59 protein-coding genes (1 of these 59 running past the window's edge) are annotated in these 56,087 nt (G+C 52.3%); 41 read left to right on the top strand and 18 right to left on the bottom strand.

Annotation, left to right across the window (positions count from 1 at the left end):
• A protein-coding gene (locus ACJHWR_RS08730; protein ID WP_000378656.1) for a DUF4153 domain-containing protein crosses the window boundary here: on the top strand, positions 1-1,312 show its 3' portion. Its footprint begins 413 nt before the window's first position; the window shows 1,312 of its 1,725 coding nt (coding positions 414-1,725); the start codon falls outside the window, past its left edge; it ends in the stop codon at positions 1,310-1,312.
• A 133-nt stretch (positions 1,313-1,445) separates the two neighbouring features.
• On the opposite strand, the gene hslO is transcribed toward ACJHWR_RS08730, so the two are convergent.
• From hslO to igaA, 4 genes are all read right to left on the bottom strand, one after another.
• The gene (hslO, locus tag ACJHWR_RS08725) at positions 1,446-2,324 is read right to left on the bottom strand and encodes an Hsp33 family molecular chaperone HslO (protein ID WP_001135574.1); all 879 of its coding nucleotides are present in this window, start codon (positions 2,322-2,324) and stop codon (positions 1,446-1,448) included.
• A gap of 24 nt (positions 2,325-2,348) precedes the next feature.
• The gene (gene hslR / locus ACJHWR_RS08720; protein ID WP_000660483.1) at positions 2,349-2,750 is read right to left on the bottom strand and encodes a ribosome-associated heat shock protein Hsp15; all 402 of its coding nucleotides are present in this window, start codon (positions 2,748-2,750) and stop codon (positions 2,349-2,351) included.
• 10 nt (positions 2,751-2,760) lie between these two features.
• On the bottom strand, positions 2,761-3,429 hold the full coding sequence (yrfG, locus tag ACJHWR_RS08715) for a GMP/IMP nucleotidase (protein WP_001295168.1): 669 nt from the start codon (positions 3,427-3,429) through the stop codon (positions 2,761-2,763).
• Between the two features lie 64 nt (positions 3,430-3,493).
• On the bottom strand, positions 3,494-5,629 hold the full coding sequence (gene igaA, locus ACJHWR_RS08710; protein ID WP_000104522.1) for an intracellular growth attenuator protein IgaA: 2,136 nt from the start codon (positions 5,627-5,629) through the stop codon (positions 3,494-3,496).
• 319 nt (positions 5,630-5,948) lie between these two features.
• On the opposite strand from igaA, the gene nudE reads away from it, so the two are divergent.
• Entirely contained in the window at positions 5,949-6,509 is a 561-nt protein-coding gene (nudE, locus tag ACJHWR_RS08705) for an ADP compounds hydrolase NudE (protein WP_000045743.1), read from the top strand.
• 167 nt (positions 6,510-6,676) lie between these two features.
• On the opposite strand, the gene mrcA is transcribed toward nudE, so the two are convergent.
• Complete coding sequence (gene mrcA, locus ACJHWR_RS08700) at positions 6,677-9,229, bottom strand: peptidoglycan glycosyltransferase/peptidoglycan DD-transpeptidase MrcA (RefSeq protein WP_024175766.1); 2,553 nt, start codon at positions 9,227-9,229, stop codon at positions 6,677-6,679.
• A gap of 119 nt (positions 9,230-9,348) precedes the next feature.
• Between mrcA and hofM the strand changes: the two genes are divergently transcribed.
• The 20 genes from hofM (at position 9,349) to ACJHWR_RS08600 (ending at position 27,035) form a co-directional block, all read left to right on the top strand.
• Positions 9,349-10,128 (top strand): DNA utilization protein HofM, encoded by a 780-nt coding sequence (hofM, locus tag ACJHWR_RS08695; RefSeq protein WP_000874542.1) that lies wholly within the window; start codon positions 9,349-9,351, stop codon positions 10,126-10,128.
• Positions 10,128-10,667 carry a DNA utilization protein HofN gene (gene hofN / locus ACJHWR_RS08690; protein ID WP_001069343.1) on the top strand — a complete coding sequence of 180 codons (540 nt, stop codon included), beginning with the start codon at positions 10,128-10,130 and terminating at the stop codon, positions 10,665-10,667. Before hofM ends, hofN begins: the two co-directional genes overlap by 1 nt.
• The gene (gene hofO, locus ACJHWR_RS08685; RefSeq protein ID WP_000367363.1) at positions 10,651-11,091 is read left to right on the top strand and encodes a DNA utilization protein HofO; all 441 of its coding nucleotides are present in this window, start codon (positions 10,651-10,653) and stop codon (positions 11,089-11,091) included. The genes hofN and hofO overlap by 17 nt, the downstream gene beginning before the upstream one ends.
• The gene (gene hofP / locus ACJHWR_RS08680; RefSeq protein ID WP_012311711.1) at positions 11,081-11,485 is read left to right on the top strand and encodes a DNA utilization protein HofP; all 405 of its coding nucleotides are present in this window, start codon (positions 11,081-11,083) and stop codon (positions 11,483-11,485) included. Before hofO ends, hofP begins: the two co-directional genes overlap by 11 nt.
• Positions 11,397-12,635: a DNA uptake porin HofQ gene (gene hofQ, locus ACJHWR_RS08675; RefSeq protein WP_000815972.1), complete on the top strand. Its 1,239-nt coding sequence runs from the start codon at positions 11,397-11,399 to the stop codon at positions 12,633-12,635. The genes hofP and hofQ overlap by 89 nt, the downstream gene beginning before the upstream one ends.
• A gap of 400 nt (positions 12,636-13,035) precedes the next feature.
• Positions 13,036-13,557, top strand: coding sequence for a shikimate kinase AroK (gene aroK / locus ACJHWR_RS08670; protein WP_000818618.1), 522 nt, complete (start codon positions 13,036-13,038; stop codon positions 13,555-13,557).
• A gap of 56 nt (positions 13,558-13,613) precedes the next feature.
• Positions 13,614-14,702, top strand: coding sequence for a 3-dehydroquinate synthase (gene aroB / locus ACJHWR_RS08665; RefSeq protein ID WP_000439850.1), 1,089 nt, complete (start codon positions 13,614-13,616; stop codon positions 14,700-14,702).
• A gap of 91 nt (positions 14,703-14,793) precedes the next feature.
• Positions 14,794-16,080, top strand: a complete 1,287-nt coding sequence (gene damX / locus ACJHWR_RS08660; RefSeq protein WP_000343177.1) for a cell division protein DamX — start codon at positions 14,794-14,796, stop codon at positions 16,078-16,080.
• A 106-nt stretch (positions 16,081-16,186) separates the two neighbouring features.
• Positions 16,187-17,023: an adenine-specific DNA-methyltransferase gene (gene dam / locus ACJHWR_RS08655; protein WP_000742141.1), complete on the top strand. Its 837-nt coding sequence runs from the start codon at positions 16,187-16,189 to the stop codon at positions 17,021-17,023.
• A 17-nt stretch (positions 17,024-17,040) separates the two neighbouring features.
• Positions 17,041-17,718, top strand: coding sequence for a ribulose-phosphate 3-epimerase (rpe, locus tag ACJHWR_RS08650; RefSeq protein ID WP_000816280.1), 678 nt, complete (start codon positions 17,041-17,043; stop codon positions 17,716-17,718).
• Positions 17,711-18,469 carry a phosphoglycolate phosphatase gene (gph, locus tag ACJHWR_RS08645; RefSeq protein ID WP_001031735.1) on the top strand — a complete coding sequence of 253 codons (759 nt, stop codon included), beginning with the start codon at positions 17,711-17,713 and terminating at the stop codon, positions 18,467-18,469. Before rpe ends, gph begins: the two co-directional genes overlap by 8 nt.
• Complete coding sequence (gene trpS / locus ACJHWR_RS08640; protein WP_000165543.1) at positions 18,462-19,466, top strand: tryptophan--tRNA ligase; 1,005 nt, start codon at positions 18,462-18,464, stop codon at positions 19,464-19,466. The genes gph and trpS overlap by 8 nt, the downstream gene beginning before the upstream one ends.
• Positions 19,467-19,625: 159 nt before the next feature.
• Positions 19,626-20,531: a GntR family transcriptional regulator YhfZ gene (yhfZ, locus tag ACJHWR_RS08635; protein ID WP_001254832.1), complete on the top strand. Its 906-nt coding sequence runs from the start codon at positions 19,626-19,628 to the stop codon at positions 20,529-20,531.
• Positions 20,532-20,547: 16 nt separating this feature from the next.
• Positions 20,548-20,910: a hypothetical protein gene (locus ACJHWR_RS08630; protein ID WP_001361654.1), complete on the top strand. Its 363-nt coding sequence runs from the start codon at positions 20,548-20,550 to the stop codon at positions 20,908-20,910.
• A gap of 83 nt (positions 20,911-20,993) precedes the next feature.
• Entirely contained in the window at positions 20,994-22,157 is a 1,164-nt protein-coding gene (locus ACJHWR_RS08625) for a YhfX family PLP-dependent enzyme (RefSeq protein ID WP_000497318.1), read from the top strand.
• Positions 22,157-23,383: a phosphopentomutase gene (locus ACJHWR_RS08620; protein ID WP_000090603.1), complete on the top strand. Its 1,227-nt coding sequence runs from the start codon at positions 22,157-22,159 to the stop codon at positions 23,381-23,383. Before ACJHWR_RS08625 ends, ACJHWR_RS08620 begins: the two co-directional genes overlap by 1 nt.
• A complete protein-coding gene (locus ACJHWR_RS08615; RefSeq protein ID WP_000006986.1) occupies positions 23,380-24,258 on the top strand; it encodes a phosphotriesterase-related protein in 879 nt (292 codons plus the stop codon). The genes ACJHWR_RS08620 and ACJHWR_RS08615 overlap by 4 nt, the downstream gene beginning before the upstream one ends.
• Before the next feature lie 10 nt (positions 24,259-24,268).
• Complete coding sequence (locus ACJHWR_RS08610; RefSeq protein WP_000719728.1) at positions 24,269-24,622, top strand: DUF2620 domain-containing protein; 354 nt, start codon at positions 24,269-24,271, stop codon at positions 24,620-24,622.
• An 11-nt stretch (positions 24,623-24,633) separates the two neighbouring features.
• Positions 24,634-25,938 (top strand): YhfT family protein, encoded by a 1,305-nt coding sequence (locus ACJHWR_RS08605; RefSeq protein ID WP_000366865.1) that lies wholly within the window; start codon positions 24,634-24,636, stop codon positions 25,936-25,938.
• An 11-nt stretch (positions 25,939-25,949) separates the two neighbouring features.
• Positions 25,950-27,035: an aminotransferase class I/II-fold pyridoxal phosphate-dependent enzyme gene (locus ACJHWR_RS08600; protein ID WP_000847169.1), complete on the top strand. Its 1,086-nt coding sequence runs from the start codon at positions 25,950-25,952 to the stop codon at positions 27,033-27,035.
• Between the two features lie 106 nt (positions 27,036-27,141).
• Here the strand turns inward: ACJHWR_RS08600 and ACJHWR_RS08595 are convergent, their stop codons facing one another.
• From ACJHWR_RS08595 to tsgA, 6 genes are all read right to left on the bottom strand, one after another.
• Positions 27,142-27,309 (bottom strand): YhfL family protein, encoded by a 168-nt coding sequence (locus tag ACJHWR_RS08595; RefSeq protein ID WP_001031834.1) that lies wholly within the window; start codon positions 27,307-27,309, stop codon positions 27,142-27,144.
• Positions 27,310-27,559: 250 nt separating this feature from the next.
• Positions 27,560-28,933 (bottom strand): siroheme synthase CysG, encoded by a 1,374-nt coding sequence (cysG, locus tag ACJHWR_RS08590; RefSeq protein ID WP_000349855.1) that lies wholly within the window; start codon positions 28,931-28,933, stop codon positions 27,560-27,562.
• Between the two features lie 18 nt (positions 28,934-28,951).
• Positions 28,952-29,758 (bottom strand): nitrite transporter NirC, encoded by an 807-nt coding sequence (gene nirC / locus ACJHWR_RS08585; protein WP_000493563.1) that lies wholly within the window; start codon positions 29,756-29,758, stop codon positions 28,952-28,954.
• 124 nt (positions 29,759-29,882) lie between these two features.
• On the bottom strand, positions 29,883-30,209 hold the full coding sequence (gene nirD, locus ACJHWR_RS08580) for a nitrite reductase small subunit NirD (RefSeq protein WP_000084762.1): 327 nt from the start codon (positions 30,207-30,209) through the stop codon (positions 29,883-29,885).
• Complete coding sequence (gene nirB, locus ACJHWR_RS08575; protein ID WP_000049213.1) at positions 30,206-32,749, bottom strand: NADPH-nitrite reductase large subunit; 2,544 nt, start codon at positions 32,747-32,749, stop codon at positions 30,206-30,208. The genes nirD and nirB overlap by 4 nt, the downstream gene beginning before the upstream one ends.
• Positions 32,750-33,010: 261 nt before the next feature.
• The gene (gene tsgA, locus ACJHWR_RS08570) at positions 33,011-34,192 is read right to left on the bottom strand and encodes an MFS transporter TsgA (protein ID WP_000185242.1); all 1,182 of its coding nucleotides are present in this window, start codon (positions 34,190-34,192) and stop codon (positions 33,011-33,013) included.
• 270 nt (positions 34,193-34,462) lie between these two features.
• On the opposite strand from tsgA, the gene ppiA reads away from it, so the two are divergent.
• From ppiA to argD, 5 genes are all read left to right on the top strand, one after another.
• The gene (gene ppiA / locus ACJHWR_RS08565) at positions 34,463-35,035 is read left to right on the top strand and encodes a peptidylprolyl isomerase A (protein WP_000477225.1); all 573 of its coding nucleotides are present in this window, start codon (positions 34,463-34,465) and stop codon (positions 35,033-35,035) included.
• Between the two features lie 104 nt (positions 35,036-35,139).
• The gene (locus ACJHWR_RS08560) at positions 35,140-35,307 is read left to right on the top strand and encodes a YhfG family protein (RefSeq protein WP_000736865.1); all 168 of its coding nucleotides are present in this window, start codon (positions 35,140-35,142) and stop codon (positions 35,305-35,307) included.
• A complete protein-coding gene (locus ACJHWR_RS08555; RefSeq protein WP_001280625.1) occupies positions 35,297-35,899 on the top strand; it encodes a putative adenosine monophosphate-protein transferase Fic in 603 nt (200 codons plus the stop codon). Before ACJHWR_RS08560 ends, ACJHWR_RS08555 begins: the two co-directional genes overlap by 11 nt.
• Before the next feature lie 31 nt (positions 35,900-35,930).
• Complete coding sequence (pabA, locus tag ACJHWR_RS08550; protein WP_000601860.1) at positions 35,931-36,494, top strand: aminodeoxychorismate synthase component 2; 564 nt, start codon at positions 35,931-35,933, stop codon at positions 36,492-36,494.
• Positions 36,495-36,579: 85 nt separating this feature from the next.
• Positions 36,580-37,803, top strand: coding sequence for a bifunctional acetylornithine/succinyldiaminopimelate transaminase (gene argD, locus ACJHWR_RS08545; RefSeq protein ID WP_000963789.1), 1,224 nt, complete (start codon positions 36,580-36,582; stop codon positions 37,801-37,803).
• Between the two features lie 62 nt (positions 37,804-37,865).
• On the opposite strand, the gene ACJHWR_RS08540 is transcribed toward argD, so the two are convergent.
• Positions 37,866-39,956, bottom strand: a complete 2,091-nt coding sequence (locus ACJHWR_RS08540) for a YccS/YhfK family putative transporter (RefSeq protein ID WP_001296470.1) — start codon at positions 39,954-39,956, stop codon at positions 37,866-37,868.
• A gap of 50 nt (positions 39,957-40,006) precedes the next feature.
• A complete protein-coding gene (gene crp, locus ACJHWR_RS08535; RefSeq protein WP_000242755.1) occupies positions 40,007-40,639 on the bottom strand; it encodes a cAMP-activated global transcriptional regulator CRP in 633 nt (210 codons plus the stop codon).
• A 301-nt stretch (positions 40,640-40,940) separates the two neighbouring features.
• Here crp and ACJHWR_RS08530 point away from each other — a divergent pair, with 301 nt between their 5' ends.
• Positions 40,941-41,345 carry an OsmC family protein gene (locus tag ACJHWR_RS08530; RefSeq protein ID WP_001148908.1) on the top strand — a complete coding sequence of 135 codons (405 nt, stop codon included), beginning with the start codon at positions 40,941-40,943 and terminating at the stop codon, positions 41,343-41,345.
• Between the two features lie 54 nt (positions 41,346-41,399).
• Here ACJHWR_RS08530 and ACJHWR_RS08525 read toward each other — a convergent pair whose 3' ends face one another.
• The 4 genes from ACJHWR_RS08525 to ACJHWR_RS08510 are packed head-to-tail and all read right to left on the bottom strand — an operon-like array spanning position 41,400 to position 45,470.
• Complete coding sequence (locus ACJHWR_RS08525; protein ID WP_001274680.1) at positions 41,400-42,269, bottom strand: phosphoribulokinase; 870 nt, start codon at positions 42,267-42,269, stop codon at positions 41,400-41,402.
• Between the two features lie 53 nt (positions 42,270-42,322).
• A complete protein-coding gene (locus tag ACJHWR_RS08520) occupies positions 42,323-42,541 on the bottom strand; it encodes a YheU family protein (protein ID WP_000907085.1) in 219 nt (72 codons plus the stop codon).
• Entirely contained in the window at positions 42,535-43,557 is a 1,023-nt protein-coding gene (locus ACJHWR_RS08515; protein ID WP_000057383.1) for a hydrolase, read from the bottom strand. Before ACJHWR_RS08515 ends, ACJHWR_RS08520 begins: the two co-directional genes overlap by 7 nt.
• Positions 43,557-45,470 carry an ABC transporter ATP-binding protein gene (locus tag ACJHWR_RS08510; protein ID WP_000634832.1) on the bottom strand — a complete coding sequence of 638 codons (1,914 nt, stop codon included), beginning with the start codon at positions 45,468-45,470 and terminating at the stop codon, positions 43,557-43,559. Before ACJHWR_RS08510 ends, ACJHWR_RS08515 begins: the two co-directional genes overlap by 1 nt.
• 130 nt (positions 45,471-45,600) lie before the next feature.
• Between ACJHWR_RS08510 and kefG the strand changes: the two genes are divergently transcribed.
• The 4 genes from kefG to slyD all read left to right on the top strand — a co-directional run bounded on the left by kefG (position 45,601) and on the right by slyD (position 48,852).
• Complete coding sequence (gene kefG, locus ACJHWR_RS08505; protein ID WP_001297514.1) at positions 45,601-46,152, top strand: glutathione-regulated potassium-efflux system ancillary protein KefG; 552 nt, start codon at positions 45,601-45,603, stop codon at positions 46,150-46,152.
• On the top strand, positions 46,152-47,957 hold the full coding sequence (kefB, locus tag ACJHWR_RS08500) for a glutathione-regulated potassium-efflux system protein KefB (protein ID WP_000399156.1): 1,806 nt from the start codon (positions 46,152-46,154) through the stop codon (positions 47,955-47,957). Before kefG ends, kefB begins: the two co-directional genes overlap by 1 nt.
• A gap of 9 nt (positions 47,958-47,966) precedes the next feature.
• Entirely contained in the window at positions 47,967-48,167 is a 201-nt protein-coding gene (locus ACJHWR_RS08495; RefSeq protein ID WP_001007730.1) for a YheV family putative zinc ribbon protein, read from the top strand.
• A gap of 94 nt (positions 48,168-48,261) precedes the next feature.
• A complete protein-coding gene (slyD, locus tag ACJHWR_RS08490; RefSeq protein WP_000861334.1) occupies positions 48,262-48,852 on the top strand; it encodes a peptidylprolyl isomerase in 591 nt (196 codons plus the stop codon).
• 49 nt (positions 48,853-48,901) lie between these two features.
• On the opposite strand, the gene ACJHWR_RS08485 is transcribed toward slyD, so the two are convergent.
• Positions 48,902-49,120, bottom strand: coding sequence for a protein SlyX (locus ACJHWR_RS08485; RefSeq protein WP_001153615.1), 219 nt, complete (start codon positions 49,118-49,120; stop codon positions 48,902-48,904).
• A gap of 220 nt (positions 49,121-49,340) precedes the next feature.
• Between ACJHWR_RS08485 and fkpA the strand changes: the two genes are divergently transcribed.
• The 9 genes from fkpA to ACJHWR_RS08440 form a co-directional block, all read left to right on the top strand.
• The gene (gene fkpA / locus ACJHWR_RS08480; RefSeq protein ID WP_000838261.1) at positions 49,341-50,153 is read left to right on the top strand and encodes an FKBP-type peptidyl-prolyl cis-trans isomerase; all 813 of its coding nucleotides are present in this window, start codon (positions 49,341-49,343) and stop codon (positions 50,151-50,153) included.
• A gap of 166 nt (positions 50,154-50,319) precedes the next feature.
• Positions 50,320-51,042, top strand: coding sequence for a transcriptional regulator (locus ACJHWR_RS08475; RefSeq protein ID WP_000091466.1), 723 nt, complete (start codon positions 50,320-50,322; stop codon positions 51,040-51,042).
• A complete protein-coding gene (tusD, locus tag ACJHWR_RS08470; protein WP_001209685.1) occupies positions 51,042-51,428 on the top strand; it encodes a sulfurtransferase complex subunit TusD in 387 nt (128 codons plus the stop codon). Before ACJHWR_RS08475 ends, tusD begins: the two co-directional genes overlap by 1 nt.
• Positions 51,428-51,787 (top strand): sulfurtransferase complex subunit TusC, encoded by a 360-nt coding sequence (tusC, locus tag ACJHWR_RS08465; protein WP_000820714.1) that lies wholly within the window; start codon positions 51,428-51,430, stop codon positions 51,785-51,787. Before tusD ends, tusC begins: the two co-directional genes overlap by 1 nt.
• Positions 51,788-51,794: 7 nt before the next feature.
• Positions 51,795-52,082 carry a sulfurtransferase complex subunit TusB gene (tusB, locus tag ACJHWR_RS08460; protein WP_000903385.1) on the top strand — a complete coding sequence of 96 codons (288 nt, stop codon included), beginning with the start codon at positions 51,795-51,797 and terminating at the stop codon, positions 52,080-52,082.
• Positions 52,083-52,207: 125 nt separating this feature from the next.
• Positions 52,208-52,582 (top strand): 30S ribosomal protein S12, encoded by a 375-nt coding sequence (gene rpsL / locus ACJHWR_RS08455; RefSeq protein WP_000246815.1) that lies wholly within the window; start codon positions 52,208-52,210, stop codon positions 52,580-52,582.
• Between the two features lie 96 nt (positions 52,583-52,678).
• Positions 52,679-53,149, top strand: coding sequence for a 30S ribosomal protein S7 (rpsG, locus tag ACJHWR_RS08450; protein ID WP_001138043.1), 471 nt, complete (start codon positions 52,679-52,681; stop codon positions 53,147-53,149).
• A gap of 96 nt (positions 53,150-53,245) precedes the next feature.
• Positions 53,246-55,360, top strand: coding sequence for an elongation factor G (gene fusA, locus ACJHWR_RS08445; RefSeq protein WP_000124700.1), 2,115 nt, complete (start codon positions 53,246-53,248; stop codon positions 55,358-55,360).
• Between the two features lie 70 nt (positions 55,361-55,430).
• Positions 55,431-56,087 (top strand): GTP-binding protein (locus ACJHWR_RS08440; protein WP_038346973.1); only part of this gene is annotated, 657 nt, incomplete at its 3' end.

Genomic DNA, 56,087 nt, shown 5'->3' with positions numbered 1-56,087 from the left:
ATGGCATAACGTACTTATATTACTGGTGATTTTTCTCGCCAATGGCCTGACGTGGCTGGTGCTTTTACTGTGGAGTGAGTTGTTTAAACTTGTTGGCATCACGTTTTTCAAAACGCTCTTTTTTGCAACCGACTGGTTTATTTATCTAACGTTAGGTCTGGTTACCGCGCTGGCGGTGATCCTCGCGCGAACACAGTCACGTTTAATCGACTCTATTCAAAAGTTGTTCACGTTAATCGCCACGGGGTTGCTGCCGTTAGTATCATTGCTAACCCTGATGTTTATTATCACCCTGCCGTTTACGGGCCTGAGCGCGATTTCTCGCCACATCTCCGCCGCTGGGTTGCTGTTAACGCTGGCCTTTTTGCAATTGATCTTAATGGCTATTGTCCGCGATCCGCAAAAAGCGTCACTTCCCTGGACGGGGCCGTTGCGTTGCCTGATTAAAACCGCTCTGCTGGCTGCTCCGCTGTATGTGTTCGTCGCCGCCTGGGCGTTATGGCTGCGGGTCGCTCAGTACGGCTGGACTGTCGACCGCTTGCAGGGCGCGCTGGCGGTGCTGGTGTTACTGGTATGGTCGCTGGGGTATTTTGTCAGTATCGTCTGGCGTAAAGAGCAAAACCCTCTTGTTCTTCAGGGCAAAGTGAACCTTGCGGTTTCGTTATTGGTGTTGGTAATACTGGTGCTTCTTAATTCGCCGGTGCTGGATAGTATGCGCATTAGTGTGAACAGTCATATGGCGCGTTATCAGAGCGGCAAAAACACGCCAGACCAGGTAACTATCTACATGCTCGAACAGAGCGGTCGCTATGGACGTGCGGCGCTTGAGTCGCTGAAAAGCGATGCCGGGTTTATGAAAGACCCGAAACGCGCGCGGGATCTGCTGATGGCGTTAGATGGAGAGCAACATCTTCAGGAACAGGTATCGGAAAAAGTATTAGCCGATAATGTGTTAATTGCCCCAGGTTCTGGTAAACCGGATGCGACATTCTGGTCGGCCTTAATCCAGGATCGCTTTAACGTGATGACCTGTATTGAAAAAGACGCCTGCGTACTGGTCGAGCAAGATCTGAATAGTGATGGTCAGGCGGAGCGGATCCTGTTTGCTTTTAATGATGACAGAGTCATTGTCTATGGCTTTGACTCAGATAGAAAAGAATGGGACGCGCTTGATATGAGTTTACTTCCGCGCCAAATAACGAAAGAAAAATTACTCGCTGCTGCGAAGGATGGAAAGCTGGGGACGAGGCCTAAAGCGTGGCGCGATCTGACGGTAGATGGTGAAACGCTGGAAATAAACTTAAGTAAGTGACAACGCTTTTAACGGATACGACGCTGTATCTGACCAAAATAACTTGCGATTTATTTCATAGGCCTGGTAAGCGCAGCGCATCAGGCCATTACGTCGTAAAATCCGGCAGAGCCCTCTCTGCCGGACATACTCATTAATGAACTTGCGGATCTGCCGGAGACGCGTTGTTGCGGATTTCAGCAATATCCATCGCATTGAACAGATAGTGGTTACCGCAGTAATCACAATGCATGTCAATTTCGCCATCTTCCGCCAGGATGCTATCGACTTCTTCATCCGGCAGCGTTTTTAGCGCGTCGGCGCAACGTTCACGCGAGCAGGTGCATTTGAACTCCACATCCTGCGGATCGTAAACCGTCACCTCTTCTTCGTGATACAAACGCCACAACACTTCGTTTGCCGGTAAGGTCAGCAGTTCTTCGGTTTTGATGGTTTCGGTTAGCGTCGCCAGGTGGTCAAAGTCGTCCTGCTGGGCATTTTGCGCAGGCATTACCTGCAACAACATACCGCCTGCAGCCGGTTTGCCGTCTACGTCGCCGGTGCGAATAAACAGGCGCGTCGGCAACTGTTCAGAACGCATAAAGTAATCTTCCAGGCAGGCCGCCAGGGTATCACCTTCCAGACCCACCACGCCCTGATAGCGTTCGCCTTCGCTTGGGGTGATGGTGATCACCACGTAACCATTGCCGACCAGCGTTTTCAGGTCGGCATTTTCTGGAATTTCGCCCTGCACGCGCGCTACACCGCGCATCTGCTGGTTGTTGTTACCGTTAATAACCGCCAGATTCATCGGACCGTCGCCTTGCAGCTGTACGGTGATATCACCATCAAACTTCAACGTAGCGGTTAACAGGCTGGTCGCAACCAGCAGTTCTGCCAGCACGTTTTTAACGGGCTGCGGATAATCGTGATTCTCAAGGATCTGTTGCAGGGTTTCCGAAACGGTTACCAGTTCGCCGCGAACGGCAAAGTTTTCAAACAGATAGCGATGTAATTGGTCATGTTGCGGCATAATCATCTCTCTTGCAGGTGACAGTTATTCACTGTCGCCGTGTTTAAATCGTAACAGGTCGCGGCGCTCTTTTTTGTCCGGGCGTCGGTCCGGATGCGGCATGGTTAAGGCATTAAGTTTACGTGCCAGCGCCATTTTTTCGCGTTTCTCTACACTTTCCGCAGTCTCTTCATACAGCAAGGCTGCCTCGCTGGCGGGGCGACGCTGTTCAGTAATCGCCTTTACAATCACCGTGCGTTCGTCATTTCCCTGGCGCAGAGTGAGCGTGGCATTCAGCTCGACGATTTTGCTTGGCTTGCTGCGCTGCCCGTTGTAATGCACCTTACCGCCTTCAATCATTTCACGGGCCAGCGCGCGGGTTTTATAAAAACGGGCAGCCCATAGCCATTTATCCAGTCGAACCTCAACAGCAGGTTTTTCTTTCATGGCATCTCCTTCACATTAGCGAGGGGATCAGGCGGCGGTAGTCATTCAGTGACGGATGGCGTTGATACTGTTTCTCGGCAATCCCGGAGTCAGGATTAGTCACACCGAGGCAGTAACGAATACCAAATTGCGCGGCAGCATCGAGAATCGCTTCGCTGTCATCAATAAACAGCGTTCTTTCAGCTTTAAGACCCGTAGCTTCGGCCACCGCATGCCATAACCGCTGATCCTCTTTCGGATAACCAAATGTGTGGGTGGAAAGTAATAAATCAAGGTGTGCGTCCAGACCGGTATGCTCAAGTTTTACCGCCAGGTTGTGCGGATGCGCATTGGTGAGCAAAATTCGCTGCTTACCGCTGGCTTTCAGTGCCTCAAGAAACGGAATGGTATCTTCACGCAGTACGGCGCGCGGTCCCATCTCGGTGGTCATCGCACAGATATCCAGACCCAGTTGCTCACTCCAGTAATCAAGACAGTACCAGTTTAGCGTATGCTGTACGTCGTGATATTGCTGGCGCATATATTCCATCGCTTCCTGTGGCGTAACCCCGTTTTTCGCGCCCCATGTTTCAGGCACCAGCTTTTGCCAGAAATAGTTATCGAAGGCGAGGTCGAGCAACGTGCCGTCCATATCCAGCAGAACGGTATCTACGTCCTGCCAGGCAATGTTGATATGCATGAGGGAAATCTCCAGAGTGAAGCAATTTGCGCGACAGGGTAGCATAACCTGCCGCGCAAACGTGTTATTCGATAAGGCTTTCTGAAGGGGTGATCAGTTGCGGGTTCAGGCAGCTTTCATAATAGGCCTGAATCTTCATCATGCGAGTGCGATGACGCTGGTAACGACGCCAGGCCTGTACGCCATTATAAATGGCGCTACCCAGCATCGTCAGTAGCAGCAGCGTGGTGCTGAGATAGCGCCACAGGCCGGAACGATCCGGGATCGGATGAAGGCCAATATGCTGCGTACCATTGGCGTCAGTGAAGATTTTTGTGACGATACCTTCGGCGTTAAACGGCGTATGCATCAGCATTTGTGCCAGTTTCTGGAAAGCGTTCCACTGTTCTTGCGGCGGGTAGTCGTAAAGTGATGCCGAAGGCCAGGGCTGATCAACAAAATCGCTGCCTTCGTCGCTGACAATCAGGAATCCACCGGGGGCCGGACTGTTTAGTGATTGTGCCGCTCGCGCCGTTTCATGCGTGATAAACGGCGCGGTGGAGGTTGCCACCAGGTTATCCAGTGATTCCGCACTCACCGGGCGTAATAACACATTCACGCCATCGAGTTTCCCGGCGTTGGCGCGTTTTACCAGCGCGTCCCAGTCTTTACTGTTGCCGAGATTGACCAGCGCATTTTTCAGTCGCACACAGTCATCTTTGGCAGAACATAAATCCGCTGTCTTCAGTACAATGTCGCCAAAATCATCAAGCAATACCATGCCGGATTTTTGAATTGCTGAACGTAATGAGGCGCTGACGCGAGATTCATCTTCCGGTTTAGGGTGCAGCTGGCGATTAACTGCTTCGGTCAAAGCCGTCGCTTTGTTGACCAGTTCAGATTCTGGTAATGGCAATGAGCGGGCGTCATTCCAGATGATCTGCGAGCAGTCAAACGGTAAAAAAGGTGAATTGGTTTTCGCGCTCCAGGTTCCGGAAGTGCGAATATTACACATTCCCGTACCGCTAATACGCAATGTATCGCCAACCCGCACGCCAGCGTCAGCCAGTTGTTTTACGCTGGTGGCTTCAATGGTCTGTGCGCCTTTCATCCACGAGAGGGTGAATTTCAGCGGCATATCCAGCGGGATCCAGAATAACAGCATAAACAGCACCAGCAGCGAGCCCGCAGCGATAATCGTACTGCGCAGCCAGTGCTGTAACGGAAAGTTTTTTACTTCATCATGCAGCGAAAGATATCGCCCCTGACGCACTACGTGGCGGTCGAGATAGATATCGATATCGGTTTGTTGACCAAGATCCTGAGCAATGTAGGGCTGCCAGTGTGCGGGATAGACCAGGTCGATAATACCGAGTGAAATATTGTTGATCTGTTCCTGATCGTTTTCGCCAAACAATCCCCAACGACGGGGTGTGCCGCGTAGACAATGAATTTCCCGCAGGGAGGATTTTGCCGGGGGCGCGAATAGCCCCCACAGTCCTGCGCCCAGCAGCAGTAACGCGCCGCCTGCCAGCCACGGAACAAATACATCCGGGGTAATCAGGCAGAAAAAGAACATCAGGAAGGAGGCTACAATCAGCAACGCTTCGCGCAGCCCGCGCGGACGACTTAGCGCATACTCTTCGTGCGTTTCTTTGCGAATATTGAGTAGCTCGATTTGCTCACTCTCTTCCCCGCGAATCGACGCCTGTGTTGACGGAACAGGTTGCAAGGCATAGCCGCGAGTTTCCTGCATGTACTCCTGCAGCGTATGACCGTTGAGTGAAATAACCAGCGGCAGCGAATCGGTATGAATCAGTTCAACGGTATTCTCATCGTTGATGTACTGCTCCCAGAAAGGGGGCAGGTGGACTTCTACCGAATCGAGGTAGTAACGCCATTTATTCGGATCGTCGGTAGAGATGCCGTAACGCGTGATAGCGTGTGTTAGCATCATGACGTTGTTGCTTTCGGCATTCAGCGCCAGAGAGATCGGTGCCGCGCTGGCTCCCGTTGGGCCAGGCACCTGTAATACCTGCGTCAGGCTCTCAAGATAATTTTCAACGGCGCTACGTTCTTCAGGTGTGAGTTTGCGCGTTTGCGCGTCTGCGAAAGCGTTGGTCCAGGGCAGTTGACGCCGTCTGGATCGCACTTTTATCAGCCATCCCGCAAGTAGTGAGCAGGCCAGCAAAGCAGCTAAAAAAATCACAATGGTGCTCATGCTTTCCCCATCTTACTTAGTCTGTCAGGCGTGGTCAGTCGCACCGGACACAATACATGATTCTGCGGTTGGCTATCGGCAAGCGTGGAGTTTAACTTGAGCATCATTAAGCACATCACAGTAACCGCTGATCATAGCAAACCCTCTGAAGGCGGAATATCAGCAAATTCCTGGAGTTATTTCAACCTATTGACTTTTAATTTGATTTGAGGATGATTATTTAATAAGTTACATAAATGTAAATAACATGCAATTCACATTGCCGAAAGCGTGTCCGATATCGCACAATAACCGCTGATTTCACAGCATAGATCCCACGATGAGCAAATCATTACAAAAACCCACCATTCTGAATGTTGAAACTGTAGCCCGTTCACGACTGTTTACCGTCGAAAGCGTGGATCTGGAGTTCAGCAATGGCGTGCGGCGTGTTTATGAACGAATGCGTCCAACCAACCGGGAAGCGGTGATGATTGTGCCGATTGTGGACGATCACCTGATCCTGATCCGCGAATACGCAGTGGGAACGGAATCCTACGAATTAGGTTTTTCGAAAGGATTAATTGATCCGGGTGAAAGCGTCTACGAAGCCGCTAACCGCGAGCTAAAAGAAGAAGTGGGATTTGGTGCGAACGATCTGACTTTTTTGAAGAAGCTCAGCATGGCGCCGTCTTACTTTTCCAGCAAAATGAATATCGTGGTAGCGCAAGATCTCTATCCGGAATCGCTGGAAGGCGATGAGCCAGAGCCGCTACCACAGGTGCGCTGGCCGCTGGCGCATATGATGGATTTGCTGGAAGATCCTGACTTCAATGAAGCGCGTAATGTCAGCGCGCTGTTCCTCGTGCGCGAATGGTTGAAGGGGCAGGGGCGGTTGTAAATGCGTGAAGTTTGCCTGATGCATAATGCTTATCAGGCCTGTGCGGCTCCTGCAATATATTGATTTTTCTAGATGTTGCCAGACGGGTAAAGTGTTCACGCCGTATCCGGTATAAACAAAGTGCACTTTGTCAGCAAACAGAAAAAGGCGCCGAAGCGCCTTTTTAATCAGAACAATTCCTGTGCCTCGCCATTATCGATAATGGTCGTTCCCACCTCGTGCACCGCCTGTTGTGTCGGCTGCGTACCTTCGATGAAATACTCTTCGCGGCTGTTGCCACCATTAGCTAACTGCCCGGTGCTGCGATCGATATTCACCGTCACAATACCCGGCGGCGGCGTCAGCGGCTGCTCCGGCACACCTTCAAGAACGGCTTTCATATAAGCGTCCCATGCAGGCTGGGCACTCTTGGCACCGCCTTCGTAACCTGAGATCTGATCTTTAATCGCTCCAGAAGCCGTTGTATGACCGAGATTACGACGGTGATCATCAAAGCCAATCCAGACCGAGGTCACAACGCCCGGACCGTAACCCGAGAACCACGCATCTTTCGAACTGTTAGTGGTACCCGTTTTTCCGCCTATATCATGCCGTTGTAAATCACGACCTGCTCGCCAGCCAGTACCCTGCCAGCCTGGTTCACCAAAAATATTGGTGTTCAAGGCACTCTTAATCAGGAATGCCAGCGGTGTGTTGATGACGTGCGGTGCGTACTCCTGCGCGCCAGTCTTCGCCACTAACGCCTGATTTGCCTGCTCCAGCTGCGGCATTGGTACAGAAACATTCTGCTGCTCGCGGGAGATAGCGACATCTTCAACATCGTTATTTTCCAGAACGTTCGATTTCTGCGTATCACCGTAAATCACCGGAATATCGCATTCCGGGCAGGCTACTTTCGGTTTCGCTTCGAAAATCACGCCGCCCTGATCGTTTTCAATTTTGCTGATAAACCACGGGTCCACCAGGAAGCCGCCGTTCGCCATGACCGCGTAGCCACGCGCCACCTGCATTGGGGTGAAGGACGCTGAACCCAGCGCCAGCGATTCGGTGTGGACAATGTTTTGTGCCGGGAAGCCGAAGCGTTGCAGATATTCTGCAGCGTAGTCGACGCCCATCGCCCGCATTGCGCGTACCATCACCACGTTTTTCGACTGACCCAGCCCCTGACGTAAGCGAATTGGACCAGCATATTGTGGCGGCGAGTTTTTCGGCTGCCAGTCAGAACCGGCACCTGCGTCCCAGCGAGAAATTGGCACATCGTTCAACATACTTGCCAGCGTCAGACCTTTATCCATCGCCGCGGTGTAGAGGAACGGTTTGATGTTGGAACCCACCTGACGCAGTGCCTGGGTGGCGCGGTTAAACTTGCTCTGATTGAAATCAAAGCCACCGACCAGCGCCATAACGGCACCGTTTTGCGGATTGATCGACACCAGCGCCGAGTTCACTTCCGGCACTTGTGCCAGCCACCATGCATCGCCAACCTGACGAACCCAGATTTGCTGACCCGTTTGCAAAACATCGGTCACTTTACGCGGCGTCGGTCCCTGCTGAGTATCCGAACGGTAAGGACGCGCCCAGCGAACGCCTTCCATACTCAATGCGACGGTCGACCCGTCCGCCAGCATCGCCGTCGCTTCCTGAGGATTGGCGCTGGTGACTGCGGCAGGCAGCAGAGGACCATAGGTCGGCAGCGCCTTCAACGTATCGGTAATCTTGTTGTTATCCCACGCCGATTCGCCCACTTTCCACAGCACATTTGCCGGGCCGCGATAGCCGTGGCGCATGTCGTAGTCCAGCACGTTATTACGTACTGCCTGCTGTGCGGCCTGCTGTACTTTGCGGGTGATGGTGGTGTAAATGCGATAACCGTCTTCATAGGCACTTTCGCCATAACGGTTATACATCTCCTGGCGCACCATTTCGCTCAGGTACGGCGCAGAGAAAACAATCTCCGGCGCGTGATAGTTAGCGTTAATCGCCTCAGTGCGTGTCTGATCGAACTGTTGTTGGGTGATATACCCTTCATCCAGCATCCGCGACAGTACGACGTTACGCCGCGCGACGGCACGATCCATTGAGTAGAGCGGATTAAAGGTGGAAGGCGCTTTCGGCAGCCCGGCTATCACCGCCATTTCGTTCAGCGTCAGTTGGTCGACCGTTTTACCGAAATAGACTTGTGCCGCAGCACCGACACCATAGGCGCGGTAACCGAGGTAAATCTTGTTCAGATAAAGCTCGAGGATCTCGTCTTTCGTCAGCAACTGTTCAATGCGAATCGCGAGGAAGACTTCCTTAATCTTACGCATCAGCGTGCGTTCTGGACTGAGGAAGAAGTTTCTCGCCAGCTGCTGGGTAATGGTACTCGCCCCTTGTGACGCGTGGCCGGAGAACAGCGCCACACTTGCCGCACGGAAGATCCCCACCGGGTCAACGCCGTGATGCTCGTAGAAGCGGCTGTCTTCCGTCGCGATAAAGGCTTTCACCATCTCCGGCGGGATTTGATCCAACGTAACCGGAATACGACGTTTCTCACCGTATTGAGCAATCAGCTCGCCATCGGCGCTGTAAATCTGCATCGGAATTTGCAGGCGAACATCTTTTAATGTCGCCACATCCGGCAGTTGTGGCTCGATGTAGCGGTATAGGCCATAAATCGAGCCTGCTCCCAGCAGAATGCAACAGACTGCAAGGATCAAAAAATACTTTACGAACTTCACTGGAAATTTCCCATTTAGTTTCATTTGGGCAGTTTATAAACAAACGCGCGGTAGTATAAAGGCAAGCCAGACGCATTGATATACCCGTCAGAGTGACGGGTGATAAGGAGATCATCACAATGGCATTTAAGATCTGGCAAATTGGTTTGCATTTACAACAGCAAGAAGCGGTAGCGGTTGCGATCGTGCGGGGCGCAAAAGAATGCTTTTTGCAACGCTGGTGGCGGTTGCCGCTGGAGAATGACATTATCAAAGATGGGCGGATTGTTGATGCGCAGCGGCTGGCTAACACGTTGTTACCGTGGAGCCGCGAACTGCCGCAGCGTCATCACATTATGTTGGCGTTTCCCGCCAGTCGCACATTACAGCGGTCATTTCCGCGCCCGTCGATGTCCCTTGGTGAGCGGGAGCAAACGGCCTGGCTGTCCGGGACGATGGCCCGTGAACTGGATATGGATCCGGACTCCCTGCGCTTCGATTACAGCGAAGACTCACTCAGTCCCGCCTATAACGTGACTGCCGCGCAAAGCAAAGAGCTGGCAACGCTGCTTACTCTGGCAGAAAGGTTGCGTGTTCATGTTAGCGCGATCACCCCGGATGCCAGTGCATTACAGCGATTCCTGCCTTTTTTACCTTCTCATCAGCAATGTCTGGCCTGGCGTGATAACGAACAGTGGCTGTGGGCGACGCGCTATCGCTGGGGGCGCAAACTGGCGGTGGGGATGACTAGCGCGAAGGAGCTGGCGGCAGCGTTATCCGTTGATCCCGAAAGCGTCGCGCTATGTGGCGAAGGCGGATTTGATCCCTGGGAGGCCGTTTCTGTTCGTCAGCCGCCGCTACCGCCGCCAGGTGGAGACTTTGCCATCGCGCTGGGGCTGGCGCTAGGGAAGGCGAACTGATGAACCCGCCAATTAATTTTTTGCCCTGGCGACAGCAACGCCGGACCGCTTTTCTGCGTTTCTGGTTGCTGATGTTCGTTGCGCCTCTGCTGCTGGCCGTCGGGATTACGCTAATAATGCGTCTGACAAGCAACGCCGAAGCACGCGTAAACGCCGTTTTGCTTCAGGCGGAACAACAACTCGCTCGCAGCTTACAGATAACGAAACCACGTTTGCTGGAGCAACAGCAGTTACGCGAACAGCGTTTGCAAAGGCAGCGCCAGCGACAATTTACCCGCGACTGGCAATCTGCGCTGGAAGCACTGGCGGCGCTTTTACCCGAGCACGCCTGGCTGACAACGATAAGCTGGCAGCAGGGAACGCTGGAGATCAAGGGGCTGACAACAAGCATTACCGCGTTAAACGCACTAGAAACGTCACTCCGCCAGGATGCATCTTTTCATCTCAATCAGCGGGGGGCCACGCAGCAGGATGCGCAGGGACGCTGGCAATTTGAGTATCAGTTAACAAGGAAGGTTAGCGATGGACATGCTCTTTGACTGGTGGTTCGCCGCATCACCCCGCCTCCGCCAGCTTTGCTGGGCATTCTGGTTGATGATGTTAGTTACGCTCATTTTTCTGTCATCGACACACCAGGAAGAGAGCGACGCATTAATTCGACTACGGGCGAGTCATCACCAGCAGTGGGCCGCACTGTATCGCCTGGTAGACACCACTTCCTTCAGCGAAGAAAAAACGCTGCCCTTTTCGCCACTGGATTTTCAGTTGCCCGGCGCGCAACTGGTTTCCTGGCATCCATCCGCGCAGGGAGGTGAGTTGGCGTTGAAAACGCTGTGGGAAGCAGTGCCGTCGGCATTTACACGGCTGGCAGAGCGCAACGTCAGCGTGAGCCGTTTTTCGTTAAGCGTGGAAGGTGATGATCTTTTGTTCACGCTACAACTGGAGACGCCGCATGAGGGGTAAACGCTGGTTGTTGGCAGGTATTGCATTGTGCCTTTTAACCGGTATGCGTGACCCTTTTAAACCGCCGGAAGATCTATGCCGGATTAGCGAACTTAGCCAGTGGCGCTATCAGGGGATAGTAGGGCGAGGCGAGCGCATCATCGGTGTAATAAAAGACGGGCAAAAGAAATGGCGACGGGTGCAGCAAAACGATGTGCTGGAAAACGGCTGGACAATTTTACAGCTGACGCCAGACGCACTAACGCTGGGAACCGGAACAAACTGCGAACCGCCACAATGGTTGTGGCAACGGCAAGGAGATACAAATGAAGCAATGGATAGCCGCACTACTGTTGATGCTGATACCCGGCGTACAGGCGGCAAAGCCGCAAAAAGTGACACTGATGGTGGATGACGTTCCGGTAGCTCAGGTGTTGCAGGCGCTGGCTGAACAGGAGAAGTTGAACCTGGTGGTGTCGCCAGACGTCAGCGGTACGGTGTCGTTACATCTAACAGATGTTCCCTGGAAGCAGGCACTACAAACTGTAGTGAAAAGCGCCGGACTGATAACGCGCCAGGAGGGCAACATTCTCTCAGTGCATTCCATTGCCTGGCAGAATGACAATATCGCCCGTCAGGAAGCGGAGCAGGCGCGGGCGCAGGCAAATCTGCCGCTGGAAAATCGCAATATTACTCTGCAATACGCCGACGCCGGAGAGCTGGCGAAAGCTGGGGAGAAGCTACTGAGTGCCAAAGGGAGTATGACCGTCGATAAACGCACCAATCGCCTTTTGCTGCGAGATAACAAAACGGCGTTAAGCGCCCTTGAACAGTGGGTAGCGCAAATGGATCTGCCGGTCGGGCAAGTTGAGCTGTCGGCGCATATTGTCACCATTAATGAAAAAAGTTTGCGTGAGTTAGGCGTGAAATGGACGCTGGCCGATGCGCAACAAGCTGGTGGCGTTGGGCAAGTCACCACGCTTGGCAGCGACCTCTCCGTAGCGACGGCGACAACGCATGTCGGTTTTAACATTGGGCGTATCAACGGACGTTTGCTGGATCTTGAGCTTTCTGCGCTCGAACAAAAACAGCAGCTGGATATTATCGCCAGTCCGCGTCTGCTGGCCTCACATCTTCAGCCTGCCAGCATTAAACAGGGGAGCGAAATTCCATATCAGGTTTCCAGCGGGGAAAGTGGCGCGACGTCGGTGGAATTTAAAGAGGCCGTCCTGGGGATGGAGGTCACGCCCACGGTGTTACAAAAAGGTCGCATCCGGCTGAAATTACACATCAGCCAGAACGTTCCGGGGCAGGTGCTACAGCAGGCCGATGGCGAAGTGCTGGCGATTGATAAGCAGGAGATCGAAACGCAGGTCGAGGTCAAAAGCGGAGAAACGTTGGCGCTGGGCGGCATTTTTACCCGTAAAAATAAATCGGGTCAGGATAGCGTACCGTTGCTTGGCGACATTCCCTGGTTCGGGCAATTATTTCGTCATGACGGAAAAGAAGATGAACGACGCGAGTTAGTGGTGTTTATCACGCCACGACTGGTTTCCAGTGAGTAAACAGCCGTAAAAGCGGTAATGTTTTTACGCTGAACGTGTTTCATCTATTTGACGCGCGCAGGTATTTAGCATACAAGGAGTACCGATTTGAGAGTTGGTGCTCTTCGCTGCCTGCGTTCCATGATGATGATTTATCATTCAGGCGGCATTTTGCTGTCTTTTTTACGCTAATCTTACCCGGTGATTTATCGCCAGAGCGGTGGTAGCAAGGCAGCGCGCTTGCAGCGACCAGATATGCAGAGGGATGGGTGATTTATTCAGTTGCCAAACCCGCTGGAGTATTGAGATAATTTTCAGTCTGACTCTCGCAATATCTTATGAGGTTTCAGTTCATGTCCTGCGGCGCTCTCTGAGCGAAGCGGGTTTATCATTAACGAATAGTCTTAGTAGTACCGAAAAAATGGCAGAGAAACGCAATATCTTTCTGGTTGGGCCTATGGGTGCCGGAAAAAGCACTATTGGGCGCCAGTTAGCTCAACAACTCAATATGGAATTTTACGATTCCGATCAAGAGATTGAGAAACGAACCGGAGCTGATGTGGGCTGGGTTTTCGATTTAGAAGGCGAAGAAGGCTTCCGCGATCGCGAAGAAAAGGTCATCAATGAGTTGACCGAGAAACAGGGTATTGTGCTGGCTACTGGCGGCGGCTCTGTGAAATCCCGCGAAACGCGTAACCGTCTTTCCGCTCGTGGCGTTGTCGTTTATCTTGAAACGACCATCGAAAAGCAACTTGCACGCACGCAGCGTGATAAAAAACGCCCGTTGCTGCACGTTGAAACACCGCCGCGTGAAGTTCTGGAAGCGTTGGCCAATGAACGCAATCCGCTGTATGAAGAGATTGCCGACGTGACCATTCGTACTGATGATCAAAGCGCTAAAGTGGTCGCAAACCAGATTATTCACATGCTGGAAAGCAACTAATTCTGGCTTTATATACACTCGTCTGCGGGTACAGTAATTAAGGTGGATGTCGCGTTATGGAGAGGATTGTCGTTACTCTCGGGGAACGTAGTTACCCAATTACCATCGCATCTGGTTTGTTTAATGAACCAGCTTCATTCTTACCGCTGAAATCGGGCGAGCAGGTCATGTTGGTTACCAACGAAACCCTGGCTCCTCTGTATCTCGATAAGGTCCGCGGCGTACTTGAACAGGCGGGTGTTAACGTCGATAGCGTTATCCTCCCTGACGGCGAGCAGTATAAAAGCCTGGCTGTACTCGATACCGTCTTTACGGCGTTGTTACAAAAGCCGCATGGTCGCGATACTACGCTGGTGGCGCTTGGCGGCGGCGTAGTGGGCGATCTGACCGGCTTTGCGGCGGCGAGTTATCAGCGCGGTGTACGTTTCATTCAAGTCCCGACGACGTTACTGTCGCAGGTCGATTCCTCCGTTGGCGGCAAAACTGCGGTCAACCATCCCCTCGGTAAAAACATGATTGGCGCGTTCTACCAGCCTGCTTCAGTGGTGGTGGATCTCGACTGTCTGAAAACGCTTCCCCCGCGTGAGTTAGCGTCGGGGCTGGCAGAAGTCATCAAATACGGCATTATTCTTGACGGTGCGTTTTTTAACTGGCTGGAAGAGAATCTGGATGCGTTGTTGCGTCTGGACGGTCCGGCAATGGCGTACTGTATTCGCCGTTGTTGTGAACTGAAGGCAGAAGTTGTCGCCGCCGACGAGCGCGAAACCGGGTTACGTGCTTTACTGAATCTGGGACACACCTTTGGTCATGCCATTGAAGCTGAAATGGGGTATGGCAATTGGTTACACGGTGAAGCGGTTGCTGCGGGTATGGTGATGGCGGCGCGGACGTCGGAACGTCTCGGGCAGTTTAGTTCTGCCGAAACGCAGCGTATTATAACCCTGCTCACGCGGGCTGGGTTACCGGTCAATGGGCCGCGCGAAATGTCTGCGCAGGCGTATTTACCGCATATGCTGCGTGACAAGAAAGTCCTTGCGGGAGAGATGCGCTTAATTCTTCCGTTGGCAATTGGTAAGAGTGAAGTTCGCAGCGGCGTTTCGCACGAGCTTGTTCTTAACGCCATTGCCGATTGTCAATCAGCGTAACAACAAGAAAGGTCAGGCCGCTTATCAAGCGGTCTATTAGCTTCAGGTTAATTGCAACGTGGTAAGCATTAACCTTTTAGTGGGGTGTTAAATGGATGAATTCAAACCAGAAGACGAGCTGAAACCCGATCCCAGCGATCGTCGTACTGGTCGTTCTCGTCAATCTTCTGAACGTTCTGAGCGTACTGAACGTGGCGAACCGCAGATCAATTTTGATGATATTGAACTTGATGACACTGACGATCGCCGTCCGACTCGTGCGCAAAAAGAGCGCAATGATGAGCCGGAAATCGAAGAAGAAATTGACGAATCCGAAGATGAAATCGTGGATGAAGAGCGCGTAGAGCGTCGTCCGCGTAAGCGCAAAAAAGCAGCCAGTAAACCCGCTTCTCGTCAGTATATGATGATGGGGGTCGGCATTCTGGTTCTCCTACTGTTGATCATCGGTATCGGTTCTGCGCTAAAAGCCCCCTCGACCTCTTCCAGCGATCAAACCGCGTCTGGCGAGAAGAGTATTGATCTTGCAGGCAATGCGACCGATCAGGCGAATGGTGTGCAGCCAGCGCCGGGAACCACGTCTGCGGAAAATACTCAGCAGGATGTTTCTCTGCCGCCGATCTCTTCTACGCCGACTCAAGGGCAAACCCCGGCGGCAACGGATGGTCAACAACGTGTTGAAGTGCAGGGTGACCTGAACAATGCGCTGACCCAGCCACAAAATCAGCAACAGTTGAATAATGTGGCGGTCAATTCCACGTTGCCGACTGAACCCGCGACGGTCGCGCCTGTTCGCAATGGCAATGCATCGCGTGACACGGCGAAAACGCAAACCGCTGAACGTCCGGCCACTACGCGTCCAGCTCGCCAGCAGGCGGTGATTGAACCGAAAAAACCGCAAGCAACCGTGAAAACGGAGCCGAAGCCGGTAGCACAGACGCCGAAGCGTACTGAACCAGCTGCTCCTGTGGCAAGCACGAAGGCACCGGCTGCGACCTCTACGCCAGCACCAAAAGAGACCGCAACTACGGCTCCAGTACAGACGGCATCCCCGGCGCAAACCACGGCAACACCAGCCGCTGGAGGGAAGACCGCAGGTAATGTGGGTTCGTTGAAATCGGCACCGTCCAGCCATTACACTCTGCAGCTGAGCAGTTCCTCTAACTACGACAACCTGAACGGTTGGGCGAAGAAAGAGAATCTGAAAAACTACGTTGTCTATGAAACGACGCGTAATGGTCAGCCGTGGTATGTCCTGGTTTCTGGCGTGTACGCTTCGAAAGAAGAGGCGAAAAAAGCGGTATCTACATTGCCAGCCGATGTCCAGGCCAAAAACCCGTGGGCGAAACCGCTGCGTCAGGTACAGGCCGATCTGAAGTAATCAAGGTTATCTCCCGCAATGGTTTATCATCGCGGGAGTTGCCTGAAGCGCTGGATGCTGTCGGAGCTTTCTCCACAGCCGGAGAAGGTGTAATTAGTTAGTCAGCATGAAGAAAAATCGCGCTTTTTTGAAGTGGGCAGGGGGCAAGTATCCCCTGCTTGATGATATTAAACGGCATTTGCCCAAGGGCGAATGTCTGGTTGAGCCTTTTGTAGGTGCCGGGTCGGTGTTTCTCAACACCGACTTTTCTCGTTATATCCTTGCCGATATCAATAGCGACCTGATCAGTCTCTATAACATTGTGAAAATGCGTACTGATGAGTACGTACAGGCCGCACGCGAGCTGTTTGTTCCCGAAACAAATTGCGCCGAGGTTTACTATCAGTTCCGCGAAGAGTTCAACAAAAGCCAGGATCCGTTCCGTCGGGCGGTACTGTTTTTATATTTGAACCGCTACGGTTACAACGGCCTGTGTCGTTACAATCTGCGCGGTGAGTTTAACGTGCCGTTTGGCCGCTACAAAAAACCCTATTTCCCGGAAGCAGAGTTGTATCACTTCGCTGAAAAAGCGCAGAATGCCTTTTTCTATTGTGAGTCTTACGCCGATAGCATGGCACGCGCAGATGATGCATCCGTCGTCTATTGCGATCCGCCTTATGCACCGCTGTCTGCGACCGCCAACTTTACGGCGTATCACACAAACAGTTTTACGCTTGAACAACAAGCGCATCTGGCGGAGATCGCCGAAGGTCTGGTTGATCGCCATATTCCTGTGCTGATCTCCAATCACGATACGATGTTAACGCGTGAGTGGTATCAGCGCGCAAAATTGCATGTCGTCAAAGTTCGACGCAGTATAAGCAGCAACGGCGGCACACGTAAAAAGGTGGACGAACTGCTGGCTTTGTACAAACCAGGAGTCGTTTCACCCGCGAAAAAATAATTCTCAAGGAGAAGCGGATGAAACAGTATTTGATTGCCCCCTCAATTCTGTCGGCTGATTTTGCCCGCCTGGGTGAAGATACCGCAAAAGCCCTAGCAGCTGGCGCTGATGTCGTGCATTTTGACGTCATGGATAACCACTATGTTCCCAATCTGACGATTGGGCCAATGGTGCTGAAATCCTTGCGTAACTACGGCATTACCGCCCCTATCGACGTACATCTGATGGTGAAACCCGTCGATCGCATTGTGCCTGATTTCGCTGCCGCTGGTGCCAGCATCATTACCTTTCATCCAGAAGCCTCCGAGCATGTTGACCGCACGCTGCAACTGATTAAAGAAAATGGCTGTAAAGCGGGGCTGGTATTTAACCCGGCGACACCGCTGAGCTATCTGGATTACGTGATGGATAAGCTGGATGTGATCCTGCTGATGTCCGTTAATCCTGGTTTCGGCGGTCAGTCTTTCATTCCTCAAACACTGGATAAACTGCGCGAAGTACGTCGTCGTATCGACGAGTCTGGCTTTGACATTCGACTGGAAGTGGACGGTGGCGTGAAGGTGAACAACATTGGCGAAATCGCTGCGGCGGGCGCGGATATGTTTGTTGCTGGTTCGGCAATCTTCGACCAGCCAGACTACAAAAAAGTCATTGATGAAATGCGCAGTGAACTGGCAAAGGTAAGTCATGAATAAGTTTGAAGATATTCGCGGCGTCGCTTTTGATCTCGACGGTACGCTGGTGGACAGTGCTCCTGGCTTGGCTACCGCAGTAGATATGGCGCTGTATGCGCTGGAGTTGCCCGTCGCAGGTGAAGAACGCGTTATAACCTGGATTGGTAACGGCGCAGATGTTCTGATGGAGCGCGCATTGACCTGGGCGCGTCAGGAACGTGCGACTCTGCGTAAAACAATGGGTAAACCGCCCGTTGATGACGACATTCCGGCAGAAGAACAAGTACGTATTCTGCGTAAACTGTTCGATCGCTACTATGGCGAGGTTGCCGAAGAGGGGACGTTTTTGTTCCCGCACGTTGCCGATACGCTGGGCGCATTGCAGGCTAAAGGCCTGCCGCTAGGTCTGGTCACCAACAAACCGACGCCGTTCGTCGCGCCGCTGCTCGAAGCCTTAGATATCGCCAAATACTTCAGCGTGGTAATTGGTGGTGATGATGTGCAAAACAAAAAACCGCATCCGGACCCGCTGTTACTGGTGGCTGAGCGGATGGGAATTGCTCCACAACAGATGCTGTTTGTTGGCGACTCACGCAATGATATTCAGGCAGCAAAAGCGGCAGGTTGCCCATCAGTTGGCTTAACCTACGGATATAACTACGGCGAGGCTATCGATCTCAGCCAGCCTGATGTAATTTATCAGTCTATAAATGACCTTCTGCCCGCATTAGGGCTTCCGCATAGCGAAAATCAGGAATCGAAAAATGACTAAGCCCATCGTTTTTAGTGGCGCACAGCCCTCAGGTGAATTGACCATTGGTAACTACATGGGTGCGCTGCGTCAGTGGGTAAACATGCAGGATGACTACCATTGCATTTACTGTATCGTTGACCAACACGCGATCACCGTGCGCCAGGATGCACAGAAGCTGCGTAAAGCGACGCTGGATACGCTGGCCTTGTATCTGGCTTGTGGTATCGATCCTGAGAAAAGCACCATTTTTGTTCAGTCCCACGTGCCGGAACATGCGCAGTTAGGCTGGGCACTGAACTGCTATACCTACTTCGGCGAACTGAGCCGCATGACGCAGTTTAAAGATAAATCTGCGCGTTATGCCGAGAACATCAATGCTGGTCTGTTTGACTATCCGGTGCTGATGGCTGCGGACATCCTGCTGTATCAAACTAATCTGGTACCGGTGGGTGAAGACCAGAAACAGCACCTGGAACTGAGCCGCGATATCGCCCAGCGTTTCAACGCGCTGTATGGCGATATCTTTAAAGTGCCGGAGCCGTTTATTCCGAAATCCGGCGCGCGCGTAATGTCGCTGCTGGAGCCGACCAAAAAGATGTCCAAGTCTGACGATAACCGCAATAACGTTATCGGCCTGCTGGAAGATCCGAAATCGGTAGTGAAGAAAATCAAACGTGCGGTCACTGACTCCGACGAGCCGCCGGTAGTTCGCTACGATGTGCAGAACAAAGCGGGCGTTTCCAACCTGCTGGATATCCTTTCTGCGGTAACGGGCCAGAGCATCCCGGAACTGGAAAAACAGTTCGAAGGCAAGATGTATGGTCATCTCAAAGGCGAAGTGGCTGATGCCGTTTCCGGTATGCTGACTGAATTGCAGGAACGTTATCACCGTTTCCGCAACGATGAAGCCTTCCTGCAACAGGTGATGAAAGACGGCGCGGAAAAAGCCAGTGCACACGCTTCTCGTACGCTGAAAGCGGTGTACGAAGCGATTGGTTTTGTGGCGAAGCCGTAATTTAACATTAATGCCAAAAACCGGGGAAACCCGGTTTTTTTATCCTCATTTGCAATAATCCGAAAAAATGTGAAGCACCTCGCCGTTTCCACATCTCACAGTTGCCACTTATCTTCATTTTAATGAAGATATAAACATTCATTTTATTGAAAATATATTATGCGTCGAACGTTTATCAAAAAAGAAGGCGTCGTTATCACGACACTGGCCCGTTATTTGTTGGGTGAAAAGTGCGGTAATCGACTGAAAACCATAGATGAGCTGGCAACTGAATGCCGTTCATCGGTTGGCCTGACGCAGGCCGCGTTGAAAACGCTGGAATCAAGCGGAGCGATACGGATTGAACGCCGTGGGCGCAATGGCAGTTATCTGGTCGAGATGGATAACAAAGCATTGCTGACTCATGTAGATATCAACAATGTGGTGTGCGCGATGCCCTTGCCCTATACCCGTTTGTACGAAGGCCTGGCGAGCGGATTGAAAGCTCAGTTTGATGGTATTCCTTTTTACTATGCGCATATGCGCGGCGCGGATATTCGCGTGGAGTGTTTACTTAACGGCGTGTATGACATGGCGGTTGTTTCCCGACTGGCGGCGGAAAGTTATCTCACGCAAAAAGGCTTATGCCTCGCGCTGGAGTTGGGGCCGCACACCTACGTTGGCGAGCACCAGTTGATTTGCCGTAAAGGCGAGTCCGCAAACGTGAAGCGCGTGGGGCTGGATAACCGTTCGGCGGATCAGAAAATCATGACCGATGTCTTTTTTGGCGATAGTGATGTGGAACGTGTCGATCTCTCTTATCACGAGAGTTTACAACGCATTGTTAAAGGCGATGTCGATGCGGTGATCTGGAACGTGGTGGCGGAAAACGAACTGACCATGCTGGGATTAGAAGCGACGCCGCTCACAGACGATCCGCGATTTTTACAGGCCACCGAAGCCGTGGTTTTGACGCGAGTCGATGATTACCCGATGCAACAATTGCTGCGTGCAGTTGTTGATAAACAGGCCCTGCTTGCCCATCAACAACGAGTGGTCAGTGGGGAACAGGAACCCAGTTATTAAACGAAAGGCATCTGAAATGGAAACCAGACTCAACCTGCTTTGCGATGCAGGCGTTATTGATAAGGACATCTGCAAAGGCATGATGCAGGTCGTCAACGTACTGGAAACAGAGTGTCATCTACCGGTGCGCAGCGAGCAAGGAATGATGGCGATGACACATATGGCGAGCGCACTGATGCGCAGTCGCCGCGGTGAAGAAATAGAGCCGCTGGATAACGAATTGCTGGCAGAACTGGCGCAATCCAGCCACTGGCAAGCCGTTGTGCAATTGCATCAGGTGTTGTTGAAGGAATTTGCACTGGAAGTTAACCCGTGTGAAGAAGGCTATTTGCTGGCCAACCTTTATGGATTATGGATGGCTGTTAACGAAGAGGTTTGAAGCTCCCGACAAATCCACGTCGCACAACCTAAATATTCAAAAAAATGAATATTTAATTCAAGGAACAGAAACGAGGCAACAAGATGTTTGTAGAAGCATTGAAACGCCAGAACCCGGCGCTAATTTCCGCCGCACTAAGTTTGTGGCAAAAGGGCAAGATCGCCCCGGACAGCTGGGTGATCGACGTGGATCAGATACTGGAAAACGGTAAGCGGCTGATTGAGACGGCGCGGCTTTACGGCATTGAACTGTATCTGATGACCAAGCAGTTTGGTCGTAATCCGTGGCTGGCGGAAAAATTGCTGGCATTAGGCTACAGCGGCATTGTGGCGGTGGATTACAAAGAGGCGCGAGTCATGCGCCGCGCTGGTTTGCCGGTGGCGCATCAGGGGCATCTGGTACAAATCCCTTGTCATCTGGTTTCTGACGCCGTTGAACAGGGAACTGATGTCATCACCGTGTTTACTCTCGACAAAGCGCGGGAAGTTTCTGCGGCAGCGTTGAAGACCGGACGTGTGCAGTCTGTGCTACTCAAAGTTTATAGCGACGATGATTTTCTTTATCCGGGCCAGGAGAGCGGTTTTGCCCTCCAGGTGTTGCCGGAGATTGTCGCCGAAATCCAGAATCTGCCGGGGTTACATTTGGCGGGACTTACCCATTTCCCTTGCCTGCTTTGGGATGAAGCTGTCGGGAAAGTTTTGCCGACACCGAATCTTCACACGCTGGTACAAGCACGGGATCAACTGGCGAAATCTGGTATTGCGATTGAGCAACTGAACGCGCCTTCAGCGACCAGCTGCACTTCGCTGCCATTGCTGGCGGAATACGGTGTGACTCATGCCGAACCCGGTCATGCGCTGACGGGCACTATTCCGGCAAACCAGCAGGGCGATCAGCCTGAACGTATCGCGATGCTCTGGTTAAGTGAAATCTCCCATCATTTCCGTGGCGACAGCTACTGCTACGGCGGCGGTTACTACCGTCGTGGTCACGCGCAACATGCGCTGGTGTTTACGCCAGAAAATCAAAAGATTACTGAAACCAATCTCAAAACTGTGGATGACAGCAGTATCGACTACACCCTGCCGCTGGCAGGCGAGTTTCCGGTAAGCAGTGCAGTAGTGCTCTGTTTTCGCACGCAGATTTTTGTCACCCGTAGCGATGTGGTGTTGCTGTCCGGTATTCACCGTGGCGAACCGGAAATCGTCGGTCGTTATGACAGTCTTGGAAACTCTCTGGGGGCGTAATGGCGCGATTTGTGGTGTTAGTGATTGATAGCTTTGGCGTAGGCGCAATGAAAGATGTCACGCTGGTGCGTCCACAGGATGCCGGGGCGAATACTTGTGGTCACATCCTGAGCCAGCTGCCGCATTTGCAGCTACCAACGCTGGAGAAGTTGGGGCTAATCAACGCATTGGGTTATGCGCCAGGTGATATGCAGCCGTCAGACTCCGCAACCTGGGGTGTGGCAGAGCTGCAACATGAAGGTGGCGATACCTTTATGGGGCATCAGGAAATTTTAGGCACGCGCCCGTTACCACCGCTGCGGATGCCTTTTCGCGATGTGATTGACCGTGTTGAGCAGGCATTAGTTTCCGCCGCTTGGCAGGTGGAGCGCCGTGGCGAAGAGTTGCAATTTCTGTGGGTCAATCAGGCGGTTGCGATTGGCGATAATCTCGAGGCGGATTTAGGCCAGGTCTATAACATCACCGCCAATCTCTCTGTGGTCTCTTTTGACGACGCAATCAAAATTGGTCGTATCGTGCGTGAGCAGGTACCGGTCGGGCGGGTCATTACATTTGGCGGCCTGTTAACCGACAGTCAACGCATTCTCGATGCCGCAGAAAGCAAAGAAGGGCGCTTTATTGGCATCAACGCGCCGCGTTCTGGCGCTTATGACAACGGTTTCCAGGTCGTGCATATGGGCTATGGCGTCGATGAAAAAGTGCAGGTACCACAAAAACTGTATGAAGCAGGCGTGCCAACCGTGCTGGTGGGTAAGGTGGCAGATATCGTCAACAATCCTTATGGCGTGAGCTGGCAAAACCTGGTGGATAGCCAGCGGATTATGGATATCACCCTCGACGAATTTATCACCCATCAGACAGCGTTTATTTGCACCAACATTCAGGAAACCGACCTCGCTGGTCACGCAGAAGACGTCGCACGTTATGCTGAACGTTTGCAGGTCGTTGACCGTAATCTTGCTCTCCTGGTTGAGACGATGCAGCCAGATGATTGCCTGGTCGTGATGGCGGATCACGGTAACGATCCGACAATCGGTCACAGCCACCATACCCGCGAAGTCGTGCCGGTGCTGGTTTATCAGCAAGGCCTGGCTGCCACGCAGCTTGGTGTTCGCACCACGCTCTCCGATGTGGGCGCTACCGTGTGTGAATTCTTCCGTGCGCCACCGCCACAAAATGGTCGCTCTTTTCTTTCCTCCCTCCGGTTTGCAGGAGACACCCTATGAGTTTTGATCCGACGGGTTACACCCTGGCCCATGAGCATCTGCATATTGATCTTTCCGGCTTTAAAAACAACGTGGACTGCCGCCTTGATCAGTATGCGTTCATTTGCCAGGAGATGAACGACCTGATGGCCCGGGGCGTGCGTAATGTGATTGAAATGACCAACCGTTACATGGGGCGCAATGCGCAATTTATGCTCGATGTAATGCGTGAAACCGGGATCAACGTGGTGGCCTGTACCGGTTATTACCAGGACGCGTTTTTCCCGGAACATGTGGCGACCCGCAGCGTGCAGGAACTGGCGCAGGAGATGGTCGATGAAATTGAGCAGGGTATCGATGGCACTGACCTGAAAGCCGGAATTATCGCGGAGATCGGCTCCAGCGAAGGGAAGATTACGTCGCTAGAAGAGAAGGTGTTTATTGCCGCCGCGCTGGCGCATAACCAGACCGGACGCCCGATCTCCACGCATACGTCGTTCAGCACGATGGGGCTGGAGCAACTGGCTCTGTTGCAAGCCCACGGAGTTGATCTTTCGCGCGTCACCGTCGGCCACTGCGATCTGAAAGACAATCTCGACAACATTTTGAAGATGATCGATCTCGGCGCGTATGTGCAGTTCGACACCATCGGCAAGAACAGTTACTACCCGGACGAAAAGCGGATTGCGATGCTCCATGCGCTACGTGACCGTGGGTTGCTGAACCGCGTCATGCTGTCGATGGATATTACGCGGCGCTCTCATTTAAAAGCCAACGGTGGTTATGGCTATGACTTTTTATTGACCACCTTTATTCCGCAATTGCGCCAGTCAGGATTCAGTCAGGCCGATGTGGATGTGATGTTACGTGAAAATCCCTCTCAATTTTTCCAATAAGGACAGACTCATGAAAAAGATTGGTGTTGCAGGCTTACAGCGTGAGCAGATTAAAAAAACCATTGAAGCGACGGCTCCTGGCTGTTTTGAAGTTTTCATTCATAACGACATGGAAGCGGCGATGAAAGTGAAATCCGGGCAACTGGATTACTACATCGGCGCGTGTAATACCGGTGCGGGCGCGGCATTGTCGATTGCCATCGCGGTGATTGGCTATAACAAAAGTTGCACCATTGCCAAACCAGGCATTAAAGCGAAAGACGAGCATATCGCCAAAATGATCGCTGAAGGAAAAGTGGCGTTTGGCCTTTCCGTTGAGCACGTCGAACACGCGATTCCGATGCTGATTAACCATCTGAAATAAAAGGCACGACTATGGATCTGTATATTCAGATTATCGTGGTGGCGTGCCTGACGGGTATGACATCGCTTCTGGCGCATCGCTCGGCAGCCGTTTTTCATGACGGTATCCGCCCGATCCTGCCGCAACTGATTGAAGGCTATATGAACCGTCGCGAGGCGGGGAGTATCGCTTTTGGTCTGAGCATTGGTTTTGTGGCCTCGGTGGGGATCTCTTTTACCCTGAAAACCGGGCTGCTCAACGCATGGTTACTCTTTCTTCCTACCGATATCCTCGGCGTACTGGCGATAAACAGCCTGATGGCGTTTGGTCTTGGCGCTATCTGGGGCGTGTTGATCCTTACTTGCCTGTTGCCGGTAAACCAGCTGCTGACCGCGCTACCGGTGGATGTATTAGGTAGCCTCGGGGAATTAAGCTCGCCGGTGGTTTCAGCTTTTGCACTCTTCCCGCTGGTGGCGATTTTCTACCAGTTTGGCTGGAAGCAAAGTCTGATCGCCGCCGTGGTGGTACTGATGACCCGCGTGGTCGTCGTGCGCTATTTCCCACATCTTAACCCTGAATCCATCGAAATCTTTATTGGTATGGTGATGCTGCTGGGGATCGCGATAACTCACGACCTGCGTCATCGTGATGAAAATGACATTGATGCCAGCGGGCTTTCGGTGTTTGAAGAACGCACGTCACGGATTATCAAAAACTTACCGTATATCGCCATCGTGGGAGCATTGATTGCCGCCGTTGCCAGCATGAAGATTTTCGCCGGTAGTGAAGTGTCGATCTTCACTCTGGAGAAAGCGTACTCCGCAGGCGTAACGCCGGAACAATCGCAAACACTAATCAACCAGGCAGCTCTGGCGGAATTTATGCGCGGGCTGGGTTTTGTGCCGATGATTGCCACCACCGCGCTAGCCACCGGCGTGTATGCAGTTGCGGGCTTTACCTTTGTTTATGCGGTGGGCTATCTCTCGCCGAATCCGATGGTTGCAGCGGTATTAGGCGCAGTGGTTATTTCGGCGGAAGTCCTGCTGCTTCGTTCGATCGGCAAATGGCTGGGGCGCTACCCGTCGGTGCGTAATGCGTCGGATAACATCCGTAACGCCATGAATATGCTGATGGAAGTGGCGTTGCTGGTCGGTTCGATCTTTGCAGCAATCAAAATGGCGGGCTATACCGGATTCTCTATCGCAGTTGCCATTTACTTCCTCAACGAATCCCTGGGCCGTCCGGTACAGAAAATGGCGGCACCGGTCGTGGCAGTAATGATCACCGGTATTCTGCTGAATGTTCTTTACTGGCTTGGCCTGTTCGTTCCGGCTTAAGGAAGGCACCTATGAAGACGTTTCCTCTGCAAAGCCTGACGCTTATTGAGGCGCAGCAAAAGCAGTTTGCGCTGGTGGATAGCATTTGTCGCCATTTTCCCGGCAGCGAGTTTCTTGCTGGCGGTGATTTAGGCTTAACGCCGGGGCTGAATCAACCGCGCATTACCCAGCGAGTGGAACAGGTGCTGGCTGATGCATTTCACGCACAGGCTGCAGCGCTGGTACAGGGCGCGGGTACTGGCGCGATCCGTGCGGCGTTGGCGGCTTTGCTCAAACCGGGGCAGCGTCTTCTGGTGCATGACGCGCCTGTTTACCCGACGACTCAGGTCATTATTGAGCAGATGGGGCTGACGCTTATTACTGCTAATTTCAATGACCTGTCGGCACTTAAGCAGGTCGTCGACGAGCAACAACCGGATGCGGCGCTGGTGCAGCATACGCGCCAGCAGCCGCAGGACGGCTACATTCTGGCAGATGTGCTGGCAACGTTGCGCTCGGCAGGTGTTCCAGCCTTAACCGATGATAACTATGCGGTGATGAAGGTGGCGCGCATTGGCTGTGAATGCGGGGCGAATGTCTCGACATTTTCCTGCTTCAAGCTATTTGGGCCAGAGGGTGTTGGCGCGGTGGTAGGCGATGCCGATGTTATTAGCCGGATTCGCGCCACGCTCTATTCCGGCGGCAGCCAGGTTCAGGGCGCGCAGGCGCTGGAAGTCTTGCGTGGTCTGGTGCTCGCGCCAGTGATGCACGCGGTGCAGGCGGGGGTATCTGAACGGTTGCTGGCTTTGCTTAACGGCGGCGCGGTGGCGGAAGTGAAAAGCGCCGTCATTGCCAATGCACAGTCGAAGGTATTGATTGTGGAGTTTCATCAGCCGATTGCCGCCAGAGTGCTGGAAGAGGCGCAGAAACTCGGTGCCTTGCCTTACCCGGTTGGTGCAGAGTCGAAATATGAAATCCCGCCGCTCTTTTATCGACTTTCCGGAACGTTTCGCCAGGCGAATCCGCAGTTAGAACATTGCGCGATTCGCATTAACCCAAATCGCAGCGGTGAAGAGACGGTATTGCGGATTTTGCGCGAGAGTATTGCCGACGTTTAATTCTGGGAACGATGTTTTTCGAAGAGTATGGAGAAAAAATACGCCCTCGGAAAATCTCGAGGGCGTCAGGCAATTAAATCAGCATCTGCCAATTTCTGTCAGAGACTTACTGTGCAGTAGGACCGCAACCGCCAATGATTTTAGAAATAGAAATAGCTGGGTGCAGCAGGTAGTCGTAAGAGCAGTTCTTATCACGGTTTTCAATATGACCAGTACATGCAGTTAACGTAGCCAGTACCGCACCTACCAGTGCAACTTTAATAAATTTGTTCATTTACATTCCCTATGTATTATATATTGATTAATATTCATTGATTATATGAATATAAGCAGACTGCTCATTAAGAATGATACAGGAATATTTAATTGGCGTCAGTGAACGAATGACTTAATTTTGTAAGTCGCTGTAACGGTGAATATAACCCATTAGCAGATAATATTTATTAAGGGGGGTATTTTTATCTGCTGAATATATAAAGAGAGTTGTAAACGAAAAAGGCCAGAATTCTCTGGCCCTGGTTAAATTAATGGTTAGAGAACCAGTTCAATTTATCGCGCAGGCCAACAACCCGACCAATAATAATTAGCGATGGACTGTTCATTTGCTGCGCCAGTTCGCCCAGCTGCGTGAGCGTACCGTCAATCACGCGCTGCGTGACTGCCGTTCCGTTTTCGACAATTGCCACCGGCATTTCGCCAGGCATACCGTGTTCAATCAGCTTTTGCTGAATAGTCGCGGCCTGATTCAACCCCATATAGAACACCAGCGTCTGTTTTTCTGCCGCCAGGTTTTCCCAGTCCAGTTCGCCACCGGTTTTTAAGTGTCCGGTAATTAAGCGTACGCTCTGGGCATAATCGCGATGCGTGAGCGGAATACCCGAATAGGCAGAGCAACCAGAAGCTGCGGTAATACCCGGAACCACCGAGAACGGAATGCCTGCATTGCACAGTGTTTCCAGCTCTTCGCCACCACGGCCAAAAATAAACGGATCGCCGCCTTTCAGTCGCACCACGCGTTTGCCTTTTTGCGCTTCCCGCAGCAGGATCTGGTTAATCTCTTCCTGCGGTACGCAGTGGTATCCCGCGCGTTTGCCGACGAAAACGCGATCAGCATCGCGGCGTACCAGATTCATAATATCGTCAGAAACCAGACGGTCGTAGACCACCACATCTGCCTGCTGAATTTGTTGCAGTCCTTTCAGTGTCAGCAGCCCGGCATCGCCCGGACCTGCGCCAACCAGCACCACTTCACCGCGATGGTCGAGCGGTTCGTTGATTAATTGTTCGGTCGTTTCAGTAATGGCTTTCTGATCGTTGTTTGCCAGCGACTGCGCCAGACGGTCATTAACGAACAGTTTTTCCCAGAAACGGCGACGTTCACCCATTGTGGCGAACTGTTGTTTCACTCGACCGCGTAATTGCCCGGCGTATTTCGCTACCTGGCCCAGATGCAACGGCAGCAGTGATTCAAGTTTTTCACGCAACAGGCGTGCCAGAACCGGAGAGGTGCCGCCAGAGGAGACCGCGACCATGAGCGGTGAGCGGTCAATAATTGACGGCATAATAAAGCTGGCGGCTTTCGGCGCATCGACCACGTTACAGAAGATGCGACGAGCTTCAGCGGCTTCACTGACGCGCTGGTTAAGCGCGTCATCATCTGTCGCTGCAATCGCCAGCCAGCAGGTGTCGAGAAGGCTTTCATCAAATGGCCCTTCGACGAGGGTTAACATGCCTGCATCTGCCCATGCGGTGAACTGTGGAATAAACGCTAATGCATTCACCGTTAAGCGAGCGCCTGCGTCTAACAGCAACCTTGCTTTGCGTTCCGCGACATCACCACCGCCGACAATCAGACAGTCGCGATCGCGTAATTGGCAAAATATAGGCAAATGATCCACGTAAAAACCCCTTAGTAATTAACCGGCAGCTGTTTCAGTTTGATTAAATTTGTCCGCAACCGGACGATTCGCTTTCGGCGTAGCATACCAATAACCCAATCCCATGAATACGGCACCTGATAAAGTATTACCCAGCGTCACCCACAGCAGGTTATGACCAATACCCGCCAGCGTGTAGGCTTCGCTGTGGTTGCCAAACCAGGAGAGGGCGAACAGCGTCATGTTCGCGATGGAGTGCTCGTAGCCGGACGCGATAAATGCCAGCAGACACCACCAGATAGCGATAAATTTCGCCGCCCCTTCAGTGCGCAGCGCCATCCAGATAGCCAGGCAAACCAGCCAGTTACACAATGCACCTTTGAAGAACAGTACCATTGCCGGTGCAGTGGTTTTAGCCAGCGCGACGGAGTGAACGATGCTGGTATCTACCGGCAGCAGGCTACCGCCGCCCCAGCTATAGAGCATGGCAACAAAGACGGAACCAACCAGGTTACCCAGCCAGGTTTGCGGCAGGATTGCCCACATTTGCCCGTGGCTGATAGTGCCCGCTTTCACTCCAAAGGTGAGGAACATGGTGTGTCCGGTGAACAGTTCAGAACCAGCAATAATGACCAGCGTTAAGGCGATACCAAAGGTCGCGCCCATCACCAGAGGACGTACGGACGGGTCGAGCAAATTACCGAGCGTGAAAATCAGGATGATCCCAAGACCCACATACGCCCCCGCCATTGCGGAGCTGACCCAGAAGCCGAGCGGGTTATTTGCCGACAGGCGTGCAATGCGCGCAGCGTTAGCCGCACACTTATTAATAGTGTCTGTAAACATTTGATTATCCTTTAAAAAATAAAAACAAAAAATAAAACAAAAAGTTTAAAAAATGTCCTGCAATATACCAAGGTTATTACAGGACCATGCAAAAAGGGGAGGCATTGTGCCTCCCGTTAAAACATTAACCGCGTAGCTGCACCACGCCGTCTTTCACTCGCGCGTCGTAATGCTTGACGGAAAACTGTTCGTCTTCCATGCACAAGCCGTCGCTTAAGCGAAAACGCTGTTTTTTCAGCGGGCTGGCGACCCACAGCTCGCCCTGGTGTTCCGCAATCAGCCCGCGTGACAGCACGCTGGACTCGAAGAACGGGTCGATGTTGCTGATCGCAAACACCTGGTCGCTGTGATACGGGCGGAAAATTGCTACCTGCTCGTCACCTAACAGCGCGCAGACGCCGGTTTCAGGCAGGATGTCATCGATTTTGCAGATGTCTTTCCACTGGCTCATGCGTTGTCCTCCACCAGAGTTACCGGGATACGTTCATACGGCGTTGCCGGACGGTGCTGTTCGCGCTCTGGCACCATCTGCACGTTCGGGTCACGCTTGTCGCTGTTGATGAAGTGTTTGAAGCGAGTCTGCGCGGACGGTGTATTGACCGTTTCAGTCCACTCACACACTACCGCTTCACGCAGGCGCGCCATCTCTTCTTCCAGATGTGCGTTCAGCCCCAGTTTGTCGTCAATGATCACCGCTTTCAGGTAATCGATGCCACCTTCGAGGTTTTCTAACCACGGCGCGGTACGCGTCAGTTTGTCGGCAGTACGGATGTAGAACATCATGAAGCGGTCAAGATATTTAATCAGCGTTTCGCGATCGATATCCGCTGCCAGCAGATCCGCATGACGCGGTTTCATGCCGCCGTTACCGCAAACATACAGGTTCCAGCCTTTTTCGGTGGCGATGATACCCACGTCTTTACCCTGAGCTTCTGAACATTCACGGGTACAGCCAGAGACACCGAACTTCATTTTGTGCGGCGTACGGATGCCTTTGTAGCGGTTTTCCAGTTCCACGCCGAGGCCGACGCTGTCGCCAACGCCGTAGCGGCACCAGGTGCTACCCACGCAGGTTTTCGCCATACGCAGTGCTTTCGCATAGGCATGACCGGTTTCGAAGCCGGCTTCAATCAGCTGACGCCAGATTTCCGGCAGATCGTCTTTCTGTGCGCCAAACATCGCCAGGCGCTGAGAGCCGGTGATTTTGGTGTAGAGATTAAATTCACGCGCGATACGACCTACTGCCATCAGCCCTTCCGGGGTGATTTCACCGCCCGGAGAACGCGGGATCACCGAGTAGGTGCCGTCTTTCTGGATGTTAGCGAGGAAGTTGTCGTTTGAATCCTGCAGCGGAGTATGTTCCGGCTTCAGAATGTATTCGTTCCAGCAGGAGGCCAGCAGCGAACCGACGGTCGGTTTACAAACTTCACAACCGTAGCCTTTGCCGTGTTTCGCCAGCAGTTCTTCGAAGGTTTTAATGCCTTCAACGCGGATCAAATGGAACAGTTCCTGACGCGAATAAGCAAAGTGTTCGCACAGGTTGTTGTTAACTTCGATGCCCTGTTTCGCCAGTTCCGCGTTCAGTACCTGAGTGACCAGCGGGATACAGCCACCGCAGCCAGTACCCGCTTTGGTTTCAGCTTTCAGCGCCGCAACGGTGTGGCAGCCTTTGTTGATAGCTGCAATCAGATCGCCTTTGGTGACGTCGAAGCAGGAGCAGATTTGCGCGCTGTCCGGCAGTTTATCAACACCGATAGACGGCTTACCGCTACCTGAGTGCGCCGGCAGAATCAGAGAATCCGGGTTTTCCGGCAGTTCGATAGCGTTCAGCACCAGTTGCAGCAGGTTGCCGTAGTCGCTGGTATCGCCCACCAGTACCGCACCGAGCAGGGTTTTGTTGTCTTCGCTGACAATCAGGCGTTTGTAGATCTCTTTGCTTTCGTCGAGGTAAACGTAGCTACGTGCGCCAGGCGTGCGACCATGCGCATCACCAATACCGCCTACGTCTACGCCCAGCAGTTTCAGCTTAGCGCTAAGGTCAGCACCTTCAAAGGCGTTTTCGCTACCAAGAATATGGTCAACGGCGACCTGCGCCATTTTGTAGCCTGGTGCTACCAGACCAAATACACGGTTGTTCCAGCTTGCGCATTCACCGATGGCGTAGATATCCGGATCGGAAGTCTGGCAGGAATCATTGATGACAATACCCCCACGCGGAGCAACGTCCAGACCACACTGGGTTGCCAGCTTATCGCGCGGACGGATACCGGTTGAGAAGACGATAAAGTCGACTTCCAGCTCGCTACCGTCGGCAAAACGCATGGTTTTACGCGCTTCGACACCTTCCTGCACAATCTCAAGGGTGTTTTTGCTGGTGTGAACGCGCACGCCCATACTTTCGATTTTGCGACGCAGCTGCTCGCCACCCATCTGATCAAGCTGTTCCGCCATCAGCATAGGGGCAAATTCGATAACGTGGGTTTCAATACCTAAGTTTTTCAGCGCGCCAGCGGCTTCCAGACCTAACAGGCCGCCACCAACAACGGCACCGCGTTTGCTGCGACGGGCACAGGATTCAATGGCGTTGAGGTCTTCAATGGTGCGATAGACAAAGCAGTCCTGAGTATCAGAACCTTTGATTGGCGGGATCCACGGGTAGGAACCGGTTGCCATGATCAGCTTGTCATAAAAAACGGTACGTCCGGCGCTGGAGTGAATCACCTTCTCCTGACGGTTGATGGTGATAGCGCGTTCACCGACCAGAACTTTGATGCCGTGTTTCTCGTAGAAGCCTTCGCGCACCAGCGACAGCTCTTCGGCGGTGTGGTGAGAGAAGTAAGACGAGAGGTGTACGCGGTCATAAGCGATGCGCGGTTCTTCACAGAAAACGGTAATATCAAAGTTGGCCGCATCAGATTTATCAAGAAGATCTTCGATAAAGCGATGGCCGACCATACCGTTACCGATAATTGCGAGTCTGACTTTGCTCATTTTTGCCTCGATTTCTTTTCTATTACCGCCTACCTTAACGATTCAGCAACCCCGCTTATTGATGTAAATCAAATTCACCTTTATATACTCCTTAAGGGGTATATTGCTGATTTGTATAAATTTTCTTAAGTCACGGAATTGTCTGACATTTCATGTTTGTACAAAAAACAGACAAATTGAGCGGGTTTATAGAAATAGATGTACGTAGCGCGGTAAGAGAGGAAAAGGCCGGACGACGATAGTGCCGCCCGGCATGAGCAATTAATGAGAGGTCAGGGTGTTATGCTGACGGTGACGGCTGACGAAACCTAACAGGAAGCACATCACAAAGACGACAGCGTACAGACCGTTTGCCGTCAGCAGCGCCGCCTGCGGACCGCTATGTTCAACAATCGGGCCGGTAACCACAAAGGTCAACATAGTACCGATGGTCCCGCAGGTCAGGACAAAGTTAACCAGTTTTGGCGACGGTACTTTGGTCTGCTGTGAACCCAAAGTGATGATGGTGGTATAGATCGCGCTGGAGAAGAAGCCCAGGGCGAGAATTGACCACGCCATATGTGCCGGTGTTCCGGTGTTAAAGACGTACATCAGAATCGCAGCCAGACCAGCCAGTACGGTCAGAATGCGTTGCAAATCAAAGAAGCGAAGAATAAAGCTGAACGCCCACATGCCGACCATGTATGACATCCAGAAGTTACTCACCAGCGTGCCCGCGTCGTTCAGGCTCATGCCCAGGCCTTTGGCATACTCAGGCACCCAGGAGATAAAACCTAACTGACCGAGGATGTAGCACAGTGCCGCAATGGAGAGAAACAGCACGCCGATCCCCCATTTTTCTTTCGCTACCGGAGCGTCCGTTTTTGGCGCATGTTTACCCAGCGCCGGGAACTCACAGCCGAAGGTCAGAATAAAGATAGCGACGTACACCAGCCCGATGCAGGCATAAACCCAGTACCACTCAATGCTGCGCGCCAGCAGAAACGCGGCGATCATTGGGAAAATCATCCCGGCCATACTGAAGAAGGAGTCGGTAAATAACAGGCGTGAACCGCGCTGACGTCCTTCATACATTTGTGTTACCAGGAATGTACCAATCGACATGGTGATGCCGCTGACCACCCCGAGAATGAACATCGCCGCCGAGAACAGTGCCAGGCTGTGGCTGAACATCAAACCGGCAACCGCCAGCACCATCAGGAGAAAGCCAAAACGTAACTGCGTTTTCAACGGGACGATTTCCATCAGCCAGGCGTTGAGGAAGATAGAGATTAAAATGCCGGCGTTGAGGAAGGTGAAGGTATTACTCATACTGGAAACAGGCAGATTGAAATAATCGGCGATATTTCCCATCACCATCCCGGTGACAATAACCAACGCACCGGTCAGTGCGTAGGAGAGAAAGCTAATCCATGTGAGCTTGATGCGATTGCTGTTAGTCATGATTGGCCTGCGTTCAAAAATAAAATGGCATAGCGGGATATGCCGCGAGCGGGCGATTTTAGGTGATTTTGTGATCTGTTTAAATGTTTTATTGCAATCGGTTGCTAAATTGCATTTTAAGAGGTGATTTTGATCACAGAATAAAAAGTGATCGTCAGGTTACATATATTTCAGATACGTAAAATTAGGTAAAGGGATGGCCTTGTTCTTGAAGGCTATTTAGAATCTCTTCACTTGCTTTTTTTCTGCTCTGTTTGTTAAGGAAATCTCATGTTCAAATCGACCCTGGCGGCGATGGCTGCTGTTTTCGCTCTTTCTGCTCTTTCTCCCGCAGCAATGGCAGCGAAAGGGGACCCGCACGTATTGTTGACAACCTCAGCTGGTAACATCGAACTGGAGCTGGATAAACAAAAAGCGCCAGTGTCTGTGCAAAACTTTGTCGATTATGTGAACAGTGGTTTTTATAACAACACGACCTTTCACCGCGTCATTCCTGGCTTTATGATTCAGGGCGGCGGTTTCACCGAGCAGATGCAGCAGAAAAAACCAAACCCGCCAATCAAAAATGAAGCAGATAACGGCCTGCGCAACACGCGTGGCACCATCGCGATGGCGCGTACCGCTGACAAAGACAGCGCCACCAGCCAGTTCTTTATCAACGTTGCCGATAACGCCTTCCTTGACCACGGTCAGCGTGATTTCGGTTACGCGGTATTTGGTAAAGTGGTGAAAGGCATGGACGTTGCCGATAAGATTTCCCAGGTGCCGACTCATGACGTTGGTCCGTACCAGAATGTGCCGTCAAAACCGGTAGTTATCCTTTCCGCTAAAGTGCTGCCGTAATGATTTCTCGCGCGGGCAATCTTGCCCGCGCTTCTGCTCTCCCGGCGTAACCCGGATTTGCCGCTTATACTTGTGGCAAATGGACACGTTCAGGGAGGCATCAAGTGAAGAAACTCACCGATAAGCAAAAGTCCCGTCTCTGGGAGCTTCAGCGTAATCGTAATTTCCAGGCCAGTCGCCGTCTTGAAGGCGTCGAGATGCCTTTAGTCACTCTTACTGCCACAGAGGCTTTAGCGCGCCTTGAAGCGCTGAGGAGGCACTATGAGCGATAAATTCGGCGAAGGGCGCGATCCGTATCTTTATCCTGGCCTTGATATCATGCGTAACCGGCTGAACATCCACCAGCAGCAGCGGCTGGAACAGGCCGCTTACGAAATGACGGCGCTGCGTGCTGCGACCATTGAGCTTGGTCCGCTGGTGCGCGGTTTACCGCATTTGCGCACTATCCATCGCCAGCTGTATCAGGATATTTTCGACTGGGCGGGGCAACTGCGTGAAGTTGATATTTATCAGGGCGATACGCCGTTCTGCCACTTTGCTTATATCGAAAAAGAGGGCAATGCCCTGATGCAGGATCTGGAGGAAGAAGGTTATCTGGTTGGCCTGGAGAAAGCGAAGTTCGTCGAGCGGCTGGCGCATTACTATTGTGAAATCAACGTGCTGCATCCCTTCCGGGTGGGAAGTGGTCTGGCACAGCGGATCTTCTTCGAGCAACTGGCGATTCATGCCGGATATCAACTGAGCTGGCAGGGTATCGAAAAAGAGGCCTGGAATCAGGCAAATCAGAGTGGGGCAATGGGGGATCTCACCGCGCTGCAGACGATATTTAGCAAAGTGGTAAGCGAAGCCGGGGAATCTGAGTAAAATAGCGCGGTTCTTTCGTACCGGAGCCGCCATGATCCTGCTTATAGATAACTACGATTCTTTTACCTGGAACCTCTACCAGTACTTTTGTGAACTGGGGGCGGATGTGCTGGTTAAGCGCAACGATGCGTTGACGCTGGCGGATATCGACGCCCTTAAACCACAAAAAATTGTCATCTCACCCGGCCCCTGTACGCCAGATGAAGCCGGGATCTCCCTTGACGTTATTCGCCACTATGCCGGGCGCTTGCCGATTCTTGGCGTCTGCCTCGGTCATCAGGCAATGGCGCAGGCATTTGGCGGTAAAGTTGTGCGCACCGCAAAGGTCATGCACGGCAAAACCTCGCCGATAACACATAACGGTGAGGGCGTATTTCGGGGGCTGGCAAATCCACTTACCGTGACACGCTACCATTCGCTGGTGGTGGAACCTGACTCATTACCAGCGTGCTTTGACGTGACGGCCTGGAGCGAAACCCGCGAGATTATGGGGATTCGCCATCGCCAGTGGGATCTGGAAGGTGTGCAGTTCCATCCAGAAAGTATTCTTAGCGAACAAGGACATCAACTGCTGGCTAATTTCCTGCATCGCTGATTTCTGATTGCTATTAAGTGATTTTTTATGCATATTTTGTGATTATAATTTCACATTGATTTATGCGTAAGAGGGTGATCATGAGATGGCAATTGAACAAACAGCAATTACACGCGCGACTTTCGATGAAGTGATCCTGCCGATTTATGCTCCGGCAGAGTTTATTCCGGTAAAAGGTCAGGGCAGCCGAATCTGGGATCAGCAAGGCAAGGAGTATGTCGATTTCGCGGGTGGCATTGCAGTTACGGCGTTGGGCCATTGCCATCCTGCGCTGGTGAACGCGTTAAAAACCCAGGGCGAAACTCTGTGGCATATCAGTAACGTTTTCACCAATGAGCCGGCGCTGCGTCTTGGCCGTAAACTGATTGAGGCAACGTTTGCCGAACGCGTGGTGTTTATGAACTCCGGCACGGAAGCTAACGAAACTGCCTTTAAACTGGCACGCCATTACGCCTGTGTGCGTCATAGCCCGTTCAAAACCAAAATTATCGCCTTCCATAACGCTTTTCATGGTCGCTCGCTGTTTACCGTCTCGGTGGGCGGGCAACCAAAATATTCCGATGGCTTTGGGCCAAAACCGGCAGACATCATCCACGTTCCCTTTAACGATCTCCACGCAGTGAAAGCGGTGATGGATGATCACACCTGTGCGGTGGTGGTTGAGCCGATCCAGGGCGAGGGCGGCGTGACGGCAGCGACGCCAGAGTTTTTGCAGGGCTTGCGCGAGCTGTGCGATCAACATCAGGCATTATTGGTATTTGATGAAGTGCAGTGCGGGATGGGGCGGACCGGCGATTTGTTTGCTTACATGCACTACGGCGTGACGCCGGATATTCTGACCTCTGCGAAAGCGTTAGGCGGCGGCTTCCCGATTAGCGCCATGCTGACCACGGCGGAAATTGCTTCTGCATTTCATCCTGGTTCTCACGGTTCCACCTACGGCGGTAATCCTCTGGCCTGTGCAGTAGCGGGGGCGGCGTTTGATATCATCAATACCCCTGAAGTGCTGGAAGGCATTCAGGCGAAACGTCAGCGTTTTGTTGACCATTTGCAGAAGATCGATCAGCAGTACGATGTGTTTAGCGATATTCGCGGTATGGGGCTATTGATTGGCGCAGAGCTGAAACCACAGTACAAAGGTCAGGCGCGTGATTTCCTGTATGCGGGTGCAGAGGAAGGCGTAATGGTGCTGAATGCCGGGCCTGATGTGATGCGTTTTGCGCCGTCGCTGGTGGTGGAAGATGCGGATATCGATGAAGGGATGCATCGTTTCGCCCACGCGGTGGCGAAGGTGATTGGGGGTAAATAAGACGCATCAGGCAAAAGATGTCGGATGCGGCGTGAACGCTGTATCCGATGGTTTAGCCTGCATTACGCCTTCGAATCCCGCAACTTGCGACTCAGCCAAATCCCGTGATGCGGTCGCTGACGCCATGCCATCGACGAAATGGTGTGCATGGTGTTCAGATGACCAATAACCCGCTGTAAATGCTGCTCCAGCGTACCTGCCGCGCCTTCGTGCGGCTGCATCTCCGGCGCATCCATGATATTGGCATCGCCAGAACTACCCGGTTCGTCATACTCCAGTCGCTGCTGACAACGCTGAATGGCGATTTCACAAGACTGTAAATATTCTTGCGCCAGTTCAGGTGGCAATGCCCGGTGTTCCCGTGCCAGCGTGGTCATGGCATTGATATGTTCAACTATAAACTGACTGTGCGTTACCCACAGTTTCATATCTGCCAGATAATGGCTGTTGAATGCCGGTTCCTGCATCGCCTGATTCAATGAGTTATACAGAGTGTTATGCGCCTGATTCACCCGCATTCGCTGCCAGGCCAGTGGCGTTGGTTGCGGGTCCTCGCTCAGAATCAAGCGAATCGCGTCCTGATAGGCTTCTAAAGCGTCATGGGCGTTCTTACGCAATAACCCGCTCTGCCACTGCGGCCACAGCCAGACAGTACCGCCGAAAGCAATTAAACAACCAATAATGGTATCGATAAGACGCGGAAGGATGTACTGCTCACCGTTCAGCCACAACAGTTGCAGGGTATACACTGCGGTAATGGTAAAACCGACCGTCGCCCAGCCGTAGTTTTTGCGCAATATCAGGTAGCTGGCAAGGGTGGTAATCAGCATCAAGGTCAGGGTGTAACCTTCGGGAATTTTAAAGTGCAGCGCCACGCCCGCAATGATTAACCCGACCACGGTTCCCACGGAGCGATTCACAATCCTCAGACGGGTTGCGCCATAGCCATTTTGCGTCACCAGCAATACCGTCATCAGGATCCAGTACGACTTCGGCAGATGCAGCGCGGTGCCCATCAGGCTGGCAACGCTTAACATCACACTGAGTCGTCCGGCATTGCGTAGCGCCGGAGACTTTAGTGACAAATAACTTTTCAGCGCCGGAAGTAACGGCATTCGCCGCTGTTTATCGGCCAGTAAGTCACGGGCATAGAGCGGTTTTTGGGTGCGCAGCACGCGGGCAATGCGGCTGAAATGCCAGTAGCAGAATTGCCCAACCGGATTATCCGGGTGTTGGCGGGCGATTTTTTCCAGTGCGCCAATTTGCTTTTCCATCGTAAAACGCGTCGGCAGGCGATGGTAAAGAATGTCATCAGCCAGCACGCGCAGGCGAGCGGCGACGGTTTGCGCATTCCAGCGGATAACTTCTTCCGCATGGCTACGCTCGACCAGCTTTTGCACCTCTTCCGGCTGATGCAAACTGACCGAAATATGTTCCTGCAAATCCAGCGCCTCCTGGAAAATACGCAGCATCCGCTTGTAATCGGTATTATTTTGCGCGGAAAGCATATGCATTTGCTGATAGCACTGGGTAATTAAATCGACCGCTTTTTGCTGGCGCACCAGCAGCGGCGGCAGCGCTTTTTCAGGGTCGGTGTGCTGGGTAAGCAGGCTGTATTTGGCTTCACAGTAATCTGCCAGTTCACGGTACAGCAGACTTAGTGACTCGCGTAGCGGTTGTTCGCGCCAGATCCAGAACCAAAACCAGTTAAACAATCCGTACCACAAAGTGCCCAGCGCATAGATGAGCAACGGTTCCCAGACCGGCATGTATCCCGCCAGACTGAGGGTAAAAATGGCGGCGAGCAGCGATGCGGGAAGCAATTTTGCGTGCAATGGCCCCAGCTCAGCAGTGACGCCAAGTACCAGCGTTAATCCGGTCAGCAAAAAGGGCAGGGGAACATCTTTTGCCAGTAGCACCTGTGTCAGCAAGCTACAGGTGGCAAACAGCGACGCACCAATGATTAAGCGTTTGAAAAAACGTTTATGAGGCGTATCAAGGCCCGCAATATTGCAACAGGCAGGAACGAGGGAGAAGAGCAGACCGAATCGTAATTCGCCAAGCATTAACCCAACGGCCACGGGCAAACATAGCACCAGCGTTTGTCGCAGTGCATAGTTAATATCGGGGTGATAAATCAGTCTGCGCCACATCGGGGGAAACAAAATGGCGCGCTACCAGGTAACGCGCCACTCCGACGGGATTAACGAGTGCCGTAAACGACGATGGTTTTACCGTGTGCGGAGATCAGGTTCTGATCTTCCAGCATCTTCAGAATGCGTCCCACGGTTTCACGAGAACAGCCGACAATCTGACCGATTTCCTGACGGGTAATTTTGATTTGCATACCGTCCGGGTGAGTCATAGCATCCGGTTGTTTTGCCAGATTCAGCAGAGTCTGTGCAATGCGGCCCGTCACGTCGAGGAACGCCAGGTTGCCCACTTTCTCTGAAGTGACTTGCAGACGACGCGCCATCTGTGCAGACAGACGCATCAGAATGTCCGGGTTTACCTGAATCAATTGGCGAAATTTTTTGTACGAAATTTCAGCCACTTCACAGGCGGTTTTCGCACGTACCCATGCGCTACGTTCCTGGCCCTCTTCAAACAGGCCCAGTTCGCCAATAAAATCACCCTGATTCAGATAGGAGAGGATCATTTCTTTACCCTCTTCGTCTTTGATCAGCACTGCCACAGAGCCTTTAACGATGTAGTACAGCGTTTCCGCTTTTTCACCCTGGTGAATAAGCGTGCTCTTGGATGGGTACTTATGAATGTGGCAATGAGACAAGAACCATTCGAGAGTCGGGTCTGTTTGCGGTTTGCCAAGCACCATGCGCGGTTATCCTCTGTTATAAGCTTTCTCCAGAGCCAGATAACGCCGCTGTCTCTGGATTGCCGAAATATGCTTCCCGCTACCTGGGAAGGGGCTATCAACTGTACTGCACGGTAATGTGACGTCCTTTGCATACATGCAGTACATCAATGTATTACTGTAGCATCCTGACTGTTTTAGCATAGCTTTCGCTTTGTGTCTCCTGGTGTCTCGCTTCAGCATGACCCAGGTCGCCTTCCGTTGCGCGATTTGGTTAGTACGCGTACTCTGTCAGGAAAATTGACGCAGTGGAGTAGCAAAAATGCAAGCGCGAGTGAAGTGGGTCGAAGGGTTAACTTTTCTGGGCGAATCCGCCTCTGGTCACCAGATTTTAATGGACGGCAACTCAGGCGATAAAGCACCAAGTCCGATGGAAATGGTGTTGATGGCGGCGGGGGGTTGCAGTGCCATCGATGTGGTTTCTATCCTGCAAAAAGGGCGTCAGGATGTGGTCGATTGTGAAGTAAAATTGACCTCTGAACGCCGCGAAGAGGCACCACGCCTGTTTACGCACATTAATCTGCATTTTATCGTCACCGGTCGCGACCTGAAAGACGCAGCGGTTGCGCGTGCGGTTGATCTCTCTGCTGAGAAATATTGTTCAGTGGCGTTGATGCTGGAAAAAGCGGTGAATATTACTCACTCGTATGAAGTGGTTGCCGCGTGATTTAACTATCCCGTTGTGAAGCCGGATAGTATTTTATCCGGCGTAATAGCAGAGTTACTCGATTTTCTTTCCTTCCATCAATCGTTGCACCAGCGGCAGCATAATTAATTCCATTGCCAGACCCATTTTGCCGCCGGGCACCACTAACGTATTGATGTGGGAAATGAATGAGCCCTGCAACATCGCCAGCAGCCAGGGGAAATCGATCCCTTCCAGATTACGAAAATGGATCACCACAAAGCTTTCATCCAGCGACGGGATACCTTTTGCCGCGAACGGGTTTGAGGTGTCGACGGTGGGAACGCGCTGGAAGTTAAGATGGGTGCGGGAAAACTGCGGTGTGATGTAGTTGATATAGTCTTCCATTGAGCGCACTACTGAGTCCATCACTGCTTCTCGTGAGTGCCCGCGCTCGCTGGTGTCGCGGATCAATTTTTGAATCCACTCAAGGTTAACGATAGGCACCACGCCGACCAGTAAATCCACATGCTGCGCAACGTTATGCTGTGGCGTGACGACGCCGCCGTGTAAACCTTCATAAAACAGTACATCAGTGGGTTCCGGTAAAGGTTGCCATGGGGTGAATGTCCCCGGTACCTGATTCCACGGTACGGCTTCGTCGTAGGTATGCAGATATTTGCGAGATTTCCCTTTGCCGCTCTGACCGTATTCAATGAAGGTTTGTTCCAGCAGGCCGAAGTCGTTCGCTTCGGGGCCGAAGTAGCTGATATGCCGCCCGGCGTCGCGCGCTTTGCGGATCGCCATGTCCATTTCCGGGCGGGTGTAACGGTGAAAACTGTCACCTTCCACCTCGGCTGCATGCAGATTTAACTGCGCGAATATTTTACGAAACGCGAGGCTGGTGGTGGTGGTCCCCGCGCCGCTGGATCCTGTTACCGCAATGACCGGATGTTTGGCAGACATAGTAACTCCATGACTTAGCTATCATTATTATCTCGTCCGCCGACGGTTGCAGGTTATTCGCGAAACTGACTGCGCGGCATGATATTGACCGTTTCGTGCAGCTCCGACCATACCAGCACCGCTTCTCCGCACTGTAGCTGGCGTTTGACGTCGGCGACTTTCTGTTCAAGTGTACGCTCATGTTCACCATAATCGGTGCCTTCACGTAACACAAAGCTTTCAATTAAATTTTCCAGCGTTTCGGGGGAGAGGTCTTGCCACGGAATCAACATGATTTCGCCTCCAGATACGTTGTTAACCAGTCAGGAATGCGTGACTCCAGCCACATTTGCGGATGAAGTAACGTACCGCCAATAAAGCCAACATGACCGCCATGTTCAGTCAGTTGATACTCCACCTGCGGGGGGAGACTTTCCGGTTTCGGGATCACCTGATGATCCATAAACGGATCGTCTTTGGCGTGAATAATCAGCGTCGGTTTGGCGATCTGGTTCAGCATCGGCATGGCGCTACACTGACGATAATAGTCGATAGCGTCAGCGTAGCCGTGAATTCTGGCGGTGATCAGATCGTCAAATTCACGGATGCGACGTACCGATTTTAACTGTGCGAGATTAATCGGCAGCGTACCGGGATAGGCTGCCAGTTTGCGCGCAGCATTGGCTTTTAACAGGTTCAGCAAGTAACGCTGATAAACGCGGGAAAAGCCCTTTTCCATATGATAACTACAGGCTTCCAGCATAAATGGCGCGGAGACAATTACCGCTGCATCAATCGGGAGGTTATTACCTTCTTTTGCCAGCAAACAGGCGAGCATATTACCGCCGAGCGAATAGCCGACGGCAGCCGTTGGCGCATGTCCAAATTCGCGCTGCAGCCAGCGTAAAAACCAGCTGGCGTCTTCGGTTTCGCCCGAATGGTAAATGCGGTGCATACGGTTTGGTTCACCGCTGCATCCGCGAAAATGCATCACCACGCCCAGCCAGCCGCGTTTTTGCGCCGCCTCGACCAGACCGTGGGCGTAAGGGCTATTGAGGCTGCCCTCCAGCCCGTGAAACACCACTAAACGCGGTTTATGGTTCGCCTGGGCAGGGTCTTCACTCCATGCGAGATCGACAAAATCGCCGTCGGGCAACTCCAGCCGCTGCCAGTACGGGGTGAATTTCACCTTGCGACGAAACAGACGCGGCAGCATGGTTTGCAGATGACAATTGCTAAAGCCGCGCATAGGGGTGAATTCAGCACTGCTGCTGAATTCATTGGCATCGGTCGTCGTTATCTGCGCCATCAGTTGCTTTGGCCTTCCAGCAGCATCTGCTCAAGCTGCTCCTGGGCTTCCAGCCACGCCATTTCGCACTCTTCCAGGCCGGATTTGGCGCTGGCTTGCTGTTGCAGGCAGGCGGTCAACTCCGCTTTACGGCTCTGATCATACAGTTCGCTGTCGCCGAGTTTCTCTTCCGCCTGCGCCAGTTGCGCGTTCAGCTTCTCCATCTCTTTTTCCAGACGGGCAATCTCTTTACGCAGTGGCTGGGTTTGCGCACGCAGCTCCGCTTCCCGACGCTTCTGATCTTTACGTGCCTGGGCGCTGTTCGCGTTCTCTTTTGGCGCTTCGTCGGTCTGGTTTTCCTGCTTTTGTACGTCGCTCAACCACTGTTGATAATCTTCCAGATCGCCGTCGAACGGTTCGACTTTACGATCGTGAACCAGGTAGAGATCGTCAGTGGTGGAACGCAGCAAATGACGGTCGTGCGAGACGACAACCAGCGCACCTTCGAACTCGATTAATGCTTCGGTGAGTGCCTGACGCATGTCGAGGTCAAGGTGGTTGGTCGGTTCGTCGAGCAGCAGCAGATTCGGACGCTGCCAGACAATTAATGCCAGCACCAGGCGGGCTTTTTCCCCACCGGAGAAGCGGCGTGTTTCTTCGGTTACTTTATCGCCCTGGAAACCAAAGCCGCCGAGGTAGTCACGCAGTTTTTGCTCCAGCTCCTGCGGCGCTAAACGTGCCAGATGTTGAATAGGCGATTCGTCGGCGCGCAGGTATTCCAGTTGATGCTGGGCGAAGTAACCGAGCTTGATCCCTTTTGCCAGACCAATTTCACCGCTGACTGGCGCAAGTTCGCCGGCTAACAGTTTGATTAATGTCGATTTACCCGCGCCGTTGCGGCCTAACAGACCAATGCGCGAGCCGGGGACCAGATTCAGTTTAATCGAGTCGAGAATAATGCGATCACCATAGCCCGCACTGACTTTTTCCATCTTCAGTAACGGATTTGGCAGGCTTTCCGGCGCGCGGAAGCTAAAGCGGAACGGGTTGTCGACGTGTGCGGGGGCAATCAGCTCCATACGCTCGAGCATCTTAATGCGGCTCTGGGCCTGCTTCGCTTTGGTGGCTTTGGCACGGAAACGGTCGATATAACTTTGCAGATGCGCCACGCGTTCCTGCTGGCTTTCATACATCGCCTGTTGCTGCGCCAGACGGGTGGCGCGCTGCACTTCAAATGAGCTGTAGTTACCGGTGTACTCGAACATGCTTTGTTGTTCGATATGAATGATTTTATCGACGATCGGATCGAGGAAGTCGCGGTCGTGAGAGATCAGGATCAGCGTGCCCTGATAGCTCTTCAGCCATTTTTCCAGCCAGATAACGGCATCGAGATCGAGGTGGTTAGTCGGTTCGTCGAGCAGCAGCAAGTCTGAACGGCAAATCAGCGCCTGAGCAAGGTTAAGGCGCATACGCCAGCCACCGGAGAAATCACTTACCGGACGCTCCAGTTGTTCGTTGCTGAAACCGAGGCCGTGCAGCAGGCTGGCGGCGCGGGAGCGAATACTCCATGCGTCGATAGCATCCAGCTTGCCATGAATGGTCGCAATGGCGTGACCGTCGTTACGTTCGTTGGCGTCGTATAGCTGCGCTTCCAGTTGACGATATTCACGGTCGCCGTCAATGACATATTCCAGCGCCGCTTGCGGTAACGCTGGTGTTTCCTGATTCACCCACGCCAGTTGCCAGCTTCCCGGAAAGGTGTAGCTGCCGCCGTCGGCGCTGATTTCATTTTTCAGCAATGCCAGCAGGGTAGATTTACCACAGCCGTTTTTACCCACCAGGCCGACTTTCTGCCCGGGGTTGATGGTGGCGGTGGCATTATCCAGCAGGACGCGCACGCCGCGACGAATTTGTAACGAGGAGAAAACAATCATAAGGCGCCGTATGTTCAGACTATGTTAACTTATCATTATGATAATGTAATGTATGGGCGAGCTGCCGCACCGGGCGCAATGGTAGCCCAAAACAGCGACTATACACAAAAACCATACCGGGAGGGGGATGATGTCTCAGCCAGCGAAAGTTTTGCTGCTGTATGCCCATCCGGAATCTCAGGACTCGGTGGCAAACCGGGTACTGCTTAAACCGGCCACGCAGCTCAGCAATGTTACCGTGCACGACCTTTATGCGCACTATCCCGACTTTTTTATTGATATCCCTCGTGAGCAGGCATTACTGCGCGAGCACGAGGTGATTGTCTTTCAGCATCCTCTTTATACCTATAGCTGCCCGGCGCTACTGAAAGAGTGGCTGGACCGGGTATTAAGCCGTGGTTTTGCCAGCGGACCGGGGGGAAACCAACTGGCGGGAAAGTACTGGCGTAGCGTGATTACCACCGGCGAGCCGGAAAGTGCTTACCGTTATGACGCGCTGAATCGCTACCCGATGAGCGATGTGCTGCGCCCCTTTGAACTGGCGGCGGGCATGTGCCGGATGCATTGGTTGAGTCCCATCATTATTTACTGGGCGAGACGGCAAAGCGCACAGGAGCTGGCGAGTCACGCCAGAGCCTACGGTGACTGGCTGGCAAATCCGCTGTCTCCAGGAGGCCGCTGATGGAAGGTTCCGATTTTTTACTCGCAGGAGTGTTGTTTCTCTTCGCGGCGGTGGCTGCGGTGCCGCTGGCATCGCGGCTGGGTATTGGCGCTGTGTTGGGATATTTGCTGGCAGGGATTGCAATTGGCCCGTGGGGGCTGGGTTTTATTAGCGACGTCGATGAGATCCTCCACTTTTCGGAACTCGGCGTGGTGTTCCTGATGTTTATCATCGGCCTGGAGTTGAATCCCTCCAAGCTTTGGCAATTGCGGCGTTCGATTTTTGGCGTAGGCGCGGCACAGGTGCTGTTAAGCGCGGCGTTGCTGGCGGGATTATTGATGCTGACCCATTTCTCATGGCAGGCGGCGGTGGTCGGTGGCATTGGCCTTGCGATGTCTTCAACTGCAATGGCGTTGCAATTGATGCGTGATAAAAGGATGAATCGCAGCGAATCCGGCCAGTTAGGTTTCTCGGTACTGCTGTTTCAGGATCTGGCGGTGATCCCGGCACTGGCGTTAGTGCCGTTGTTGGCGGGTTCGGCAGACGAACATTTCGACTGGATGAAGATCGGCATGAAGGTGCTGGCGTTTGTCGGCATGCTGATTGGCGGGCGCTATTTACTGCGTCCGGTATTCCGTTTTATTGCAGCTTCTGGTGTGCGGGAAGTGTTCACCGCCGCGACGCTGCTGCTGGTGTTGGGTTCCGCATTGTTTATGGATGCGCTGGGGTTGTCGATGGCGCTCGGTACGTTTATTGCGGGTGTGCTACTGGCGGAAAGTGAATATCGCCATGAACTGGAAACGGCTATCGATCCCTTCAAAGGCTTGCTGCTCGGTTTGTTCTTTATCTCTGTCGGCATGTCACTCAACCTCGGGGTGCTTTATACCCATCTGTTGTGGGTAGTGATAAGTGTGGTTGTGCTGGTGGCGGTGAAAATTCTCGTGCTGTATCTGCTGGCGCGATTGTATGGCGTGCGTAGCTCAGAGCGGATGCAGTTTGCTGGCGTGTTGAGTCAGGGCGGTGAGTTTGCCTTTGTCCTCTTTTCTACCGCTTCTTCACAACGCTTATTCCAGGGCGACCAGATGGCGCTGTTGCTGGTGACGGTGACGCTTTCCATGATGACCACGCCGCTGCTGATGAAGCTGGTAGATAAATGGCTATCCCGCCAGTTTAACGGACCGGAAGAAGAAGACGAAAAACCATGGGTCAACGATGATAAACCCCAGGTCATTGTCGTGGGCTTTGGGCGTTTTGGTCAGGTGATTGGTCGTTTGCTGATGGCAAATAAAATGCGCATTACTGTACTGGAGCGGGATATCAGTGCCGTTAACCTGATGCGCAAATATGGCTACAAAGTTTATTACGGCGACGCCACGCAGGTAGATCTTTTACGTTCTGCGGGTGCAGAGGCCGCTGAGTCTATCGTCATTACCTGTAACGAGCCGGAAGACACCATGAAACTGGTGGAAATATGCCAGCAGCACTTTCCGCATTTGCATATTCTTGCGCGAGCGCGCGGACGTGTGGAAGCGCATGAGTTATTACAGGCAGGGGTGACGCAGTTTTCCCGTGAAACATTCTCCAGTGCGTTAGAGCTGGGGCGCAAGACGCTGGTCACGCTTGGCATGCATCCGCATCAGGCACAGCGGGCGCAACTGCATTTTCGCCGCCTGGATATGCGGATGCTGCGAGAGCTCATCCCAATGCATGCCGATACCGTACAAATTTCTCGCGCCAGGGAAGCCCGACGCGAACTGGAAGAGATTTTCCAGCGTGAAATGCAACAAGAACGACGCCAGCTGGACGGCTGGGATGAATTTGAGTAGAGGGTAAAGATGGCAATCCGAAAACGTTTTATTGCGGGGGCAAAATGCCCGGCCTGTCAGGCGCAGGATTCAATGGCGATGTGGCGCGAAAATAATATTGATATTGTTGAATGTGTTAAGTGCGGACATCAGATGCGAGAAGCAGACAAAGAAGCCCGCGATCACGTTCGCAAAGATGAGCAAGTGATCGGGATTTTTCATCCGGACTAGCGATATGCGCCGAGTTTTTTTAAGCTAGTGAGTACACGGCTGCAGAATTCCGCTACAATCTGCGCCACTATTCTTCCCATGCTCAGGAGATATCATGAAAGTAGCAAAAGACCTGGTGGTCAGCCTGGCCTATCAGGTACGTACAGAAGACGGTGTGTTGGTTGATGAGTCTCCGGTGAGTGCGCCGCTGGACTACCTGCATGGTCACGGTTCCCTGATCTCTGGCCTGGAAACGGCGCTGGAAGGTCACGAAGTTGGCGACAAATTTGATGTCGCTGTTGGCGCGAACGACGCTTACGGTCAGTACGACGAAAACCTGGTGCAACGCGTTCCTAAAGACGTATTTATGGGCGTTGATGAACTGCAGGTAGGTATGCGTTTCCTGGCTGAAACCGACCAGGGTCCGGTACCGGTTGAAATCACTGCGGTTGAAGACGATCACGTAGTGGTTGATGGTAACCACATGCTGGCTGGTCAGAACCTGAAATTCAACGTTGAAGTTGTGGCGATTCGCGAAGCGACCGAAGAAGAACTGGCTCATGGTCACGTTCACGGCGCGCACGATCATCACCACGATCACGACCACGACGGTTGCTGCGGCGGTCATGGCCACGATCACGGTCATGAACACGGTGGCGAAGGCTGCTGCGGCGGTAAAGGTAACGGCGGTTGCGGTTGCCACTAATACCGAAAAAGTGACAAAAAAGCGGGGGAATCCCCGCTTTTTTTACGCCTCAATAATGTGGCGGTGGCGTTTCTTCAGCCTGCGACGCGATGTTCGACGGCTGGCTGGCTTTTAGCTTCTCGGTCAGCAGACGCAGATGATCGCGCAGTTTCGCCATCTCCATTTCATGAGCGGTCACCGTGACGTTCAGTTCTTCAATGGTGATTTCCTGAAAAGCCAGTCGGCTCTCCAGCTCTGCCAGGCGTGCTTCCAATGATAAATCCTGCATGATTCACCTCTTTTGTCGAATGGTTGCCGCGGATTCTACTTAACTTTGCCGCCCGAGACAGCACTCATTTCGCGGTCATCGAAACTAATTTAAACAAAAAGAGTCTGAAAATAGATGATAATAGGGCGTGTCTGTATGTAGATTTGTTCGACAACGCTTTATAGTACCCTTCTGATAATAGTTAACCCTGGGGTGAGATGCCCCGATCCTGGAGATATGGATGAAATCACTGTTTAAAGTAACGCTGCTGGCGACCACAATGGCCGTTGCCCTGCATGCACCAATCACTTTTGCTGCTGAAGCTGCAAAACCTGCTACAACTGCTGACAGCAAAGCAGCGTTCAAAAATGACGATCAGAAATCAGCTTATGCACTGGGTGCTTCGCTGGGTCGTTACATGGAAAACTCTCTTAAAGAACAAGAAAAACTGGGCATCAAACTGGATAAAGATCAGCTGATCGCTGGTGTTCAGGATGCATTTGCTGATAAGAGCAAACTTTCCGACCAAGAGATCGAACAGACTCTGCAAGCATTCGAAGCTCGCGTGAAGTCTTCTGCTCAGGCGAAGATGGAAAAAGACGCGGCAGATAACGAAGCGAAAGGTAAAGAGTACCGCGAGAAATTTGCCAAAGAGAAAGGTGTGAAAACCTCTTCAACTGGTCTGGTTTATCAGGTAGTAGAAGCCGGTAAAGGCGAAGCACCGAAAGACAGCGATACTGTTGTCGTGAACTACAAGGGTACGCTGATCGACGGAAAAGAGTTCGACAACTCTTACACCCGTGGTGAACCGCTCTCTTTCCGTCTGGACGGTGTTATTCCGGGTTGGACAGAAGGTCTGAAGAACATCAAGAAAGGCGGTAAGATCAAACTGGTTATTCCACCAGAACTGGCTTACGGCAAAGCGGGTGTTCCGGGGATCCCACCGAATTCTACCCTGGTGTTTGACGTAGAGCTGCTGGATGTGAAACCAGCGCCGAAGGCTGATGCAAAGCCGGAAGCTGATGCGAAAGCCGCAGATTCTGCTAAAAAATAAGCATTAAGAACCGCCGCCTGACCAGGCGGCGGTTTTTTTATTACAGGCCGGATATAATTAGTGCTGGAAAGCGGAACCTCCGCTGTATTAATTTAGTTACCCGCATCATTAATGAGCCTGCCCTGAAAAGTTAACGACAGGCTCCTGAAAAGGAGTGTTTTTTTTCATGTCCAGGTCGCTTTTAACCAACGAAACCAGTGAGTTGGATTTACTGGATCAACGTCCTTTCGACCAGACCGATTTTGATATTCTGAAATCCTACGAAGCGGTGGTGGACGGGTTAGCGATGCTTATTGGCTCCCACTGTGAAATCGTTTTGCACTCTTTGCAGGATCTAAAATGTTCAGCCATTCGCATTGCTAACGGTGAACATACAGGCCGGAAGATTGGTTCGCCAATTACTGACCTGGCGCTACGTATGCTGCACGATATGACGGGAGCGGATAGCAGCGTTTCTAAATGCTACTTTACTCGCGCCAAAAGCGGCGTATTAATGAAGTCCCTGACTATCGCGATTCGTAACCGCGAACAGCGTGTAATTGGTCTGCTGTGCATCAATATGAATCTTGATGTTCCCTTCTCGCAGATTATGAGCACCTTTGTGCCGCCAGAAACCCCGGATGTCGGTTCAAGCGTCAACTTTGCCTCTTCTGTTGAAGATCTGGTTACCCAAACGCTGGAGTTCACCATCGAAGAAGTGAATGCCGATCGCAATGTTTCTAATAACGCCAAAAATCGTCAGATCGTGCTGAATCTCTACGAGAAAGGGATCTTCGATATTAAAGATGCGATCAACCAGGTTGCTGACCGCCTGAACATCTCCAAACACACTGTCTATCTCTACATCCGCCAGTTCAAGAGCGGTGATTTCCAGGGGCAAGATAAGTAATGCGTTTTGCCATCGTGGTGACCGGGCCAGCATACGGTACGCAACAGGCGAGTAGTGCTTTTCAGTTTGCGCAGGCACTGATAGCCGAAGGCCATGAGTTAAGCTGCGTCTTTTTCTATCGGGAAGGGGTCTATAACGCTAACCAATTGACCTCACCGGCAAGCGATGAATTTGACCTTGTGCGCGGCTGGCAACAGTTGAATGCGCAACATGGTGTGGCGCTGAATATCTGCGTAGCGGCAGCGTTACGCCGCGGTATCGTCGATGAAACTGAAGCAGGAAGGCTGGGGCTGGCTTCGTCAAACCTTCAGTCGGGATTTACCTTAAGCGGACTTGGCGCGCTGGCGGAAGCCTCGCTGACCTGTGACAGGGTGGTACAGTTCTGATGAAACGAATTGCGTTTGTTTTTTCTACTGCACCTCATGGTACAGCTGCAGGCCGGGAAGGTTTAGATGCTTTACTGGCAACTTCCGCATTAACTGACGATCTGGCTGTCTTCTTTATAGCTGATGGCGTTTTTCAGCTGCTGCCAGGACAAAAGCCCGATGCAGTGCTGGCGCGTGATTACATTGCCACTTTTAAATTGTTGGGTCTGTACGACATTGAACAGTGCTGGGTTTGTGCGGCTTCACTGCGCGAACGCGGGTTAGATCCGCAGACACCCTTTGTTGTCGAAGCCACGCCGCTCGAAGCAGATGCCTTACGCCGCGAACTCGCCAACTACGATGTTATTTTGAGGTTTTGAGGCGTTTATGCTGCATACATTACATCGTTCACCCTGGCTGACGGATTTTGCTGCGCTGCTGCGTCTGCTCAGTGAAGGCGACGAACTGCTATTATTGCAAGATGGCGTAACTGCCGGAGTTGACGGTAACTGCTACCTTGAAAGTCTGCGTAATGCCCCCATTAAGGTCTATGCCCTGAACGAAGACCTTATTGCCCGCGGTTTGACTGGTCGAATTTCGAACGACATCATTCCCATTGACTATACTGATTTCGTCAGACTTACGGTTAAGCACTCCAGCCAGATGGCCTGGTGATGGCGGGATCGTTGTATATTTCTTGACACCTTTTCGGCATCGCCCTAAAATTCGGCGTCCTCATATTGTGTGAGGACGTTTTATTACGTGTTTACGAAGCAAAAGCTAAAACCAGGAGCTATTTAATGGCAACAGTTAACCAGCTGGTACGCAAACCACGTGCTCGCAAAGTTGCGAAAAGCAACGTGCCTGCGCTGGAAGCATGCCCGCAAAAACGTGGCGTATGTACTCGTGTATATACTACCACTCCTAAAAAACCGAACTCCGCGCTGCGTAAAGTATGCCGTGTTCGTCTGACTAACGGTTTCGAAGTGACTTCCTACATCGGTGGTGAAGGTCACAACCTGCAGGAACACTCCGTGATCCTGATCCGTGGCGGTCGTGTTAAAGACCTCCCGGGTGTTCGTTACCACACCGTACGTGGTGCGCTTGACTGCTCCGGCGTTAAAGACCGTAAGCAGGCTCGTTCCAAGTATGGCGTGAAGCGTCCTAAGGCTTAATGGTTCTCCGTTAAGTAAGGCCAAACGTTTTAACTTAAATGTCAAACTAAACTCGTAGAGTTTTGGACAATCCTGAATTAACAACGGAGTATTTCCATGCCACGTCGTCGCGTCATTGGTCAGCGTAAAATTCTGCCGGATCCGAAGTTCGGATCAGAACTGCTGGCTAAATTTGTAAATATCCTGATGGTAGATGGTAAAAAATCTACTGCTGAATCTATCGTATACAGCGCGCTGGAGACCCTGGCTCAGCGCTCTGGTAAATCTGAACTGGAAGCATTCGAAGTAGCTCTCGAAAACGTGCGCCCGACTGTAGAAGTTAAGTCTCGCCGCGTTGGTGGTTCTACTTATCAGGTACCAGTTGAAGTCCGTCCGGTTCGTCGTAATGCTCTGGCAATGCGTTGGATCGTTGAAGCTGCTCGTAAACGCGGTGATAAATCCATGGCTCTGCGCCTGGCGAACGAACTTTCTGATGCTGCAGAAAACAAAGGTACTGCAGTTAAGAAACGTGAAGACGTTCACCGTATGGCCGAAGCCAACAAGGCGTTCGCACACTACCGTTGGTAATCCCTTCGGAGTTTTAGTCACCAGGCGGGCGCTTCCAGTAAGCAGCCCGCTTTGGGCTACTTAAATTGAACGCCTAAAAGATAAACGAGGAAACAAATGGCTCGTACAACACCCATCGCACGCTACCGTAACATCGGTATCAGTGCGCACATCGACGCCGGTAAAACCACTACTACCGAACGTATTCTGTTCTACACCGGTGTAAACCATAAAATCGGTGAAGTTCATGACGGCGCTGCAACCATGGACTGGATGGAGCAGGAGCAGGAACGTGGTATTACCATCACTTCCGCTGCGACTACTGCATTCTGGTCTGGTATGGCTAAGCAGTATGAGCCGCATCGCATCAACATCATCGACACCCCGGGGCACGTTGACTTCACAATCGAAGTAGAACGTTCCATGCGTGTTCTCGATGGTGCGGTAATGGTTTACTGCGCAGTTGGTGGTGTTCAGCCGCAGTCTGAAACCGTATGGCGTCAGGCAAACAAATATAAAGTTCCGCGCATTGCGTTCGTTAACAAAATGGACCGCATGGGTGCGAACTTCCTGAAAGTTGTTAACCAGATCAAAACCCGTCTGGGCGCGAACCCGGTTCCGCTGCAGCTGGCGATTGGTGCTGAAGAACATTTCACCGGTGTTGTTGACCTGGTGAAAATGAAAGCTATCAACTGGAACGACGCTGACCAGGGCGTAACCTTCGAATACGAAGATATCCCGGCAGACATGGTTGAACTGGCTAACGAATGGCACCAGAACCTGATCGAATCCGCAGCTGAAGCTTCTGAAGAGCTGATGGAAAAATACCTGGGTGGTGAAGAACTGACTGAAGCAGAAATCAAAGGTGCTCTGCGTCAGCGCGTTCTGAACAACGAAATCATCCTGGTAACCTGTGGTTCTGCGTTCAAGAACAAAGGTGTTCAGGCGATGCTGGATGCGGTAATTGATTACCTGCCATCCCCGGTTGACGTACCTGCGATCAACGGTATCCTGGACGACGGTAAAGATACTCCGGCTGAACGTCACGCAAGTGATGACGAGCCGTTCTCTGCACTGGCGTTCAAAATCGCTACTGACCCGTTTGTTGGTAACCTGACCTTCTTCCGTGTTTACTCCGGTGTGGTTAACTCTGGTGATACCGTACTGAACTCCGTGAAAGCTGCACGTGAGCGTTTCGGTCGTATCGTTCAGATGCACGCTAACAAACGTGAAGAGATCAAAGAAGTTCGCGCGGGCGACATCGCTGCTGCAATCGGTCTGAAAGACGTAACCACTGGTGACACCCTGTGTGACCCGGATGCGCCGATCATTCTGGAACGTATGGAATTCCCTGAGCCGGTAATCTCCATCGCAGTTGAACCGAAAACCAAAGCTGACCAGGAAAAAATGGGTCTGGCTCTGGGCCGTCTGGCTAAAGAAGACCCGTCTTTCCGTGTATGGACTGACGAAGAATCTAACCAGACCATCATCGCGGGTATGGGCGAACTGCACCTCGACATCATCGTTGACCGTATGAAGCGTGAATTCAACGTTGAAGCGAACGTAGGTAAACCGCAGGTTGCTTACCGTGAAACTATCCGCCAGAAAGTTACCGATGTTGAAGGTAAACACGCGAAACAGTCTGGTGGTCGTGGTCAGTATGGTCATGTTGTTATCGACATGTACCCGCTGGAGCCGGGTTCAAACCCGAAAGGCTACGAGTTCATCAACGACATTAAAGGTGGTGTAATCCCTGGCGAATACATCCCGGCCGTTGATAAAGGTATCCAGGAACAGCTGAAAGCAGGTCCGCTGGCAGGCTACCCGGTAGTAGACATGGGTATTCGTCTGCACTTCGGTTCTTACCATGACGTTGACTCCTCTGAACTGGCGTTTAAACTGGCTGCTTCTATCGCCTTTAAAGAAGGCTTTAAGAAAGCGAAACCAGTTCTGCTTGAGCCGATCATGAAGGTTGAAGTAGAAACTCCGGAAGAGAACACCGGTGACGTTATCGGTGACTTGAGCCGTCGTCGTGGTATGCTCAAAGGTCAGGAATCTGAAGTTACTGGCGTTAAGATCCACGCTGAAGTACCGCTGTCTGAAATGTTCGGATATGCAACTCAGCTGCGTTCTCTGACCAAAGGTCGTGCATCATACACCATGGAATTCCTGAAGTATGATGAAGCGCCGAGTAACGTTGCTCAGGCCGTAATTGAAGCCCGTGGTAAATAAGCCTAAGGGTTAATACCAAAGTCCCGTGCTCTCTCCTGAAGGGGAGAGCACTATAGTAAGGAATATAGCCGTGTCTAAAGAAAAATTTGAACGTACAAAACCGCACGTTAACGTTGGTACTATCGGCCACGTTGACCACGGTAAAACTACTCTGACCGCTGCAATCACCACCGTACTGGCTAAAACCTACGGCGGTGCTGCTCGTGCATTCGACCAGATCGATAACGCGCCGGAAGAAAAAGCTCGTGGTATCACCATCAACACTTCTCACGTTGAATATGACACCCCGACCCGTCACTACGCACACGTAGACTGCCCGGGGCACGCCGACTATGTTAAAAACATGATCACCGGTGCTGCTCAGATGGACGGCGCGATCCTGGTAGTTGCTGCGACTGACGGCCCGATGCCGCAGACTCGTGAGCACATCCTGCTGGGTCGTCAGGTAGGCGTTCCGTACATCATCGTGTTCCTGAACAAATGCGACATGGTTGATGACGAAGAGCTGCTGGAACTGGTTGAAATGGAAGTTCGTGAACTTCTGTCTCAGTACGATTTCCCGGGCGACGACACTCCGATCGTTCGTGGTTCTGCTCTGAAAGCGCTGGAAGGCGACGCAGAGTGGGAAGCGAAAATCCTGGAACTGGCTGGCTTCCTGGATTCTTACATTCCGGAACCAGAGCGTGCGATTGACAAGCCGTTCCTGCTGCCGATCGAAGACGTATTC

The sequence above is a fragment of the Escherichia sp. WS568 genome, from assembly GCF_046486085.1.
In the GTDB taxonomy this organism is placed as follows: domain Bacteria; phylum Pseudomonadota; class Gammaproteobacteria; order Enterobacterales; family Enterobacteriaceae; genus Escherichia; species Escherichia coli.
The sequence above is the reverse complement of the archived record's forward strand: the minus strand, read 5'-3'. Positions and strand labels throughout refer to the sequence as shown.

What these genes read in the sequence shown, in the direction of transcription:
- hslO (WP_001135574.1), bottom strand. Translation starts at nt 2,324, where the DNA reads ATGCCGCAACATGACCAATTACATCGCTATCTGTTTGAAAACTTTGCC.
- hslR (WP_000660483.1), bottom strand. Translation starts at nt 2,750, where the DNA reads ATGAAAGAAAAACCTGCTGTTGAGGTTCGACTGGATAAATGGCTATGG.
- yrfG (WP_001295168.1), bottom strand. Translation starts at nt 3,429, where the DNA reads ATGCATATCAACATTGCCTGGCAGGACGTAGATACCGTTCTGCTGGAT.
- igaA (WP_000104522.1), bottom strand. Translation starts at nt 5,629, where the DNA reads ATGAGCACCATTGTGATTTTTTTAGCTGCTTTGCTGGCCTGCTCACTA.
- nudE (WP_000045743.1), top strand. Translation starts at nt 5,949, where the DNA reads ATGAGCAAATCATTACAAAAACCCACCATTCTGAATGTTGAAACTGTA.
- hofM (WP_000874542.1), top strand. Translation starts at nt 9,349, where the DNA reads ATGGCATTTAAGATCTGGCAAATTGGTTTGCATTTACAACAGCAAGAA.
- hofN (WP_001069343.1), top strand. Translation starts at nt 10,128, where the DNA reads ATGAACCCGCCAATTAATTTTTTGCCCTGGCGACAGCAACGCCGGACC.
- hofO (WP_000367363.1), top strand. Translation starts at nt 10,651, where the DNA reads ATGGACATGCTCTTTGACTGGTGGTTCGCCGCATCACCCCGCCTCCGC.
- hofP (WP_012311711.1), top strand. Translation starts at nt 11,081, where the DNA reads ATGAGGGGTAAACGCTGGTTGTTGGCAGGTATTGCATTGTGCCTTTTA.
- hofQ (WP_000815972.1), top strand. Translation starts at nt 11,397, where the DNA reads ATGAAGCAATGGATAGCCGCACTACTGTTGATGCTGATACCCGGCGTA.
- aroK (WP_000818618.1), top strand. Translation starts at nt 13,036, where the DNA reads ATGGCAGAGAAACGCAATATCTTTCTGGTTGGGCCTATGGGTGCCGGA.
- aroB (WP_000439850.1), top strand. Translation starts at nt 13,614, where the DNA reads ATGGAGAGGATTGTCGTTACTCTCGGGGAACGTAGTTACCCAATTACC.
- damX (WP_000343177.1), top strand. Translation starts at nt 14,794, where the DNA reads ATGGATGAATTCAAACCAGAAGACGAGCTGAAACCCGATCCCAGCGAT.
- dam (WP_000742141.1), top strand. Translation starts at nt 16,187, where the DNA reads ATGAAGAAAAATCGCGCTTTTTTGAAGTGGGCAGGGGGCAAGTATCCC.
- rpe (WP_000816280.1), top strand. Translation starts at nt 17,041, where the DNA reads ATGAAACAGTATTTGATTGCCCCCTCAATTCTGTCGGCTGATTTTGCC.
- gph (WP_001031735.1), top strand. Translation starts at nt 17,711, where the DNA reads ATGAATAAGTTTGAAGATATTCGCGGCGTCGCTTTTGATCTCGACGGT.
- trpS (WP_000165543.1), top strand. Translation starts at nt 18,462, where the DNA reads ATGACTAAGCCCATCGTTTTTAGTGGCGCACAGCCCTCAGGTGAATTG.
- yhfZ (WP_001254832.1), top strand. Translation starts at nt 19,626, where the DNA reads ATGCGTCGAACGTTTATCAAAAAAGAAGGCGTCGTTATCACGACACTG.
- ACJHWR_RS08630 (WP_001361654.1), top strand. Translation starts at nt 20,548, where the DNA reads ATGGAAACCAGACTCAACCTGCTTTGCGATGCAGGCGTTATTGATAAG.
- ACJHWR_RS08625 (WP_000497318.1), top strand. Translation starts at nt 20,994, where the DNA reads ATGTTTGTAGAAGCATTGAAACGCCAGAACCCGGCGCTAATTTCCGCC.
- ACJHWR_RS08620 (WP_000090603.1), top strand. Translation starts at nt 22,157, where the DNA reads ATGGCGCGATTTGTGGTGTTAGTGATTGATAGCTTTGGCGTAGGCGCA.
- ACJHWR_RS08615 (WP_000006986.1), top strand. Translation starts at nt 23,380, where the DNA reads ATGAGTTTTGATCCGACGGGTTACACCCTGGCCCATGAGCATCTGCAT.
- ACJHWR_RS08610 (WP_000719728.1), top strand. Translation starts at nt 24,269, where the DNA reads ATGAAAAAGATTGGTGTTGCAGGCTTACAGCGTGAGCAGATTAAAAAA.
- ACJHWR_RS08605 (WP_000366865.1), top strand. Translation starts at nt 24,634, where the DNA reads ATGGATCTGTATATTCAGATTATCGTGGTGGCGTGCCTGACGGGTATG.
- ACJHWR_RS08600 (WP_000847169.1), top strand. Translation starts at nt 25,950, where the DNA reads ATGAAGACGTTTCCTCTGCAAAGCCTGACGCTTATTGAGGCGCAGCAA.
- ACJHWR_RS08595 (WP_001031834.1), bottom strand. Translation starts at nt 27,309, where the DNA reads ATGAACAAATTTATTAAAGTTGCACTGGTAGGTGCGGTACTGGCTACG.
- nirC (WP_000493563.1), bottom strand. Translation starts at nt 29,758, where the DNA reads ATGTTTACAGACACTATTAATAAGTGTGCGGCTAACGCTGCGCGCATT.
- nirD (WP_000084762.1), bottom strand. Translation starts at nt 30,209, where the DNA reads ATGAGCCAGTGGAAAGACATCTGCAAAATCGATGACATCCTGCCTGAA.
- nirB (WP_000049213.1), bottom strand. Translation starts at nt 32,749, where the DNA reads ATGAGCAAAGTCAGACTCGCAATTATCGGTAACGGTATGGTCGGCCAT.
- tsgA (WP_000185242.1), bottom strand. Translation starts at nt 34,192, where the DNA reads ATGACTAACAGCAATCGCATCAAGCTCACATGGATTAGCTTTCTCTCC.
- ppiA (WP_000477225.1), top strand. Translation starts at nt 34,463, where the DNA reads ATGTTCAAATCGACCCTGGCGGCGATGGCTGCTGTTTTCGCTCTTTCT.
- ACJHWR_RS08555 (WP_001280625.1), top strand. Translation starts at nt 35,297, where the DNA reads ATGAGCGATAAATTCGGCGAAGGGCGCGATCCGTATCTTTATCCTGGC.
- pabA (WP_000601860.1), top strand. Translation starts at nt 35,931, where the DNA reads ATGATCCTGCTTATAGATAACTACGATTCTTTTACCTGGAACCTCTAC.
- argD (WP_000963789.1), top strand. Translation starts at nt 36,580, where the DNA reads ATGGCAATTGAACAAACAGCAATTACACGCGCGACTTTCGATGAAGTG.
- ACJHWR_RS08540 (WP_001296470.1), bottom strand. Translation starts at nt 39,956, where the DNA reads ATGTGGCGCAGACTGATTTATCACCCCGATATTAACTATGCACTGCGA.
- crp (WP_000242755.1), bottom strand. Translation starts at nt 40,639, where the DNA reads ATGGTGCTTGGCAAACCGCAAACAGACCCGACTCTCGAATGGTTCTTG.
- ACJHWR_RS08530 (WP_001148908.1), top strand. Translation starts at nt 40,941, where the DNA reads ATGCAAGCGCGAGTGAAGTGGGTCGAAGGGTTAACTTTTCTGGGCGAA.
- ACJHWR_RS08525 (WP_001274680.1), bottom strand. Translation starts at nt 42,269, where the DNA reads ATGTCTGCCAAACATCCGGTCATTGCGGTAACAGGATCCAGCGGCGCG.
- ACJHWR_RS08520 (WP_000907085.1), bottom strand. Translation starts at nt 42,541, where the DNA reads ATGTTGATTCCGTGGCAAGACCTCTCCCCCGAAACGCTGGAAAATTTA.
- ACJHWR_RS08515 (WP_000057383.1), bottom strand. Translation starts at nt 43,557, where the DNA reads ATGGCGCAGATAACGACGACCGATGCCAATGAATTCAGCAGCAGTGCT.
- ACJHWR_RS08510 (WP_000634832.1), bottom strand. Translation starts at nt 45,470, where the DNA reads ATGATTGTTTTCTCCTCGTTACAAATTCGTCGCGGCGTGCGCGTCCTG.
- kefG (WP_001297514.1), top strand. Translation starts at nt 45,601, where the DNA reads ATGTCTCAGCCAGCGAAAGTTTTGCTGCTGTATGCCCATCCGGAATCT.
- kefB (WP_000399156.1), top strand. Translation starts at nt 46,152, where the DNA reads ATGGAAGGTTCCGATTTTTTACTCGCAGGAGTGTTGTTTCTCTTCGCG.
- ACJHWR_RS08495 (WP_001007730.1), top strand. Translation starts at nt 47,967, where the DNA reads ATGGCAATCCGAAAACGTTTTATTGCGGGGGCAAAATGCCCGGCCTGT.
- slyD (WP_000861334.1), top strand. Translation starts at nt 48,262, where the DNA reads ATGAAAGTAGCAAAAGACCTGGTGGTCAGCCTGGCCTATCAGGTACGT.
- ACJHWR_RS08485 (WP_001153615.1), bottom strand. Translation starts at nt 49,120, where the DNA reads ATGCAGGATTTATCATTGGAAGCACGCCTGGCAGAGCTGGAGAGCCGA.
- fkpA (WP_000838261.1), top strand. Translation starts at nt 49,341, where the DNA reads ATGAAATCACTGTTTAAAGTAACGCTGCTGGCGACCACAATGGCCGTT.
- ACJHWR_RS08475 (WP_000091466.1), top strand. Translation starts at nt 50,320, where the DNA reads ATGTCCAGGTCGCTTTTAACCAACGAAACCAGTGAGTTGGATTTACTG.
- tusD (WP_001209685.1), top strand. Translation starts at nt 51,042, where the DNA reads ATGCGTTTTGCCATCGTGGTGACCGGGCCAGCATACGGTACGCAACAG.
- tusC (WP_000820714.1), top strand. Translation starts at nt 51,428, where the DNA reads ATGAAACGAATTGCGTTTGTTTTTTCTACTGCACCTCATGGTACAGCT.
- tusB (WP_000903385.1), top strand. Translation starts at nt 51,795, where the DNA reads ATGCTGCATACATTACATCGTTCACCCTGGCTGACGGATTTTGCTGCG.
- rpsL (WP_000246815.1), top strand. Translation starts at nt 52,208, where the DNA reads ATGGCAACAGTTAACCAGCTGGTACGCAAACCACGTGCTCGCAAAGTT.
- rpsG (WP_001138043.1), top strand. Translation starts at nt 52,679, where the DNA reads ATGCCACGTCGTCGCGTCATTGGTCAGCGTAAAATTCTGCCGGATCCG.
- fusA (WP_000124700.1), top strand. Translation starts at nt 53,246, where the DNA reads ATGGCTCGTACAACACCCATCGCACGCTACCGTAACATCGGTATCAGT.